We start from the raw sequence: 57,671 nt of genomic DNA on the forward strand, positions 1-57,671 counted from the left end.
AAAATCGAACAAGAAGTGCCTTATTTTTATCTGAGAAAGGTTCGCTTTTATGAAAACGTAAGTTTTTCAGTGCCCTCCGTTTTGGGGCACGCTTTTTATATGATGAGAAGTAACTTAAATCGCTGATAAGTCGCAGAAGATCGCTGATAAAAGGCTTAGAATCGCTGATAAGCCGCAGGAAATCGCTGATAAAAGACTTAGAATCGCTGATAAGTCGCAGAAGATCACTGATAAAAGACTTAGAATCGCTGATAAGCCGTAGGAAACTGCTGATAAAAGACTCGAAACCGCCGATAACTCCTGAAAAATCGCTGATAGAAGTCAGACGATACAGATTATATTATAGTGCTGCATTCATCCCTGCAATACGTCCTGTAACGAGTGCTGACGTTATATTATAGCCACCTGTGTAGCCGTGAATATCAAGTATTTCTCCGCAGAAAAATAAACCAGCTTTTTTCTTTGAAGCCATTGTCTTTGGTTCAATCTCTTTAACAGAAACGCCACCTCCAGTGACGAATGCCTTTTCAAGGGATTGCGTACCACTAACTGTCATTGTGAAATTGACGAGTAGTTTAGCTAAATTGCGGATTTTTTCCTGTGATAATTCAGTACCTGTCGATTGTACATCGATGTCTGCACGTTCACATAAAAATAGCAGCCAGCTTTCAGGTGCAATTCCTTTCCAAACATTTTTCACCGCTTTTTTTGGATCTTCTTTAATGAGTTTGTTTAAATATTGCAGACACGTTTCTTCATTATAATCAACAAGAGTTTGAATACGCATTGTCACAGGCTCGTAACCGGTTTTCATTAATTCTTTCACGACAAATTGACTGCAACGCAAAACAGCAGGACCGCTTAATCCGAAATGAGTAAAGAGCATGTCCATTTGATGTGTTACGAGCACCTTGCCCTTTTTGTTTAAAACAGAGACAGCGACATTTCTTAGAGCAAGTCCTTGTAGCTCACGAGCTTGAATAAAATCCTCTTTTGATAGTACAGGAACCTCAGTAGGGAATAGAGTTGTAATTGTATGGCCAGCACGCTCTGCCCATGGATAACCATCTCCCGTTGAGCCTGTTTGTGGAACAGCTTTCCCACCAACGGCAACGACTACCGCCTTACTACGAATTTCTGTGCCATCTGTAAGACGTACCCCAAGAATTTTTTCCTCATCCATTAGAAGTTTATTAACAGGTGTGTTTAAGCGAACTTCAACATGTAGCCTCTGAAGCTGACGAATAAGTGCATCTACAACATCTTGCGCGCGATTAGACATAGGGAACATACGCCCATGATCTTCCTCTTTTAATGCCACGCCAAGTCCTTCGAAAAATGCGATAATATCTTCGTTATTGTAAACCGTGAATGGGCTGTAAAGAAAACGGCCGTTCCCAGGTATGTGCTTAACGATTTCTTCAACAGGTAAACGATTTGTGACATTACAGCGACCACCGCCTGAAATGGCCAATTTTTTGCCCAGTTTCGTCCCTTTTTCTAGTAATAATACTTTCTTTTTATGCTCTCCAGCAGCGATAGCAGCCATTAAACCGGATGGGCCACCACCGATAACGATAACATCGTACATATATTTAAACTCACTTTCTTATCAAATTAGGAATCTTTCCTATTATACATGAAGTCTATATAGAGGGGCTTCTTTCACATTGAAAATAAAACAAAAGTATTTTATAATGCTTTATCTTCTACTTTAAGTAGCTCGTCCCATAACGTGGAGTTGATTTCCGTTCCGACTGGGCGCTTTCCTGGGGGCGTCCGATGAGCCGCTTCACTCGCATTGCTCGCTCAAGGGTCTCATCTGTGACGCTGATCCCCAAGGAGTCGCCCAGTCTCCACTACAATCAACTTATACACATGGCATACGTTTTAACACAATGTCATCCAAAAGTTACGGTGAAGAGCTTACGAGTGTAAAGTTTTGAAGGGAAATTGAGGTATTTTCGAGAGATAATGTGCTCGGTGTTTGAACAAATAATCAGTGTAGGAGAACCTTACTGTTGAAAGTTTTGCTATATCTGTATTGTCTGTATGAAATGAATGTCTTTTCATGCTATTATGGTAAAGGTTAAGCACTAAATTATGAGGTGAAAAATAGAATGTGCGGATTTATAGGCTATATTAATGGAACAAATGTTATCGATCATCATCAAACGATCGAAAATATGATGAATACAATTATTCACCGTGGACCAGACAGCGGTGGGATTCACAGTGATGATAAAGTAACGTTAGGATTCCGTCGATTAAGTATTATCGACTTATCAGACGTGGCAAATCAGCCGTTGTACAGTGCGGATGGTAACATAGTTCTCGTATTTAATGGAGAGATCTTTAACTTCCAAGAGCTACGTGCTGATTTGGTTGAAAAAGGTCACAACTTTAAAACACACTCTGATAGTGAAGTTATTATTTATGGTTATGTTGAATATGGCGTAGAATTTGTCAAAAAGCTTCGCGGGATGTTCGCATTCTGTATTTGGGATAAAAAGAAAGATTTGCAATTCATCGCTCGTGATGGCTTTGGTATTAAGCCACTATATTATACAGAAAACACTACAGATGGTACTTTTATTTTCGGTTCAGAAATTAAATCATTTTTACCACATCCATCATTTATTAAAGAATTAAATAAAAATGCGCTACGTCCGTATTTGACGTTCCAATACTCTTCAATGGACGAAACGTTCTTTAAAGGTGTGTACAAATTACAACCAGCACACTATATGCTTATTCAAAATGGACAAAAGCAAATTGTGCAGTATTGGGATAAAAAATTCCATGCACAAGAAGCTCCAATTGAAAAATATGTAGAAGAAATTCGTACGACAGTAAGAGAATCAGTAGATGCGCATCAAATAAGTGATGTAAAAGTTGGTTCTTTCTTATCAGGTGGTATTGATTCAAGTTATATTACTTCATTATTACGCCCTGATAAATCCTTCTCTGTTGGTTTCTCTGACTATGAGGATATGTTTAATGAAACAAATTTAGCAAAAGATTTATCTGATACATTAAATATTCAAAATGAGCGTAAATATATTTCGGCAGATGAGTGTTTTGAAGCATTACCAAAAATTCAGTGGCATATGGACGAGCCACAATCAAACCCATCTTCTGTACCACTTTACTTCCTTTCTGAATTAGCATCGAAGGATGTAACAGTTGTACTTTCAGGTGAAGGTGCGGATGAAATCTTTGGTGGTTACTCATGGTACCAAAACTCTGGCAAAATGCAAAAATATGAGAAAGTTCCATTTGGTATTCGTAAAGCGTTACGTGGCTTAGCAGAGGTGTTACCTAAAAATCAATATACACACTTCCTTGTTAAAGGTGGTCAAACCGTAGAAGAACGCTTCATTGGGGAAGCGGTTGTATGGGACGAAGAAGATGCATTAAATGTTTTGAAACCAGACTATAAAAATGGGCCATCTGTAAAATCGATTACAAAACGTATTTACGATGAGGTTCCAGGCGATGATGATGTTACTAAAATGCAGTATCTTGATTTAAATCTTTGGATGCCAGGCGATATTTTATTAAAAGCAGATAAAATGAGTATGGCCCATTCTATTGAATTACGTGTTCCATTTTTAGATAAAGAAGTGATGGAATTAGCGAAAAACATTCCATCAAAATATCGCGTAAATGACATTGATACGAAATACGTTCTTCGTCAAGCTGCACATCAGGAATTACCTGAAGAATGGGCAAAACGTCCAAAGCTTGGCTTCCCAGTACCAATTCGTCACTGGCTACGTGAAGAAAAGTATTATAAGATGGTAAAAGAAATGTTTACAACTGACTTTGCCAATGAATTCTTTGATACAAAACAATTAGTAGGCTACCTTGATGAGCACTATGAAGAAAAAGCAAATCGTGGACGTTATATTTGGACAGCCTATGTGTTCTTAGTATGGTATAAACAATTTTTCGTAGATATGAAATAGAGCAGTATCATTAATCGGTGGGGGTTTTCTTAATCTCCACCGATTATTTTGAGCCTTCTACTTTCTATGGGAAGGGCACAACCACTATTTTTTTATAGAGCTTCTAGAACTTTTTAATGTATTTGTGCGTCTGTTTACCTATAAATATGTTAAGATTACAGATGGTTTACTTATTTAATATTTTGCGATGTTATGCTTTCTAGTTGTTTTGCTGATTTTTTATGGCGGTAGTATTAAAGAAAGCTACGTTTGAAACAATCCTGTAAAAGTGCTCGAGTAGCGGAAGAAACCGCTCAGGCAACCAGTGAAACTGCTAAGGTAGCAGAAAGGACTGTTCAAGAATCAGGTTATGCTTGTATGGAAACAAATACCTTTAATAGTAAATATTTTATAAGTGTTACGGTAATGAAAATATTGATTTTACGATGAATGGATGGGTACGATGTCCAATTTAATGAAAGGTACTGCGATATTAACAATGGGAATGTTTTTATCGAAGGTGCTCGGATTAATTTATATTTTTCCTTTTTATGCGATTGTGGGTGAGGAAAATGTTGCTCTCTATCAATATGCATATATTCCCTATTCGATAATGCTAGCAATAGCCATCTCAGGTGCGCCAATTGCTGTATCCAAGTTTGTTTCTAAATACAATGCATTGGGTGATTACCAATCAGGCCGCAAGCTGATGAAATCTGGCATACTTATTATGATGTGTACTGGATTAGCTGCGTTTATTGTTCTCTTTATATTAGCCACGCCAATAGCGGGGCTTGTTATTAAAAGTGATGAACAGGCATTTACGGTAGAGCAAATTGCTTCAGTTATTCGCTGGGTTAGTTTTGCGCTAATTGTCGTACCATTTATGAGCCTCTGGCGTGGATTTTTCCAAGGATATGACAAAATGGAGCCTACAGCGGTTTCTCAGTTAGTGGAGCAAATTGTTCGTATTGTTGTGTTATTGGGTGGTTCTTTCTTAGTTGTGGTAGTTTTCAAAGGGAAACCAGAAACAGCTGTTTCCTTTGCAGTATTTGCTGCATTTATTGGGGCAATTGGTGGGTTGCTAGTACTTTATTATTATTGGAAGAAGTATCAACCTGAATTTGATTTACTGCGCAGTCAAAGTGTGACGTCTACACAGCTACCAATGTCCAACATATATAAAGAAGTAATTACGTATTCAATTCCAATGGTATTTGTAGGCGTAGCCAATCCGTTGTTCCAATTAGTAGATATGCTAACATTTAATGGAGCTATGATATCTATAGGCTTAGCGGAAGTAACGGATAAGTATTTATCAATGATTAACTTTACAACACAAAAGGTAGTTATTATCCCGGTAATGTTAGCTACAGGTTTTTCGTCGGCACTAGTACCGACGATTACAAAGTACTTTACGCAAGGTGAATATTTATCGTTACGACATGCAATGGATAAAACATATCAAATATTAATTTTTATTACATTGCCTGCGGTAGTTGGAATTTCATTGTTATCGAATGAAATTTACTTTATGCTCTATACTGAAAGTGAGATGGGTGCTATGATTTTAGCCCATTATGCACCTGTTGCTATTTTATTTGCATTATTCCAAGTGACGGCAGCTCTTTTACAGGGCATTGACTTCCAAAAGTGGATTGTCTTAAGCTTATTAACTGGAATTTTCGTCAAGCTAGCGATTAACATTCCGTTAATTCGTTGGATGGAGGCAGATGGCGCACTTCTTGCTACAGCTATTGGCTATAGTGTTTCAATTATCATTAATATGCTTGTGTTAAGAAAAACACTGAACTATAAATCAGAAATGGTTATTCGTCGTGTCATGCTCATTGCTCTTTTGACAGCGGCAATGGCGGTAAGTGTACTAATCGTTCATAAACTTTTAGTGTTATTAATGGGGCCAGTAAGTAGTAAATTCTCTGCATTAGTTTATTCTATTATTTGTGCTGGAGTAGGTGTAGCAGTATATGGCTATTTGTCTTTACGCCTAGGCTTAGCACAAAAGCTTCTCGGTGAACGATTGACAAGAATTACAAACAAACTGGGACTTAAATAGGAGGTACTAATGCGTTTAGATAAATTACTGTCGAATATGGGTTACGGGTCACGCAAGGAAGTTAAGCAGCTTCTAAAGCAAAAAGCAGTGACAGTAGATGGCGCATATGCGAAGGATGCAGCATTACATGTTGATCCTGACAAGCAGGATGTCTCTGTTTTTGGTGAACGTGTGAACTATACAGAGTTTGTATACTTTATGATGAATAAACCTCCTGGAGTTATTTCTGCAACGGAAGATTTACGAGATGAAACTGTCATCGATTTGTTAGATCCATTACACCAACATTTTCAGCCTTTCCCTGTAGGTCGCCTAGATAAAGATACAGAGGGATTATTGTTGATCACAAATGATGGCATATTAGCACATAATTTATTGTCACCTAAAAAACATGTGCCGAAGGTTTACTATGCACAAATAGAAGGAATTGTGACTGAGGATGACTGTGAGAAATTTGCTCAAGGTGTTGAGTTAGACGATGGTTATGTAACAAAACCCGGAGAGCTCATCATATTAAAATCCGCTCAGCAATCAGAAATTGAGTTAACAATTCAAGAAGGTAAGTTTCATCAGGTGAAGCGTATGTTTGAGTCTGTTGGTAAACGTGTAACGTATTTAAAACGCCTATCGATGGGTAGCCTAAAGCTGGATGACAATCTAGAGTTAGGTGAATATCGAGAATTAACGGCTGAAGAACTAGCTTGCTTACAAAATAGGGATTAAGGAATTCCTCGATGCTAACATTGATTAGTATCGAGGCATTTTTTATATACATAGTTATACCGGTAACTGTATAATTGATATAACTTTTGTGTAAAAAGCTATTTAGTCTATCGTACTATTAAATCTCTAAATGTTTCAGAAAATCTGATGGTGAAAATAAGTAGAGGACAAGTTAATGAAAAACCTAAGAATTAAATTATTAATATCTTTATTTGCCTTTGCATTAATATTAGTTGGTGTTATTTTTTACGTTAATAGGCAAATACTTACTGAAGATATAAAAAAACAAGAAGTCATGAATAGAACATTAATTGAAAACCATATTCTTAAGGATATGCAGGCTGTAGATAATGCACATTTTTATTTTGATAAAAATCTCTCTGAAAAAATGGAAGAAGTACTACGAAAACTAATTACTTATTATAAGGAAAATCCACATATAGCGAAGTGGGATTTACAGAAAATAAAAAGCGAAAATGAAATGGACGTGTACATACTCGACCAATCAAATACCGTAATTTATACAACTTTTGAAAAAGATAAAGGATTAGCTTTTTCAGAATGTTGCCACCGTTTTTCTACTTTACTAGACGAACGTCGAGCAAGTGGAGAATACTACACTGATGGTATAGATATTTCAACAACTACTGGGGGATATCGAAAATTTGGCTATTTAGCAACACCTGACAAGAAATATTTATTTGAGGTAGGTATCGACTTACTTGATGATCCTGTATTCCAAACTTTTAACTTCGGAAAAACTGCTGACTATTTAATAGATAAATATGCAAATTTGTTAGAAGTACAAACGATAAATGCGGGTGGTGTTTTCTTTGATGATTCTAAATCAAAAAAAATAACTGTAAATGATAAATCGAAAATGTTTCAAGAGCATTTTGAGCTAGCAAAAAAAACGATGAAGCCAACGGAATATCAAACGGAGTTTAAAAATGGTTATATTGAAAAATACCGTTTTATACCATACGAAGCGGAAGCGGTTCGGGGAGAATCCTCTAGAAGAGTTGTATATGTGAAATATGGTAATTTCACAGAAATGAGAGCGCTAACTAAAAATATAAAGCAGTTTCGAGTATTGCTTTATATTGCCTTAGTAACTTCTTTCATCATGCTATTAGTCATCAACAAACTCCTTTCCAAAACGATTCATCTTGCAACCTATGATCCTTTAACAAATGTTTATAATCGTGCTACCTATGTTAGTAAAATGGATAAGTTATTAAGACAAAGAAAGACGAATCAACCTGGTTTATTGCTGTTAGATTTAGATAATTTTAAACAAGTAAATGATCGGTTTGGACATGTTGAAGGTGATAAAATTTTGATTGAAACAGCAAGAACATTAAAACAAGAAGTAGGAAAAAAAGGCTTTGTTGTAAGATTTGGTGGCGATGAATTTGCCATTGTTTTATATGATACGAAGGATGAATGTATGGAAAAATTAGCAAATTCCATTTTGGAGAAAATTCATCACTTGAAGTGTGAGGATAAAGTTTCTATTGATAGATGGTCTGTACTTTCAGTCAGTATGGGCGGAGCTATTTGCATTCATCCAGATGAGTCAGAAAGAAGCTTATTTGAGCGTGCAGATAAGGCGTTGTATCAATCGAAAAATGCTGGTAAAGACCAATACACCAGTTATGCAGAAGCTCCTGCTAATAAAGAAAGCTAATGCCACTTCAAATTTTTAAGGATAACATTATATGTTCGCTCCATTCTTATTAGTGAGTCCAAGCAAGAAGTTAAAGCCTCCGAACGCAATTTGCCGAGGCATAATTGATAGGCTTGAGATTCGCTTATAGAAATGGAGCGATTTTTTGCCGGAAGTTAAAATCCGTAAAAGACTTATTTCTTACATTATATTGGCTCATCACCAAAAGCTGAGTATGACATTTGTTAAAACAGATGCTATGTATAAAAGTTGATTGGAGTGAAGACTTGGCGACTCCTTAGGGATCGGCATCAGACCCTGGAGCGAGCATAGAGGAGCGAAGGCTAAATCCTTCACGTCCTGTGATAACGCCTACGTGACCAACATCGTGTTGCTGCCGCTACGTTACACCGCTTTCGCACAAAAAACACCTGTAGTCCTAAGCGGCTCATCGGCTGCAACAAAGCGCTCAGTCGGAACGGATATCAACGACACGTTATGGTGATGAGCCGCTTTATTCCTGTTGCGGTTTAAGCTTGGATCTATAAAATATACAACTGCATAAAACTAGAACAGCAATGACCGCAAACATTGCATTCATATAATGTGTTAACAGCCACCCACCAATAATTGGTCCAATAAATCCTCCTAAATTTTTAAATTGAGCTGCTCCTAAATAGGTTCCCTTTTGTGTATCAGGCGCAATTTCATCAATCATGACACTCATAGTTGGAAAGGCGAAAATTTCACCAATCGTGAATATAATCATAGCAATAATATATAACGAATAGTTAGTTGAGAAGCCGAATAATAAAAGACCAAATGCCAAGAATAAAATCCCTACTAATAGAGTAGCTGTTGATGAAAAACGTTCCGAAAGTATACTAATCGGTAATTGTAGTAATAACACAACTGCTGCATTTAGTGAGATTAGTAGAGAATAAAGCTTGGTTCCATCTTCAATTTTAAGTTCAATGATTTGTGGCAGTGTTGAATCAAATTGAGAGTAACCGATATTTATTAAAATTGCCCCGAAAATAAAGCTTAGTAATACACGATTCGTAAATAGAATCGTAAAGGTTTGCAGTATTTTAGTTGGATTTGAAGCTTTTGGTTGTTGCATTTCATAGCGATTTAACACGAAAAATAAAAATACGGCGTAAATAATATACATAGTCCCTGTCAGCATGAATGGAATACTTGGGCTGGACAATTGAGAAATATAAACACCAATAATAGGGCCGATTACAGCCGCTATGTTAATGGCTGTGTAACGAAACGAATATAATCTTTTTCGTTTATCTGCAGGAGTAAAATCAATCATTAATGCCTGTGTTGAGGGTTCAAAGAAGGAGCGACATAAGCCATTAAGGGCGTTCAATGCTACAAAGAACCAAATCGTTTGTGCTGTTGCAAAGCCAAAGAACACAATACTCCAAACAATAATCGTAAGTAAAATGACGTTTTTTCTACCAAAGCGGTCTGTTAAATAACCACCGAAGAACCCTCCTACAGTGGAGATTAACGGTGCAATACCAACCGTCAAACCTATTTGTAAAGGGGATGCTTCTATCTCATTATGTAGGTAAATTGCTAAAAAGGGCATTGCCATAAAACTTGCAATACGTGTGAAAATAGTTCCTCCTAAAATAATCCAAACTAGTGGATGAAACAGTTTGGGAAGTTTCATAGAATCCTCCTCTCGAAATGAAGAATGTTTCGATTTTAACGGATTGTTAAACAATTGTAAATAGTGGGAAAATATTCAGAGTTAACGATGAGGAAACAAATTTTATAAAAATACAGTAATCTTTTAGAGTGGTGGTTTGAACAGAAAACCTCTAATGTGCAGGAACATCTATAAAAATTATTAAATGCTGTGTTAATAATTTGCATGAAATTTCGGAATTTGTGAATATTTATTATCTAATTTTTAGAGGTATAGATGATAGGGTGAATAGTAGAAAACAAAAAAAGAATGACCACGACGAAAGGTCATTCTTTTTCCATACAAGATGCTTTACGTGTTACACGTAAAAACTAAGACGTCATTTTTACTTTTTTCTTCGTCGTTGTCCATTTGCCTCGACTTGGACTCATCACCAAATCGTTAAAGGCTAACACGTTCAAATCTCTTTGAACGGTGCGAGGAGTGATACTAAACTCTTCGACTAAATCCTGTGTAGACACGGTTCCTTTGTCTAAAATAAACATGTACACATCTTTAATACGATTAAGCATTCGATCAGTAGTTGGTTTCATAAATGAACCACTCCTTCATCTTAATTCTCTTGGCAAAGACTAGCGGACGACAATATGTGCGGAGTGCACTTAGGCTAATAAGTAGCTGCCTTAGACATCCCCTTTTCTAATTTTATATTCAGAAAAATTGTTCTGATAAGTTCATTATATAGAAAAACAAGTCAGTTTTCTAGTGAATGCAAGAGGAATTTACAATTAAGACATAAAATTTTCACAGTATTTTGTGGGAATAAGTGAAGAACGTGCTATATGTGGTAGTGTTCGAAGTAAGATTTTGAAAAGTTGTCAGAAAGATGATTGTAATTTATGTTGTAAAGAGTAGAATAATGTTATTACTTTAGAGGAGGTACATCATATGGATTGGTTACAAGCTGCAAAGGAAAGACAAGATGAATTGATACAAGATTTACAGGAGCTTGTGCAAATTAATAGTGTTCTCGATGAGAAGACGATCACTACTGAAGTACCTTTTGGTGATGGTCCATTAAAGGCTCTTGAATGGTTATTAGCAAAGGGCCAAGCTGAAGGTTTGCAAACTAAAAATATTGATAATTATGCAGGTCACATAGAGATGGGTGAGGGTGACGATTTATTAGGTATTTTATGTCATGTTGACGTGGTACCCGCTGGTGATGAAACAAATTGGACATACCCACCCTTTAGTGGCACTGTAGCTGATGGTAAGCTATTTGCTCGTGGTGCAATAGATGATAAAGGCCCAACAATTGCAGCATGGATGGCCATGAAACTTGTCAAAGATGCAGGCATTGAACTTAATAAAAGAATCCGTATGATAATCGGTACGGATGAAGAAACTGGCTTCCGCTGTGTCGACCACTATTTTAAACATGAGGAAATGCCGGCGATTGGATTTGCACCAGATGCGGATTTCCCGCTCATCAATGCTGAAAAAGGCATTGCAGAGCTAGTGTTCTCTCAAAATAAAACAGGCGATGCTTCGAAAGAACAGCTATTACTATTTAATGCTGGAAAGCGACCAAATATGGTACCGGATTTTGCAAAAGCAACGGTGCAGTTCGTTTCCCCACAATTCGAACAGAATTTTCACACATTTTTAAGCAAAAATCAGCTAGAAGGCTCTTTATTAATCGAGGGTTCTCGCTATATAATAACTATCAAAGGTAAAGCAGCCCATGCAATGGAGCCGGAAAAAGGTGTCAATGCAGCTGTTTATCTTACAGCATTTTTACAACAAGAGTTGACGACAGAGGCAAGTAAACAATTTGTCGACTTTACCGCAGATGTTTTTTATCAAGACCATTATGGCAACAAGCTTAATTTACAATTTGAGGACGAAATGTCTGGTAAAACTACATTGAATCCAGGTATTATAACTTTTGATGTGACTAAAGGTGGTAGCATGGTCATTAGCATGCGCTATTCTGTCACATATCCATTTGATGAAAAAATCACGGAAGCACAACGCTTAGCTGTGGCGAAAGGATTTTCATTGGATATTCAGGATGACTCAAAGCCTCATTATGTAAGCGAGGACGATGCATTTATCCAGACTCTAGCAGATATTTATAGACGTCAAACAGGAGATTATGAAACGCCTTTACTTTCTACAGGTGGTGGTACGTACGCACGTGTCATGAAAAAGGGTGTAGCATTTGGCATGCTGTTCCCAGGTGAACCTGATGTAGCGCATCGTGCGGATGAGTTTGTCGTCGTTGAAAATCTCATTAAAGCAACAGCAATTTATGCTGAAGCGATTGTTGAACTTGCAGGAAACAAATAAATTAAAGATGAAAAGGATGAACATAACAAATGGCATATTCATTATGGAATGATCAAATCGTTGAAGAAGGATCAATTACAGTATCTCCAGAAGACAGAGGTTACCAATTTGGTGACGGCATTTATGAAGTAATTAAAGTTTATAACGGAAATATGTTCACAGCACAAGAACACATTGATCGTTTCTATGCGAGTGCCGAAAAAATTCGTCTTGTCATTCCTTATACTAAAGACGTATTACACAAATTATTACATGAACTTATCGAAAAAAATAATTTGGAAACAGGTCATGTTTACTTCCAAATTACACGTGGTACAACTTCTCGTAATCATATTTTCCCAGATGCAAGTGTTCCAGCTGTATTAACAGGGAATGTTAAAACTGGTGAGCGTTCATATGAAAACTTTGAAAAAGGTGTTAAGGCTACCTTAGTAGAGGATATTCGCTGGTTACGTTGTGATATTAAATCTTTAAACTTATTAGGTGCTGTATTGGCAAAACAAGAAGCATCTGAAAAAGGTTGCTATGAAGCTATTTTACATCGTGGGGACATCGTAACAGAATGTTCATCAGCAAATGTTTACGGCATTAAAGATGGTAAGCTTTATACACACCCTGCAAATAACTTTATTTTAAACGGTATTACACGCCAAGTTATTTTAAAATGTGCTGAGGAAATTAATTTACCTGTTATTGAAGAACCAATGACAAAGGCTGATTTATTATCAATGAGTGAGATCATTGTGTCATCTGTATCTTCTGAAGTAACACCTGTAATCGATGTGGATGGTAACAAAATTGGTGCTGGAGTTCCTGGTGAATGGACTCGTAAATTACAACAAGCGTTCGAGGCGAAATTACCGCTTTCTATTGATGCGAAATAATGATTCTTATCAGAGGGCTACCCTATACTTTGGGTAGCTCTCTTTTTCTATAGAACAAATTATGGATGTTTTATCCTGAAACGTCATGTAAAATAAAAAGGATGAATACAGTTGTTGAATGATTGCTATCGGAATTTAAGGTTAAAGAGCAAATGTCGATGTAATGAATGCAAATGTCTATTTCACTTTATTTAGTAATTTTTTATGTAGCGACCGCTACAACTACATTATGCCAAGGAAAAAAATGATACTTCGATTTGCCTTCCAAGCAGTAGTAGGGAAATTAGCAAATTAGATATAGGGCGAGTAAGATTGGAGTGACCAAAACACATGGCACAATTGGTGAAAATACAAGATTATATTTCACGCTATCAAATTGATTTAGCAAGATATCCAACTCAATTTGTACGCTTAAAGAAAAGTCAATGGGAGCGTGTTAAGCGACAGTGGGAATTAGGAGAAGAAATTAGTGAGTGGCAACATACCGACGACGACTCAGAAAATGATTCTTTCACAGAAAAAGAGAAATTCTCTTTATTCAAAAAGATATTTGCAGGTCGTCAGAAGGAAGAAAATGTGGACGTTGAACAGATAGAAATATCGAATGAACTAATAAGTGATGAAGATATCATACCTGAAGAAGAAACGACTTTAACATTTGAACCGAAAATTGTCTACGCACCACAATCAATTCATGAATTAAAACGAATGTTTATCGATCAATTTTTCCATTTTCAAATGAAATGGGCAAGTTCAACATTACGTGAAAAGTCGTATGTAGATCCTCGTTTTATGCGTGATCCATTATTACGAAATTTATTGCAAAAATTACCAGACAATTATTTACTTTTTTATTATCCTATTTTACAAATTAGAAAAGCACCCATAGAGCTTGATGTCGTACTAATGTCACCGACAGAATGTATTTGTATAACAGTGCTGGAAGCAGAAAATCAAGCAGTTTATGTGGGAGGCAGTGAGCGATTCTGGATAAAAAAAGTAGGAACGAAGGATTCGAAAGTCCTTAATCCAATGATAAGTTTAAATCGTATGGAGTCTGTATTAACGCAATTATTTACGCAGGACGATATAAATATGCCAATTCGTAAGGTCATATTAACACAAAATGGCTATTTCGATTATCCAGGATCACCTTACGGAATTCAATTTGTAGATCGTCGAAATTATGGAGAGTGGATGGAGCATTTAAAGAAAGTATCCTCTCCTATGAAACATATGCAAATTCGTGCTTCTCAAACGATTTTAAACAACGTACAAACAACATCTTTTAATCGAGATATTTGGAAGCAATCTTCTCAACCAGCCGGGGATTAGTGAATGCGAGTATTATTTATTGTGAATGAAGCAGCAGGGCACGGCAAAGGTAAGAAAGTTTGGCATCACCTTCAACAACAATTATCAATGAATTATGAAGTTGCTTTTACAGAATATGAGGGGCATGGAAAGGAACTTGCAAAAAATTGGGCGCAAGATGCTCAAACCAAACAATTAATTGTTATTGTTGGCGGTGACGGCACAATACATGAGATTGTTAGTGGCGTTGTACATAATAAATTTATCGTAATTGGTGTAGTCCGTGCTGGTTCCGGAAATGATTTCGCACGATACTTTACTACATTTCAAAATGCTTTTCAAATTGAAAGCTATATACAAAATAATGAAATGGCTAATCTCCCAATGGATGTTGGTGTCGTTCAATTTGGAGATCAACAGCAGGAAATATTCGTCAATAATGCTGGTGTGGGCTTCGATGCATTTGTCACAAAACGTATTAATAAATCCCGTTTGAAGCTTTATCTCAATAAAATCGGGCTCGGCAAGCTATCCTATGCTGCGGCTGTTGTAAGAGGGCTATTTAGCTTTAAATCCTTTGATGTAACTATTCGGACAAACGATCAAGAATGGCAATTTAAGCAGGCGTGGTTTGTAGCGACGAGCAATCAACCTTATTTTGGAGGGGGGATGAGAATTTCCCCATCTTCTAAACCTAATGATGGACTAATCGAACTAACAATCGTTCACGGTATTTCGCGACTTAAATTGCTACTAGTATTTGTTACTGTGTTTTTTGAAAAGCATACAAAATTTAAAGAGATTACTTTTTTGCAAGGCAATCAATTTAACATTTTCGTGCAAGCAAATAACGTTGATTGTCATACGGATGGTAACTATATTGGAGAAATTAGAGAGGGAACGAATATTCCTTGTACAGTGCAACGTAATGCTTGGCAGGTTATAGCAAAGAAACATTGAAAAATGGTCCATCACTAAAATATCATTTCGCAATAATTTCATGCGAATTTTATGGTTATACGTTATACTATAAAAAATCAATAATTTCATGAGAAAGAAATGAGGAAAAAAATTGAGATTAAGAAATAAGCCTTGGGCGGAGGAAATGATTACGGGTCATCCAGAGGTGATTGTTCCAAATCCTGAAGACTTTAAAGGGAATTGGCAGGCTGTTTTCGGAAATGACAACCCACTACATATTGAAGTAGGTACTGGGAAAGGACAATTTGTCATAGGTATGGCCTTACAAAATCCAGATATAAATTATATTGGCATTGAGCTTTATGACAGTGTCATTGTTTGTGCATTGGAAAAAATTATAGAGGCTAAATCTCCAGCGAATTTACGACTATTAAAAGTAAATGGCGCAGATTTAAATAAATTTTTTGCAAAAAATGATGTAGACCGTGTGTATCTGAATTTCTCAGATCCCTGGCCAAAAACGCGCCATGCTAAGCGACGTTTAACGCACGGGGATTTTTTGAAATTATATGAGTCGATTTTAGTGGATGAGGGGGAAATCCATTTTAAAACGGATAACCGTGGTTTGTTTGAGTATTCATTAATTAGTATGTCTGAATATGGTATGTTACTTAAGTATGTATCACTCGACCTACATGCGAATATGCCTGAGGATAACGTTATGACTGAATATGAGCAGAAATTTTCTGCTAAAGGACAGCCTATTTATCGTCTAGAATCGCAATTCTTTACTAAATAGGGGGAGTATGGATGGATCAGTTAACGTTTCACAGTATGTCATTATCATGGCTAAACGGGGGTGTCACTTGCCTTGATGGCGGTGCTATGTTTGGCGTTGTACCAAAACCACTTTGGTCACGCAAATATCCAGTCAACGAAAAAAATCAAATCGAGCTACCAACTGAGCCGATTTTAATTCAATATGATGGCAAAAACTATCTTGTTGATACTGGTGTTGGCTTTAACAAATTAAATGAAAAACAACTACGAAACTTTGGGGTAACTGAGGAATCAACATTAGCGGCTAGCTTACAGGAGCTAGGACTAACACCAGCTGATATTGATGCAGTATTAATGACGCATCTACATTTTGACCACGCTGGGGGTTTAACGCAATGGGAAGATGATATCCTTGTACCAACATTCCCGAATGCCAAAATCTTCGTAACGAAAATCGAGTGGGACGAAATGCGTAAGCCAAATGTTCGCTCGAAAAATACGTATTGGAAAGAAAACTGGGAGCCAGTTCAGCACTTAATAGAAACGTATGAAGGTACGTTAGAAGTAGCTCCGGGTATTGAAATGATTCATACGGGTGGTCATAGTGATGGCCATGCCATTATAAAATTAACTCAAAATGGCGAGGTATTATTGCATATGGCAGATATTATGCCAACACATGCACACCAAAATCCATTATGGGTTTTAGCGTATGACGATTATCCAATGACGAGTGTCTTTGCCAAGGAACGTATAATGAAAGAAGCACTTGCAAATGCCTACGGCTTTATCTTCTACCATGATGCGTATTACCGCATGATTAAATGGGATGAAACAGGTAAAGAAATTGTAGATAAATTAGAACGCAGCAGACAAGCTGTTATTACATTTTAAATAAAAAACGTGTGAACCTTTTGTGTTCGCACGTTTTTTTATCTTTATTCAGCAAATGTTCTTTGAAACGAAAGTGCAACCGTGATTACAGAAGACTTTCACCTCTGAAATGGTACATTTAAAGGGAACTTCCTGTATTACGGGTGGGTATTTTTAGGTTTTACAAAAATGGAGGTTTAATTTATTTTTAACGTATGCGATGTATATAAGTTGATTGGAGTGGAGGCTGGACGCCACCAGGAAAGCGCGCCCGGACGGATCGGAAATCAACTTCACGTTATGGTGATGAGCCTAATTGTCTATACCCCATTTTTTTGACACTTTTTTCGTGAACATCTTGGAAAATATGATACACTAAAAGCTATACTAAAACACAAAAGAGAGTTGAAATATACATGGCAACTGAGCAACCATTTTTACCAGTATTACTAGGATCAGATATGAATGCATATGGTATGGCACGTGCATTTTATGAGGCATATGGTATTAAACCACTTGTATTAGGGCGTTCACATTTAACGGCAACGCAAGATAGTCATATCATAAATTTCGAAGAGATTGATCGCTTAAATGAACAGGATGTATTTGCACCTGCACTTGCAAAGGTCGCAAAAAAATATTCAGATAAAAAACTACTGTTGTTAGCTTGTGGAGATGATTATGCAAAGCTTATTATCAAAAATAAGCCAGCATTGCAGGAGCATTTTACAGTACCATATATTGATGAATCACTTATGGATGAAATTTTATTAAAAGAAAATTTCTATAAGATGTGTGATAAGTACGATTTTAAATATCCTGGTACGACGACTGTAACAGCAGACAATTACGAAAACTTTACACCACCATTTGATTACCCAATTATTTTAAAGGCATCGAACTCGGTGGAATATTGGGCATGTAAATTCCCAGGTAAGAAAAAAGTTTTCGTTGCGAATGATGAAGCGGAAAAAACAGCTATTTTAAAAGCAATTTATAGCTCAACTTATCAGGATACAATGATTATTCAAGAATTCATTCCAGGTGATGATTCGTATATGCGTGTATTAAATGCGTATGTAGGGAAGGATGGCAAAGTGAAGCTAATGTGTCTAGGAAACCCAATCTTAGAAGAGCATTCACCTGAAGGAATCGGTAGTTATGCAGCTATTGTTACAACATACGATAAAGAATTAATGGATCAAGTACGTTTCTTCTTAGAGGATATCGGTTATACAGGCTTTGCTAACTTCGATATGAAATATGATATGCGTGACAAACAGTATAAGTTGTTTGAAATTAACTTACGTAATGGTCGCTCTAGTTATTATGTAACAGCAAGTGGTCATAATTTAATGAAATATGTAGCGGATGACCATATGTTAAATATTGAACAGGAAGTAACTTATGTTCAGGACCAGCATTTATGGATGATCATTCCTAAAGGCGTGCTATTCAAATATGCATCAAATGAAAAGCTTAAGTTAGAAGCTAAAAAATTAATTCGTGAAGGGAAATATACAAACTCTCTTTACTTTAATCAAGATATGAATGCGAAACGTTGGGTGAAGCTAACGTTAAATAATTTGAATTATTATCGTAAATATAAAAAATACTTCAACAATAAAGGATTGTCTGAGTAAAACGAAGAAGCCATCTCCAATGACGAGATGGCTTTTTCAAGTTATTGAAAAACTATTATATCGATGAAATAAAGATGTATTATTAAATAAAAATAGCTCTTCAGCAAAAAGAGTGGTTGATTTCCGTTCCGACTGGGCGCTTTGTCGCTGACGCTTCGCTTTCGCACAGTTAAAACATTTGTCGCTGACGCTTCGCTTTCGCACAGTTAAAACATTTGTCGCTGACGCTTCGCTTTCGCACAGAGCAGAGCTTCCTGGGGGCGTCCGATGAGCCGCTTCGCTGCGCTGCAGGGTCTCATCTGTGACGCTGATCCCCGAGGAGTCGCCCAGTCTCCACTCCAATCAACTTATTCACATAGCGTATATGCCACTCTAATTTATAGTGATAAAAAGAAATTTTTAAAAATTGTTTTTTGTGTGAAAGCGTAGTTTAGCGTAATGGCTGCAACAGCGTAAGCAACTTGAAGATTGCTCACAGAATAGCGAGTGGCTAGGAACTGAAATCTCTCTCAATATTCTTAAATATTTACTTGATCATTTTGTTTTTAACTCTATAAAAAGAGGCCATCTCAAATAACTAAGATGGCTTCTTTTTTGTAGGGTTTTATAATATTTGTTCGCGTATTACTGTATAAGGTTATACTTCTTGTAGCTCTACTACTACACCAGAGCGAGCGTCAGCAGCAAATTCAAATGTTTGCATTTCGCCCTCATTCATACGAGAGATACCTCCACGGTATACTGGAATAGTCATAATGCCGTTAGAGAAATTGTCTGTTTTCATAAAAATCCAAGAACCGTCAATCGGTGAATCCTTTTTAAATTCCTTTTTTATGTTTTCGAGTACTTGTCCTGCAGGTACATACGGAGAAACCTTTTCGCTTGCTTCTTTAACAATGACTGCGGCAGCTAGGCCAGTAGCAACACCAATTAAAAAATCACGTAATTTCATGCTTCTTTCCTCCTTTTTCTATAGCTCCATTTTAACATAGCATACAGAGTGAATGCACGTTCACACTTTAGCACTTTTTAGGAAATGTATCAATATTACGAATTTGGAAATTGCGCTAGTGCTTTGCTATTGCACAGAGCAAGTTTTGGGTAAACTTTGAAGATGAACGACAACTCTCATTTATTTTGCTACTCATTGAAAAATGGAAGTTTTCTGAAGAATATAGATAAATATGTTACAATGGCAGGGAAGAATATTCTACTTCGTGGGGAGAGAGAGTCATCATGAATGAGGAAACATTACAATTATTTAAAACACTAACAGAATTACCAGGCGCACCGGGTAATGAACATGCGGTACGAGCGTTCATGCGTTCTGAGTTAGAAAAGTACTCGGATGAGATTGTTCAGGATAATTTAGGGGGTATTTTCGGTGTGAAGCATAGTGAAGTTGCTGATGCACCAAAAGTGTTAGTTGCTGGTCATATGGATGAGGTGGCATTCATGGTTACTTCTATTACTGATAACGGGATGATCCGCTTTCAAACATTAGGTGGCTGGTGGAATCAGGTAATGCTAGCACAACGAGTTGAAGTATTTACTAAAAACGGTGCGATTCCTGGCGTAATTTCATCAATACCACCACACTTATTAACAGATGCTGAACGTTCTAAACCGATGGATATTAAAAATATGCTAATAGATGTTGGCGCAGACAATAAAGAAGATGCTATTGCACTTGGCGTTCGTCCAGGTCAATCAATTATCCCTGTCTGCCCATTTACACCAATGGCAAATCCGAAAAAAATTATGGCCAAAGCTTGGGATAACCGCTATGGCTGTGGATTGGCAATTGAATTGATGAAAGAAGTGAAAGGTGAAAAGTTAGCCTCGCATTTATATTCAGGTGCCAATGTAATGGAAGAAGTTGGTCTACGAGGTGCTCAAGTGTCCGCAAATATGATTAAACCGGATCTATTCTTTGCTCTAGATGCTTCACCTGCAAATGATATGTCAGGAGAAAAAAATCAATTTGGTCAGCTTGGAAAAGGGACATTATTACGTATTCTTGACCGTACGATGGTTACACATAGAGGCATGCGTGAATTCATCTTAGATACTGCGGAAACGAATAATATTCCTTATCAGTATTTTGTATCACAAGGTGGTACAGATGCAGGACGTGTACACACGGCAAATGACGGCATTCCTAGTGCAGTAATTGGTGTTTGCTCACGCTATATTCATACATCTGCTTCAATTATTCATATTGATGACTATGCAGCTGCAAAAGCTTTAATTGTGGAACTAGTGAAAAAAGCTGATCGTTCGACATTAGCAACGATTCGCGCTAATGTGTAAAGTGATTCCGCTGAAAGAAGTTAAAAGATGCCTTTAGGGGCATCTTTTTCTATGTGAGGAAAGAGGGATTAGAAAATGAACATAACTATTGGAACAACAAACAAAGCAAAAACAGAGGCAGTTGAAGTTATTGCTGGAAAATATTTTGATAAACCAAATTTTACTTGCGTTAAGGCTGCTTCACAAGTATCCGATCAACCGATGACTCATGAAGAAACACGATTGGGAGCAATAAACCGTTCGAAAAACGCAATCAAAGAGACGGGTGCCCAATTATCGTTTGGATTAGAAGGTGGAGTGACTGAAATTGATGGTGTTATGTACGTTTGTAACTGGGGAGCACTTACAGTATCAAATGGCACAACTTATACAGCTGCTGGCGCACAAATTATATTACCAGAAGAAATTGCCCAGGAAATAAGAGCTGGGAAGGAACTTGGGCCTGTAATGGAGCACTATACACAACGCCGAGATATCCGACAAGGAGCGGGAGCTGTAGGAGTTTTCACACAAGGATTAGTAAGTCGTCAGATGATGTTCGAGCATATAGTTTCGCTTCTTATTGGCCAATATTTATTCACATTAGCACATGACTAGTTTCTGTTGATTAGTGATAATGGAATGGTGAAGTTGCAACTTTAAAATAATTTTTTTAAAATAGGAAAATATAAGATAATTTACATGAGATGACGAAAATCGTTCATTCGGTTAAGATTAAATAATTGGATAGTTTTGAACAGAACGGTTCACGAACGTGTGAGCCGTTTTCTCTTCACTAAACTTCTTTCAGCAATTATTTTCTGTACCGAAAGCGGTCATTACGCAAAAATAAATTAATTTAGAAGAAAGGATGTGAGCTAGGTGAAACAAATTAAATCAGAACAACTTGTGACCCTATTAAAACAACATTTGAATGAGGAAAAGTTTGATTTTGAATTTGATAAAAAGCACGATAAATTACGCCTTAACCATAAAAAAATTGGTAAAGGGATGGAGCTATCTCTACCAGGCATTTTAGCAAAATATAATGACAAGCAAGGGGCTGCAATCGATGAAGTTGTTTATACAATCGAGCAAACCTTTAATGCTATGGAACAAGAAATGGAACAAGGATTCCAAGCTATTACAAAAATTTATCCAGTTATTCGCGCAACATCCTACCCTAAAGCCTCGAATGAGGGGCATGCATTCATTACTACTGAACATACAGCTGAAACACGTATTTTTTATGCGCTTGATTTAGGAAAAACCTATCGTTTTATTGATGAATCCATGTTAGAGGTACTACAATTAACAGTAGAGCAAATTCGTGAAATGGCACGATTTTCTGTAAAGCAACTGCCAACAGTTTATAAAAAAGATGAAGTTGCAGGGAATATTTTTTATTTTGTTAATGCTAATGATGGCTACGATGCAAGTCGTATTTTAAATGAAAGCTTTTTGAAAGAGATGCAGACTAACATTGAAGGTGACATGACGTTATCTGTACCACATCAAGATGTATTAATAGTAGGTGATATTCGTAATGAAACAGGGTATGATGTATTAGCGCAGATGACGATGCATTTCTTCGCTGTCGGTACTGTACCGATTACGTCATTATCTTTTATTTATGAAGACGAGGAGCTAGAACCGATCTTTATATTAGCAAAAAACCGAGTTAAAAAGGAGCAAGAGAAACAATGAATGTATTTTACAACAAAGAGCATGTAGGAGATGTATTGCTAGTACAATTAGCAACAGAATCAATCGTGAAGACAGAGTTAGAACGTGCGGGTGATATCGCTATATTAAAGGAAGCACAAACGGGAGAAATTAAAGCATTTAATTTATTTAATGCTAGCAACTATATTCAAACTGATGCAAAAGGTCTAGTTGAAGTTACTCCAGAATTAGTAGAACAACTTGAGGCAGCTATATCAAAAAATGGAGCTGTAATCAGCCTTGATGTAGATTTTTCTCCAAAATTTGTTGTAGGTTATGTAGAAACGAAGGACAAGCATCCAAATGCTGATAAATTAAACATTTGTTCTGTAAACGTAGGTGAAGAAACATTACAAATTGTATGTGGCGCGCCAAATGTGGAAGCAGGTCAAAAGGTTGTTGTTGCAAAAATTGGTGCAGTGATGCCTTCTGGAATGCTAATTAAAGAAGGTAATTTACGTGGTGTTGAATCATACGGTATGTTATGTTCAGCACGCGAATTAGCAATACCAAATGCACCTTCTGAAAAAGGGATTTTAGTATTACCGGAAGATGCGATAACTGGTAGTGCGTTTGAGGCACCAACAAGATAAAGCCTTCGGAAGCACTGTTTAGCTGTGCGAAAGCGCAGCGACAGCAACAAATGTTTTCTGTGCGAAAGCGCAGCGACAGCAACAAATGTTTTCTGTGCGAAAGCGCAGCGACAGCAACAATTTGCTAAGTGAAAATTGATTATATGTACTTAAAATCGTTATGCTACTATTATGCTAGTAACATAACGATTTTTTTATCTAGAATGAGCCTCTTAATGCAAGTTTCTATTACATTTTTATGGTATGCTTTTTGTTATAGACATTTAACTTCTTTCAGCAAGTATTTTCTGTAGCGACAGCAACAATTGTTTTTTTGTACCGAAAGCAAAGCGTCAGCTACAGAAGTCTCCTACCTCTATAGGTAGTGAGATGAATGCAGATTTAGGCTACTTTTCAGCGGGTGTCCAAATACCCGCTGAAATAGAGGGCCTCAGTCTAAGAACGCCACGTCCTGTGGCAACGACTGAGTGACTGACATCATGCCGAGGCATAATTGATTTAGTTAATGCTATAAATGAAGTGTAAGAGAAATGAGTGAACAATGTGAATTGGTTAAAAAAACAAATGAATAAATTTTTAAATAAAGATGATAATGATTACGAATATGAAGAGTTTTATGAAGACTATGAAGAAGAACAATCACAGCAGTTGCATTCATATAAAGAAACGACCATAGCAAAACAAAAAACTTTTCGTTTTCCGTTAATTGAGGATGAGGAATTTTCAGCTTCACCATCACCATCATCAAAGGCAGCATTCAATCAAATGGATGATGCTTACTCCGGACAAATTGAAGATTTATCGCTACCGAAGCATTTAAATAATCATATTGTAGATTCGAGTCTTTACGATATTGAGGTTTCAGGTATTCGAGATCTATTAGCAAATCGGACGAAGAGAACTGGTAGAACGACGATTACACGAAGTCAGCCTGAACAGGAGAATCGTTCAAAAGCAAGTCTTGTTTTTCGAGATGCGCAAAATGAATTACCGACGTCACCTAAAGTTACGAATTATCAATTAGAAAAAGCAGATGAAAGTGTTTTAATCGAAAATCGCAAGCGTTTTGTACCAAGTGATGTTCCGTCACCAGTCTATGGTTTTTCTAGGCCAAGTCCAATTGAGCAATTATTAGAGAAACGGAAGGAAGAGCACGACAAGAAAGAGTTAGCAATACCTACAGCCTCTGAGTCTTTAAAAGAAGCGACAACAAATGAGGCTATTGAAAATATACTAGAAGAAAAAGAGCCTAGCGCAGTTCGGAAAGATGAATCTGAACAGCTTGAAATCACTGGAAAAATCGAAGTACCTGCTAAGCAACGGATTACTTTTGAAGATAAATTAACAGGCGAAACAAATCATCATAGTGATAAAACGACGACGGAATTACCTGTACCGCAAACAACTTCTTTTGCCGTAGAATTTGAAAATCAAATGAAAGAAGTCGTTCAACATGAGCTGAATATTGAACAACTTTCATCTGACCAATCAGAAATCCATGTAAAAGAAGTAGTCGTAGAACAAGTACAAATCGAAAATTCGACCATCCACATTGGTGAAGTTACAGTAGTCCAGCCACCAATAAAGGAAGATGATAAGCAAGATGTGTTGCAAGAACAGTCTTTAGAAGAACTACCTTTAGAAGAGCAATCTGTAGAAAAGAAAGAAAAAAGTGGCATTCCATTTAATGTTTTAATGCTAAAAACTGATAAAGAGAAATGGAGAATCCAACAGCAATTTAAAAATATGAAGTCGACATCAACAATTGTTGACATAAATCAAGAAAAACAGGAACCTTCATCTGAGCTTATTCATTCGGAAGTAGAACAGCACATAGTGACATCTGAAAAAGACCAAATTCCACAATCTATAGATTTAGGGGTTAGCGAGTTAGAGATGGACAATAAAACAGCTCTACAGTTGACGAAGGAAAACGAGGTTTCTATTGAAAATACTATTCCATCCGAAAAAGACCAAATTCCACAATCTATAGATTTAGGGATTAGCGAGTTAGAGATGGACAATAAAACAGCTCTACAGTTGACGAAGGAAAACGAGGTTTCTATTGAAAATACTATTCCATCCGAAAAAGACCAAATTCCACAATCTATAGATTTAGGGATTAGCGAGTTAGAGATGGACAATAAAACAGCTCTACAGTTGACGAAGGAAAACGAGGTTTCTATTGAAAATACTATTCCATCCGAAAAAGACCAAATTCCACAATCTATAGATTTAGGGATTAGCGAGTTAGAGATGGACAATAAAACAGCTCTACAGTTGACGAAGGAAAACGAGGTTTCTATTGAAAATACTATTCCATCCGAAAAAGACCAAATTCCACAATCTATAGGTTTAGAAATTAGCGAGTTAGAGATGGACAATAAAACAGCTACACAGTCGACGGAAGAAAATGAGGTTTCTATTGAAAATACTGTCCCATTAAATGCTGCAACAGAAAGTGTATCAGTCATTACAATGGCACCAGTCAGATCAATGTCTAACGTTTCGACATTAGAAAAAACAGTGATTGATGTAGAAAGCTTCGACGAAATTTCAGCGACTACCGAAATGGAAGTAGAAACGGCTACTGAACAGAAGCTTACTACCGAGAATATAGATATTCCCGAGGAAAATTCTATTGATACTGAGAAGTTTCCAGAACAACCTGCCATATTAGATGAAACATTTGTGGAGGTTCAAGTACAGGAAACGCCTCGGAAGCCTGTTCATGTGTATCAAAAGCCAGATGATGAGTTTTTAGAGCCACCTGAGGAAAAAACACAAGATACTGAGTGGATGGAGCAACAGGGAGATACATTGGTCGAAGCTTTGTCTTATTTCCAAGTCTCAGCTCAAATAGAATCTATTATGCAAGGACCTGCCGTGACACAATTTGAAATAACTGTGAGTCATGGTACAAAGGTTAGCAAAATCCGCAATCTTTCAGATGATTTGAAGCTTGCATTGGCAGCGAAAGACATCCGCATCCAAGCACCGATTCCTGGGAAGAGCTCAATTGGCATTGAGATACCGAACCGTGTATCTCGCGCTGTGCGATTATCGGAAGTGACAAATAGTGCTTCTTTCCTCGAGTCAGATTCACCGTTAGAAGCAGCATTGGGTCTGGATTTAACAGGGAAGCCTGTAACCATTGATTTACGAAAAATGCCACATGGATTAATTGCCGGAGCCACAGGTTCTGGTAAATCGGTTTGTATCAATTCAATTTTGGTTAGTTTATTATATAAAGCTGCACCACATGAATTAAAGCTGATGCTTATCGATCCTAAAATGGTAGAATTAGCACCGTTTAATCATATTCCGCATTTAGTTAGCCCGGTCATCACCGATGTAAAGGCTGCTACAGCTGCACTGAAATGGGCAGTGGAAGAAATGGAACGTCGTTATCAGTTATTTGCGCATGCGGGCGCACGTGATATTACACGTTATAATGCAATTGCGGATAAAAATAATGAACATAGCTTAAAATTACCGTATATTCTAATTGTCATTGATGAATTGGCAGATTTAATGATGATGTCTCCTGCAGATGTAGAGGAGGCGATTTGTCGTATTGCCCAAAAGGCACGTGCTTGTGGTATCCATTTAATTGTTGCAACTCAAAGACCGTCTGTTGACGTTATTACAGGGCTTATTAAATCAAATATTCCTACACGTATTGCTTTTGCGGTATCTTCACAAATCGATTCACGTACAATTTTAGATGCACAAGGTGCAGAAAGATTGCTTGGACGAGGCGATATGTTATATTTAGGTAATGGTATGTCTGCTCCTGTTCGTTTGCAGGGGACATTTGTGACAGATGATGAAATTGAAGCAATTATTGAGCATGTTCGTGAGCAAGGAGAGCCTGATTATATATTCGATCAAGAGGAACTTTTAAAGAAGACGGAGGTTTCCGCTGAGCAAGATGAACTGTTCGAGGATGTGTGTAGATTTGTCTATGAGCAAGGAGGAGCCTCTACTTCCTTAATTCAGCGCAAATACCATATTGGCTATAATCGTGCTGCTCGTTTAATCGATATGTTGGAATCACATGGCTTTGTGTCTGAGGCACGTGGCAGTAAACCACGAGAAAGTTATATTACAGAAGAAGATTTAATTGCTATGTTTGAATAAGAATTACATTGTTTTCGTATAGATTATCTTATTCACGTCGAAATTAGTATTTTTAGAAAAGTTACACATTTATCCTAATGCATAAATAGTGCTATAATAGACGAGATATGATGATTAGTACGTATTTTTTAGTACTTACAAAGGTATTAATACCTAATAATGGGTGGAAAATACGATACACCTAATAGATGATAGAAGGGATATTGAATTCCCGGGGGGTTTAATTAATGACAGTTTTTCATTTCACAGGCATTAAAGGTTCTGGCATGAGTTCACTTGCACAAATCTTATTTGATGCTGGTGAACAAGTACAGGGCTCAGATGTTGATAAATATTTCTTCACGGAACAGCCGTTACGTGATCGTAATATTCCAATTTTTACATTTAATGCAGATAATATTAAAGAAGGTATGACAGTTATTGCAGGGAACGCATTTCCTGATGACCATCCTGAATTAGAGCGTGCTCGTGAAATCGGAGTAGAAGTTATTCGCTACCATAAATTTTTAGGTGAATATATCGGTAATTATACGTCGATTGCTATTACTGGTGCACATGGTAAAACATCTACAACAGGCTTGATGGCTCATGTTGTAGGTGGGTATAAACCAACTTCTTATTTAATCGGTGATGGAACTGGAGCTGGACATGAAAATGCTGACTTCTTTGTGATGGAAGCATGTGAATACCGTCGACACTTTTTAGCGTATAATCCCGATTACGCTGTAATGACTAATATTGATTTTGACCATCCAGACTACTTTGCAAACATAGAGGATGTTTATTCAGCATTTCAATCATTAGCACTACAGGTTAAAAAAGCAATTATTGCTTGCGGTGATGATGAACATCTACAACGTATTCAAGCAAAGGTGCCTGTTGTTTATTACGGTTTTGGGGCTGAAAATGATTTTGAGGCTCGTAATGTTGAAAAAACAACTAAGGGTACAAAATTTGATGTATTTGTCCGCAATGAATTTTATAGCACATTCTTTATCCCATTATTTGGGGATCATGCGGTATTAAATACTTTATCTGTTATTACACTTTGCCAATATGAAGGTATTTCACCAGACATCGTTCAAGAACGTTTAAACACATACAAAGGTGTAAAAAGACGTTTTACAGAAACGAATATTGGGAATAATGTTTTAATAGATGACTATGCGCATCATCCAACTGAAATCCGTGCAACGATTCAATCAGCACGACAAAAGTTTCCGAATCGTGAGCTAGTAGCTATTTTCCAACCACATACATTTACACGTACACAAGCTTTTTTACAAGATTTTGCAGATAGTCTAAGTCTTGCGGATACAGCATATTTATGTGATATTTTTGGCTCTGCAAGGGAAACACAAGGCGCACTTTCAATCCAAGATTTAGCGTCATTAATTGAAGGCAGTGCAGTGATTACCACTGAAGGAATTAAAGTGTTAATAAAGCATAAGGACGCAGTATTTTTATTTATGGGCGCTGGCGATGTTCACAAATTCCAAGATGCTTTTGAAGACGTGCTTAAGAACAACGAAACAGCTTAGTCCGCAAGGAATAAGCTGTTTTTCTCAAAATGAGAAGGAATTCAGTTTTTTTTGTCGAAGATAAGGAAAGTAATAGTAAAGAGAATTTTTACTTGCGGGAGGTCTAGTTATGGAAGTTATTTTGTATATTGCAGCAATCATTGCAGCAATTGGTTTTTTAATTTTTTGTGTGAGCGTTGGGATGACATTATTTTCGCTCAAACCAATTCTTAACAGTTTAGCTGGAACATTATCAGGTATTGAAGGACAAATGGAAGGTATTACACGTGAAACGACTTCCTTACTATCCAAAACAAATAGCTTGGCAGAGGATATTCAAGAAAAATCTGAACAGTTAAATTCCGTTGTTCATGCAGTCAAAGGAATTGGAGACTCTGTGAATGGTTTAAATACATCTGTACAGCAAATTACTTCTTCAATTTCTAAAACTGTGGAACAAAATGAAGAAAAAATTGCACAAGTTGTTCAATGGAGTAATGTTGCAATGGGCATTGCAGATAAGTGGAAGAAACGCAAAATTATTGATCAGGCCAATGAGGTGATTCAAGAAGATGTTTATTCTTCTGAATCAGAGCAGTTGGAAAAATCGAAAAGAAAATGGGGCCGTAAAAAATAATAATTATTCGGTAGGCATTAAATGTCAACGGAATAAAAATAAAATTTTAGGCATATGTTGTAGAATGCATCCGCGAAAGCAGATGGACAACCAGTCTAAGCAAATTAGATAATGAGATGGGGAGGAATTGTTGCATGACAACACAAAAGCCAAATTATAATGAAGTGAAGGAACAACAACTTGAAAGTTCATTGCCACAGCTTTATCAACCGCAAGAGTCGATCTATGAAGAGGAGCGAGTGAACATGAAGGATTTTGTTATTGGGGCATTAGTTGGGGGTATAGTAGGGGCAGCTGCAGGCTTATTGCTAGCTCCAAAATCAGGAAAAGATTTACGTAGCGATGTAGCAGTACAAGCTGTTAACTTAAAAGATAAGAGTGCAGATTTCTCGACAACTGCTAAAGATAAAACGGTTCAATTATCTAAACAAATTCAAGAACAATCTACACAATTAGTAGAGAAAGTAAAAACATTAAAATCAGCAAAAGCACCAACTGTTTTTGACGATGGTACTGTTTCTTTTGAGGGTGAAGAACCACTGGAAGATTTCATTCCTAGTGAAGAACCTAAAGCAGAGGATGCTAGTGAAAAAAAGGAACAAGCTGAAGAAAAAAGTGAAGAAGTTCGCGCTTAATAGATAAAAGGGATACGTTACATCTTATCAACGATGTAACGTATCCCTTTTTTAAGATATGGGCGCTTTTTCTAGTAAAATCTCCAATTTATCCCCGCCGAAAATCTCCATATCAAAGCTTGCCGGTTGGCCATTTCGTAAAATTGTAAAATTACCTTTAAAAGTAGTAGGTAGTTGCCAATTAGAAAAACGGAACACATCCTGGTATATCCAACGACTTCGATCTTTTTCTTTAAATGAAATTATTGCTCCATTTGGAACAGTTGAAAGAGGTGATACCACTACATGATTAACGAGAACTTCGTTGGCCATCTTTTTCAGCTCTAACACCTCGTTTTGAAAATGGATGATCATTTTATCTTCAAGTAAAACATTCATTTGGTCAGCAATCCGTTGAACAGTAGGGAATGTTGGTTGCTGAAATGTAAGTACATCACCATCTTGGACAGCATATGACATTTTAGCTGGTTTACCATTAATCATTAAATGAGCTGAAAACTCTGGTAAATACAGTAGTTTTCCGTCCACTTGAATATAAAATGACTCAAATTGTTTTACTAACTCCCAATTATTTGTGAGCTTAAATACATCCTCGACTGTTTCAGCTATTTCAAACATTACAACATCACGATCATTTAATGTGCTATCGAGTGATGTCGGAGAACCATTAACAGTTATTTGTGGTTCGATGACATATTTTGTATGTTGAATTGTAATTGTTTTAATGGCAGCATCATCTACAATATCTCTTACCGTAGCATTAGCTGGCTGACCGTCTTGGCCTTCAATTAGCTGGATAGCATCGCCTGTTTTAATCATCGTTTTTGTGGATGCCGGATGACTATTCACTAAAATTTCTGCCGGTTGACCGTGACCCCCAGGGATGAAAATATCTTGTCCATTAACATTCACTGATAATCCATGACCCGGTTTTCCATATAATTGCTTTGCTCGAATATTGGCTGCTAAAAATGCATCTGCAACGGTCATTTCTTTTAATTCAAAAAGGCGAACTACTTGTTCATTGACAGTGAGACTCATATATTGAATAGGCATTTTTTTTGCTGCAATGGCGATACCGATTGGGGTCACCAATTCAGGAGATGCTTTAATATGATTTTCCCTCGTTAAGTTTTGAATGGCGTCAATCCCTCGAACGGCAATGCGATTGGCAGGTAAATCTAGTACTAGTCCAAGTTCAGTTGTAAGATTTGGCGTTAAGCTACCTCCACCGACAAGCATTACCGCCTTAGGAGCAGTCTGATTATTAAGGCGTAAAATTTCTTCTCCAATAGCTTTTGCGAGTTGCTTAACAGCAGGTTCGATTGCTTGAAGAACCTCTTGTTTCGGATAATATTGATCAAAGCCTAAAATATCCTGAATTAAAATGTCTTCTTCTGTTTGCAGTTGACGCTTCGCTTCTTCAGCAACAGGGAAGTCGAGTAAGTAATGGTCACTTAAAGCCTCTGTTATTTCGTCACCAGCTGTTGGTACCATGCCATATGCGACAACAGTGCTTTTATCAGTAATGGCAATATCAGATGTACCAGCACCAATATCAACAAGTGCCACATTTAAACGACGCATTGTTGGGGGGATAAGTACATTAATAGCTGCAATAGGTTCTAAAGTTAGTGCATCCATCTCTAAATCCGCGCGTTTAAGAGCCGCGATAAGTGATTCTACGACAACTCGTGGCAAGAACGTAGCAATAACTTCAATTTGTGCTTCATCCCCTTGCTGATCGAGTAGGCTACCAATTTCTTCGCCATCTAAACGGTAGTATAAAACTGAATAACCAACGCAATAATAGTGGCTTATTTTAGCGTCTTCTTTATGTTGAAGAAGCTGTTGCTGTGCCTGTTGAACAGCTTGCAGTTCTAAACGACTTATATCTTCCTCCGTAAAAATTGGTCGATTACGTATATTGATCGTCACGCTTGCTTGTTCTGTTTTTAATGAGCGACCAGCCGCAGCGACGCTCACTTTTTTTAAAGGACCATGCTTCTCTTCAAGTTCATGTTTAATTTCATTGATTAAATCTGCCACATACATGACATTATGTATTTGACCATCAACCATGGCGCGTTCTTTATGTTCTTTTATCAAGATGTCTTCCACGTGAAAGCAGTCATTATCTTCAGCTAAAATAATGCCTACTACAGAACGTGTACCGATATCAAGTGCAAATAATTTTGAACTCAATGTACTCGCTTCCTTTCTCGTAATATGTTAACTTCTTTCAGCAAAATTCGGCTGGCATAGAGGAACTCAGGCTAAAAACTTCACAAACTGTGAAAACGCCTGAGTGACCAATATCGTGTTGGCATAAAGCCTCTGGCGGATGTCACGAATCGGAAAGGAGTCTTTGTACTCGCTTCCTTTCTCAAAATATGTTAATATAATTTAGCGAGTTGAAGCGCTAAATTAAAAATGCGTGACATTCTGTGCAACATTGATTATAATGTTGCTAATATCTAAAAATGTAACATACATTTCAGAGTTCTGAAAGTGTCTGTCGTGAGGAGAGGAGCAAGAAACATGAGCCAAAAAGATTTAGAAAGCTTACGTAGTCAAATAGACGGTTTAAACTTAGAAATTCTTCGTCTAATTAACGAACGTGCAGCAGTAGTTGATGAAATCGGTAAGATTAAAGAAAAACAAGGTGTGAATCGCTATGATCCATTACGTGAACGCCATATGCTTGATCTTATTAAAGAGCACAATCAAGGTCCGTTAAACCAAATGACGGTTGATTATATATTTAAGCAAATCTTTAAAACAGCTTTAAAACAACTTGAAGCGGATAAGAAAAAAGAATTACTTGTTTCTCGTAAGAAAAAATCAGAAGATACTGTCATTAATGTGAATGGTGAGCTAATTGGCCAAGGAAAACCATCTTTCGTATTTGGACCTTGTGCTGTAGAATCATACGAGCAAGTAGCAGCAGTAGCAGCATCTATTAAAGCAAAAGGTGAAAAGTTAATTCGTGGCGGCGCTTATAAACCACGTACTTCCCCATATGACTTCCAAGGTCTTGGATTAGAAGGACTTAAAATTTTGAAACGAGTGTCAGAGGAATACGGTTTAGGCGTTATTACGGAAATCGTTACACCAGGTCATTTAGAGGAAGCTTTAGATTACATTGATGTTATCCAAATTGGTGCACGTAATATGCAAAACTTCGAATTATTAAAAGCAGCGGGTGCAACAAATAAACCTGTACTTTTAAAAAGAGGCTTAGCGGCGACAATTGATGAATTCATTCACGCAGCAGAATACATTATGTCTAAAGGAAATGAGAACATCATTCTATGTGAGCGTGGTATTCGTACTTACGAAAAAGCAACTCGTAACACATTAGATATTTCTGCTGTACCAATTTTAAAACAAGAAACGCATTTACCAGTATTTGTAGACGTAACGCATTCAACAGGTCGTCGTGATTTACTATTACCATGTGCTAAGGCAGCAATTGCTATTGGAGCTGATGGCGTTATGGCAGAGGTGCATCCAGATCCATCTGTAGCACTTTCTGATTCACAACAACAAATGGATATCCCAACATTTGATGCTTTCTACGAAACACTACAAAAATTCATGAAGAGCCATGAAATCAATGCTTAACTTCTTTCAGCGGATGTCCAAACACTCGCTGAAATAGAGGAACTCAGTCTAAGAACGCCATGTCCTGTGGCAACGACTGAGTGACCAACATCGGTGCTGTTGTCGCTGCCGCTTCGCTTTGCTTAAGCACAAAGCCGATGCCAGACGCAATTATGCCGGGGCATAATTGATGTGTTGATAAACACCGCTTGCTTTAATCGGCAGGCGGTGTTTACTATATAATGACAAAATAATGACTAGAAAAGTACTATTTGTACTTGGTTTTTCTTTTCATGTACATACTGCTTCTTGAAAAGAATATCAAAATTATCGTATGATAAGGCTATAAAAGGAAAAAAGGGAGGCACGTGCGATGACTGTTACAATTTATGATGTTGCAAGAGAAGCAAATGTTTCTATGGCAACGGTCTCTCGTGTAGTCAATGGTAATCAAAACGTAAAACCGGCAACACGGAAAAAAGTATTAGAAGTAATTGAACGATTAGAGTACCGTCCAAACGCAGTAGCGCGTGGATTAGCAAGTAAGAAAACAACAACAGTTGGCGTGATTATCCCGGATATTGCAAACAATGTTTATGCGGAGCTGGCACGTGGTGTAGAGGATATTGCAACAATGTATCGTTACAATATTATTTTAGCCAACTCAGACCAACATGAAGATAAAGAGCTTCAGTTACTGGATACAATGCTAGGAAAACAGGTTGACGGTATTGTTATGATGAGTGATGAAGTAACTGAAAAAATGCAACAAACTATGGATCATTCACCTGTACCAATTGTGCTTGCAGGTTCAGTAGATGAATCGCAAACAATTGCGACTGTTAACATTGATTATTTCCAAGCAGCTTATGAGGCGATTACATTACTCATTCAAAATGGCCATAAGCGAATCGCTTTCGTAACAGGTCCGCTTACGTATACTATTAATGGAAAATTCAAACTTGAAGCTTATAAAAAAGCCTTACAAGACGCAGGTTTACCTATAGATGAATCACTAATCGCTGCTGAAGAATCGAGCTATGATATGGGCTTAGAGGCTTGGGAAGCATTATCCTCACTTGAAAATCCTCCAACTGCTTATTTTGCAGGTAGTGATGAATTAGCAATTGGATTAATTCATGGTGCACAGGATGTAGGCAAAGATGTACCTGAGGATATCGAAGTGATCAGCTTTGAAAATTCAAAATTAGCACGCATGGTTCGCCCACAGCTAACAAGTGTCGCATTACCACTGTACGATATCGGAGCTGTTGCAATGCGTTTGCTGACTAAATTGATGAACAAAGAGCCTGTTGAGGACGAAGCGGTTATTTTACCTCATCGTATTGAACATCGACAGTCTGTCAAAAGTAAATAACAGTAATTAACACGTAAATCTGAAAATGGATTTGCGTGTTTTTTTATAGACGGATTGAAAGCCGAATTGATGGCTAGAATGCCAAGAGTGACTGATAGTGGACTAAAGTAAAAATAAAAGCCTCACGATTGTCGTGAGGCATAGTGTTAAACGTGTTTTTCATTGCGAATAATATGAAGTGCTTTGGTTAACATTTGCGCGTTTTTTTCTTCAATCTCTGCCTTTCGAGGGATTGGCTCATACAATGGATTTGGATCCTCCCAAGTTGGAATAAAAGGCACTGGTGCTTCAGGCTGCCAACGATCTAACCAAGCTTGAGGTAGGGGTCCTGTTGGTAATTGCTGATCTGTCATTTCAAGCCATAGCATCGACCATGCGCGAGGCACAACACGCCAAATATCATAGCCTCCACCACCAACGGCAATCCATTTCCCTCCACAATATTCATGTGCTAATTTATGTGCAAGTTTTGGAATTTCTCTATAAATGTTCATTGTTCCATATAAATGTGTTAAAGGATCAAAATAATGTGCATCTGCGCCGTTTTGCGTTAACACAACATCCGGCTTGAAAAATTCAAAGACTTCTCGCATAGCTTTTTCATATATTTCTAGAAAACTCTCATCTTCTGTAAAAGCATCAATTGGAAAATTAAAAGAAGTGCCATATCCCTGTCCATTTCCGCGTTCCGTAATATTACCAGTTCCGGGGAAAAGATAGCGCCCTGTTTCATGAATAGATAATGTACAAACATCTGGATCTTCGTAAAAACTCCATTGCACCCCATCTCCATGATGGGCATCGGTATCTACATAAAGTACACGAGCATTGTATTTTTCCTGCAAATAGCGAATAGCTACTGTACTATCGTTATAAATACAAAAACCTGATGCACGGCCACGGAAGCCGTGGTGTAGCCCTCCTCCTAGATTGAGGGCATGCTCGGCTTTTCCTTCCATAACATAATCGACAGCTGTTAATGTTCCACCGACAAGCTGTGCACTTGCTTCGTGCATATTTTCAAAAATAGGTGTATCTTCGGTGCCTATGCCGTAGCTTTCACATTGTGCCTCTGAAAGCTCACCATGTCCTGCTCTTTTAACGATTTCAATATATTTTGGATCATGTGCAAGTAAAAGTTCTTCCTCTGTTGCGACACGAGCTGGAACGATATTCAAATCATCAAGAGCATCAATATTCTTTAACAAATCCATTGTAAGCGTCAAGCGTTTATGATTGAAAGGATGGGTATCTGAAAATTTATATCCGAGTTGCTCTGGTGAGTATATAAATACTGCTTTTTTCATTGTAATGAAACACCTGGCAAATTAGGCCATAATACATCAAAGCCTTCTTTACGAAGTTCTTCAATCATAGCTAGTGGATTGAGAGTTTTTACTCGGATACTTAAAATTTTATTTTGCGTATTTTCAGAGTCGGGATAAACTAAGACGCTTTGGACATTTGCATGGTGTTTACGAAAAATTTTAGTAATCTCAAATAATATTCCTGGTGTATCGGATACACGAATTTCTATTTTTGAGCCGGGTTCAGTGGCACCTGTTAACTCTAAGTATGTATAGAGTAAATCGGTAGTAGTGACAATCCCAACTAATTTTCCTCCAGAGACAATTGGTAAACAGCCTATTTTAGATTCATAAAAAGTAAGAGCTACTTCCTCTACGAAATCCAGTGGATGACCGACAATTGGATTTTTAATCATAATCTCTTCCACTTTTGCATTAAAAACTGGAGAATTAGGCTCATCCCGTAACGAGGAAGGCAATGCCTCTTTAATATCTCTTTCAGTGATCACCCCAAGAACATGATATTCCTCATCTACAACTGGTAAATGACGTACTTTTTTCTCACGCATGAACTTCAGCGCTTCAACCACTGTATTTGTCGGAGCCAGCGTGTAGGGCTCAACATTCATAATTTCTTCTACGATCATATACTCATCCCCTTTGTGTTGGTTTTAATACATGAAGCGATTTCTAAAGCGAAGTCTATCGAATCTTTCCATTGTCTCAGGAGGCACGCGTTTGCCTTCACGTGCCATCAGGCAGTTAGCGGGATGTGATGTAATTTCAGGGTCATCTGTCGCAAAATATTCGAAGTTGGCAGAGCCCATCATTTTCTCCATCATTTTTCGATAATCCCAAACGTTTAAACCAGTCCCTTTTAAGTCCCAATGCCAATAATACTCGGTAGTGATAACAAGATAGTCTTCCATTTCATCCCCCATAAAAGATACGGCTAGTAGTGCTTTACCAGCACCTGTACCACGATAGTCCGGAATGACTTCAATAGCACCTAGTTCAATCATGTTATCAATTCGATCCTCCGCCCAGCGTTCAAGTGGATCGGGATATAGATAAGTGACGTATCCTACAATAATGTTTTCATTTCGAATAATAATAATTCGTCCTTCAGGAAGTCCTGCAATTTCTATAATGGCTTGCTGCTGTTGCTTTGGAGGTCTAAAAGCAACCAAGCCTTCGTGGAATGAATATGTAGCTAATTTTTCTGGAGGAACAGGTCCTTCCACATACACAGTACCATGCTTTGTTTCCTTTGTGACAGAAAAAAAAGTTTTTTTGTGTTCCATAATGACACCACCTGAGTTTAATAGTTCCATTATAGCTGATTTCCTGCGGAAAAACGCTATCTTTTACAAAATATACCTGCGTTTTTAGAAAAATAGAAATATTAAGACATTCTTAATGAATTCGTGTAAAATAGTTGTATATTGCATCTGTTATTCAACAGATGAATGTAGTGTGAATAGGAATTCACTATTTTTACACCGCTTAAACTGTTGTATAACAAGTGCTGCATAACGTAGTTGTCTTTGGAGAAGGTGGCGAATTTTGAAGGGGGAAAATAATGAAATTACGAAGAGTTGAAATTTGCTTACTAATGTACTAAGGCGATAGCAAAGAGAGGGGTAGCTTCATGGGGATGAAAATGTTGGAGAAGTTGAATGCTTTACCTGGGCAATATAATTTGCTTGATTATGAGAAAGTTGCGGCAACACATGATTGGAGAGAGACAGAAAAGGGATTCAGTTGGTATGAAACAGGGCTTGTAAATATGGCATATGAGGCAATTGATCGTCATACAGAAACGCATCGAAAAAACAAAGTTGCACTTTATTTTAATGATGGAAAGCGTAAAGAGGCTTATTCTTTCAATGAAATGAAAAAGCTGACGAATAAAGCAGCAAATGTTTTTAAGGCAGTAACAAATTTAGAAAAAGGTGATCGATTATTTATTTTTATGCCGCGTTCACCGGAGCTTTATTTTTCTTTATTAGGCGCATTGAAAATGGGTGTAATTGTAGGTCCACTATTCGAGGCATTTATGGAAGGTGCAGTTTATGACAGACTTCTAGATAGCGAAGCTAAAGTATTAGTGACAACACCAGAGTTACTTGAACGTGTACCTTTAGCGAAGCTACCGCATTTGCAACACGTCTTTTTAGTAGGATCTGATATAGAGGAAACACCACAAATTTTAGATTTCAACAGACGTTTGAAAGAGGCACCTTCTCAATTTGATATTGAATGGATGGACAGAGAGGACGGTATGATTCTTCATTATACTTCTGGATCAACTGGAGCTCCAAAGGGCGTATTGCATGTTCATAATGCAATGCTTCAACAATATCAATCTACCCAATGGGTATTAGATTTGCGTGAAGACGATATTTACTGGTGTACGGCTGATCCAGGATGGGTGACAGGTACAGCATATGGCATTTTTGGCCCATGGTTAAATGGTGTCACAATGCTAATTGTTGGTGGGCGATTTTCACCACAAGCTTGGTACCAAGCTATTGAGGATTATAGTGTAACAGTCTGGTATAGTGCACCAACTGCTTTCAGAATGTTAATGGGTGCTGGTAGTGGTATGCTTGAGAACTTTGATCTATCTTCGGTACGTCATATTTTATCTGTTGGTGAGCCGTTAAATCCAGAGGTAATTCGTTGGGGGACTGATGAGCTAGGTCACCGTATTCATGATACGTGGTGGATGACTGAAACTGGTGCGCATATGATTTGTAATTATCCTTCCATGGATATTAAGCCAGGCTCAATGGGTAAACCACTACCAGGTATTCATGCGACAATTGTTGATGATGCTGGTAATGAAGTACCACCTTTTACAATGGGGAATTTAGCGGTTCGACGTGGTTGGCCTGCAATGATGCGTCAAATTTGGGGAAATCCAGAGCGTTATGAATCCTATTTCTTAAAAGGTGAATGGTATGTGTCTGGGGACTCTGCCTATATGGATGATGATGGTTACTTCTGGTTCCAGGGGCGTGTTGATGATGTTATTATGACAGCTGGTGAGCGGGTAGGTCCTTTCGAGGTAGAAAGTAAGCTACTAGAGCATCCCGATATAGTAGAGGCAGGGGTAATTGGAAAGCCAGATCCTGTCCGAGGTGAAATTATTAAAGCCTTTGTGTCATTACGTGAAGGTGTTGAACCTTCACCTACATTGATAGAGGATATTCGTAATTTTGTTAAGAAGGGTTTATCTGCACATGCAGCACCACGTGAAATCGAATTTAAGGATAAGCTACCAAAAACACGCAGTGGTAAGATTATGCGTCGTGTGTTAAAGGCGTGGGAGTTAAATTTACCAACTGGTGATTTATCTACGATGGAAGATTAATTATAAGAAGCAGGAATTTGTTCGGTCGACGAAAAATTCCTGCTTTCTTTTTTTCTGCCAGTTACATGTGGGGGAGCATTAGCCCTCTACTAGCGCCATATATAATGTTTGCTTACCATCTATTTCGACAATAATCGTGTAAGTATCATGATCATTTGTAGCGAAAATTCACTGGCAGTTTAGTAGCATAAAAATCTTTGAAAAATAGAGTGGATGTCGTCGTTTTTTTATTTCTCCAATTTTGTCTTCTTTTATAAAATCACCCTTTTTTAGAGATTCTTGATCGGATGCTTTTATATAGATTAATTGATCATTTTGTAAAATATCTGCTTGAGGATCTTCTTTAAGAATATTTTTTAGGCGAAACGACGGAAAGAAATCCGTGCAACGGAAGGAAGAGTCAAAGCGACGGAAAGTATAGCCAGAGCAACGGAAGGAATAGGCGAAGCGACGGAAAGAAATCCGAGCGACGGAATATCCGCAACGAAGGCGAGTATCTTAGATTGGATGAGCATTTCAGACCGACATGTGTACGAAATCAAGTGTAACAATGATTTACGGAAATTTACGTATCCCAGCACGTGGCCTTGAACTATGGAAACAACTGTATAAAGAGCGCACAGCCGTTGAACGTGTAAATGCATACCAAAAGCAATATTTTCAGTTAAACAATGTCCGTCAAAGAACAAGAAGAAAGGCGAAACTTCACTTCAATCTGGTGACTTTTATCTATAATGCCTGCAAGTTGGCAGTAGATCGTCTGAATGCTTTATTACAGACAAAAACTCAAGCAGCATAATTTTTATAAACGTAAGTTTTCTTAATAGGAGTAGTCTAGCTCTTGGAAAATATGATTTATGAAATTGATTCAAGTAAGTAAATTTACTTGGAGCATATCATCAAAAGTAGGAAATCACATTTGTTAAATCGTATGCCATGTATATTAGTTGATTGGAGTGGAGGCTGGGCGGCTCCTTGGGTGTCAGCGATAGAGGAACGAAGGCTAAAAGCATCACATCCTGTGATAACGCCTTCGTGACCAACATCGTGTTGGCCCGAGACCCTGGAGCGATCACAACGCGAGTGAAGCGGCACATCGGATGCCCCCAATACTTTATAAAAGATAAGCTTTTATCTTGAGTATTCTCTTTGTTTTATAGCGTGTAGTTATCCAAACTTTTTTAAAAGCATTCATTAAATGAAGTTTGTGAAAATTAAATAAATAAATAAAAATTCAGTTGACTTAATAAATATGCAGACGTATACTAATTTTAACTTAATTCAGAGGTGAGTGCATTGAAAGTAGGAATTGTTGGTGCAACCGGATATGGTGGATTAGAGCTTATTCGATTTTTACATAATCATAAAGCGGTGGAACGGATCGATTTATTCACATCTTCAGAAGAAGGCGTCATTTTTTCTTCTAAGTTTGGTCATCTCGTTCATATTGCCGATACACCTTTACAAAAAATTGATTATGGAACTTTAGAGGAATTTGATGTTGTTTTTACAAGTACCCCTTCAGGAGTGACAAGTGAGCTATTACCGCCATTGGTGGGGAAAGGTCCTAATTTAATAGACTTGTCTGGTGATTTCCGTTTACAAGATCCAGCAAGCTATGAAGCATGGTACGGTAAAAAAGCGGCGCCATTAGAATTCATTCAACAAAGTGTTTATGGCTTAACTGAATGGAATGCGGAAAATATTCAACATGCTCCTCTTATCGCAAATCCAGGGTGTTATCCAACAGCCGTTTTACTTTCGTTGTTACCATTGCTAAAAGAACGATTGATTGATTCAAGCTTTTTAGTGATTGATGCGAAAAGTGGGATTTCAGGGGCAGGAAATAAACCATCGCAAACAACGCATTTTAGTGAGGCAAACGAAAACTTTTCAATTTATAAAACGAATACACATCAGCATATCCCGGAAATAGAGCAGGCTATTTCAATGTTTGCAGGGGTTGATACAACCATTTCTTTTAATACTCATTTAGTGCCAATGACTAGAGGGATTTTATCTACTTCTTATGCACCTGTTATGTCTGGTGTTACAGAGCATCAGCTAGTAGCTTGTTTACAGCATGCCTATGAAAAGCATCCGTTTGTACGGATCGTTACAGATGTAAATAGTCTAGGAACAAACCGAGTAAAGGGTTCGAACTATTGCGACGTTTTGGTGAAGGTTGATAGTCGTACGAATCGTGCCACAATTGTTAGCGCCATCGATAATTTAGTCAAAGGGGCTGCAGGGCAAGCCATTCAAAATATGAACGTTCAATTTGATTTACCACAAACGACAGGATTAGATGTCGTGCCGTTCTTTTTGTAACTTAATTGGAGTGAATCTTTTATGTAGCGTCAGCTACTCTTATATGCCGAGTAAAATTGATTAACTAAGGAGGAAAGATTTTATGACATTAATAGCATCCACAAGTATTATGAAAAAATTATCAAGTAAAAATATTGTTTCACCAAAGGGCTTTAAAGCTGCGGGTTTACATTGTGGTTTAAAGCATAAGAAAAAAGATTTAGCTGTGTTAGTTAGTGAAGTACCCGCAAGTGTAGCAGGTGTCTTTACAACGAACGCTATACAGGCAGCACCATTAAAAGTAACGAAAGAGGTTGTGTACACAACGAAGAAAATGCAGGCGATGATTGTCAACTCCGGAAATGCTAATGCATGTACAGGAAGACAAGGTGCAAAGGATGCCCAAATAATGCAGGCCATCATGGCAGAAAAGCTAGGTATTGGGGCAAATTTAGTAGGTGTTTGCTCAACTGGTGTCATCGGTGAAATGATGAATATGGAGCCACTGGCAAATGGGATTAATCAGTTAGAGCCAAAGGATAATTTAGAAAGTGCTATTGATTTTGCACAGGCGATTATGACAACAGATACGGTTATGAAAAACACAAGTTACAGTACTATTGTTGATGGCAAAGAGATTATAATCGCTGGCGTAGCAAAAGGGTCAGGTATGATTGAACCAAATATGGCAACAATGCTAGGTTTTATTACGACAGATGCAAATATTGAATCAGATGTCCTACAGGTTACATTATCTGATATAACAAATATGACGTTTAATGCAATTACAGTGGATGGGGATACATCTACAAATGACACAGTAGTTGTCATGGCAAACGGCTTAGCAGGAAATGCGGCTTTAACTCCTGACCATCCAGATTGGCAAAACTTCTACTATACATTGAAAACAGTAGCTGAAGACTTAGCGAAAATGATTGCTAAAGATGGTGAGGGTGCAACGAAGCTGATTGAGGTTGAAGTTGAAGGGGCATTTTCGGATGAAGAAGGACGTAAAATTGCTAAAACAGTAGTTGGTTCACCACTTGTGAAAACGGCAGTATTTGGCTGTGATGCAAACTGGGGACGTATTATTGCTGCTGTAGGCTATAGTGGCGCAACGGTTGATCCGGAAAAAATTACGATACAAATTGGCGGTGTAACAATGGTTGAAAATGGTGAGCCAGTGCCATTTTCGGAAGATGGGTTAATTCAAATTTTAAAAATGCATGAAGTGAAAATTTATGTGTCTCTTGGTATTGGGGAAGGCAAAGGGCATGCTTGGGGATGTGATCTCACTTATGACTACGTTCAAATCAATGCCTCATACCGCTCGTAAACGAATGGTCATTAAGCTTGGTGGAAGTACGTTAGATAGCTTAAATGAGTCGTTTTTTGAGAATTTTAAAAAACTCCAAGAAAGCGGCATACAGCTTATTATTACCCATGGTGGTGGCCCAGCAATTACCCGTGAACTAGCGGTGCGCGGAATAGCATCACATGCTTTAAATGGTATTCGTGTCACGAGCAAAGCTGCAATGGATATTGTACAGTCAACGTTAATAGGAAAGGTCAATCCTACGCTTGTTCATGAATTAACAACTTCTGGCATTGCTGCAATTGGATTAAACGGCTTTGATGGACAGTTAATTTTAGCAGATTTTCTAGATAAAGATGTATACGGTTTTGTTGGTGAAGTGAAAACCATCAATACATCTTTGCTAGAAGCAGTAATGAGTGCCGGGGTTGTACCGGTTATTGCTTGCGTGGGATCAGATGAACATGGTCAGGCATTAAATATTAATGGAGATACGATAGCAAGTGAAATAGCATTAGCGATAGATGCGGATAGCCTATTACTAGTAACGGATGTAAGCGGTATTCGAATTAATGATGAATATCAACCGAAAGCAACACGTTCCTCTATCAATCAATGGATTGAGGAGGGGCAAATTTATGGTGGGATGATACCTAAAGTTCAAGGAGCTCTCGAATGCTTAAGTGCAGGTATTCCATCCGTGCAAATTGTTGGAGAATCCTTAGTGGGTACGACGATTTTATCCGGGGGGTGAAGAAAACCCGAATGAGTAAAGTTTCCCTTCATCCTCACGCAGTAACAGTCATTCTTCTTCTTCATAAGGGTGACCGTTCTTATGGTATAGAAGGAGCAATATAGTTGTTTAGTGAAAATGATTGTTATAGCAAACTTAGTAGGAGTTGATAAAATGAGTGCTTTATTTGGAAACTATGGCAAGCGCCGCGCCCAAATTGTCAAAGGGCAAGGAACTGTTGTAGAAGATTCAGCTGGGAAAAAATATTTAGATTTTACAAGTGGAATCGCTGTAGTGAGTCTTGGTCATTCACATCCTGCAATCGTGAAGGCTATTCATGATCAAAGTGAAAAACTTTGGCATATTTCTAATTTATTTGATATTCCCGGTCAGGAAAAGGTTGCGCGAAAATTAATAGCAGATACTCACTTTTCTTATGCATTTTTCTGTAATAGTGGGGCGGAAGCAAATGAAGCGGCCATCAAACTCGCACGCAAGCATACCGGAAAAAATCATATTATTACTTTTGAGAAATCCTTTCATGGGCGAACTTTTGGAGCGATGTCCGCAACAGGGCAGGGCAATGTACATAATGGCTTCGGACCGCTTGTTGAAAAATTTACGATTCTTCCTTTTAACGATGTGGCAGCACTTGAAGCAACGATTGACGATTCTGTTGCTGCAATTATGCTTGAAATGATTCAAGGTGAGGGCGGTGTTAATAGTGTATCACCAGAATTCGCAGCAGCAATCGCTAAAGCCTGTGACGACAAAGGAATATTACTAATAATCGATGAAGTTCAAACAGGTATTGGACGAACAGGAACAAGATATGCCTATGAGCAAACGATTTTAAAGCCAAATATCGTGACATTGGCAAAAGGGCTAGGTGGAGGATTCCCAGTTGGTGGAATGCTTGGAACAGCCGAGCTATATGAAACATTTAGTCCTGGCACACATGGGACAACATTCGGTGGAAACCCACTTGCGATGAGTGTTGCTGAAACCGTGCTTAATCATGTTTTTGAGCCTGCTTTTTTACAAAATGTGCAGGAGCGATCTTCGTATTTTGTTAAGCAGTTGAAGGAGAATCTACCGTCTACATATACGGTACAAGGCCAGGGCTTACTTCTTGGCATTGGTTGTGGCGATACTGAGGTAGCCTCGTATATAGCTGTAGCAGAGGAAAATGGCTTATTATTAGTAGGGGCAGGACCAAATGTTATTCGTCTACTACCACCATTAACCGTTTCAAAAGAGGAGATAGATGAGGCAATTGCGATTTTAAAAACGATACTGTTATAGTATCTGGACAATTAAATACGATGAAAATGAATCTGCTAGACTTTCTTTGTAAGAAATCTAGCAGATTGTTTTAATGCTTATCAAAAAAGACTTAACATCATAACATGGGGTTGATTTCCGTTCCGGCTGGGCGCTTTGTTGCTGCGTTACACTGCGCTTTCGCACAGAGCAACGCTTCCTGGAGACGTTCGATAAGCCGCTTCACTCGCGGTGCTCGCTCCAAAGTCTCAGCGATCCCCAAGGAGTCGCTCAGCCTTCACTCCAAGCAGAATACGTTTTAAAAAATGTCATCCGCAATTTTTGGGTAGTTTAGTAAAATCCTATTGAAGCTCTTTTACTAAAGTTTTCACTAGAGTAGGGAGCCAATCATGAAGTTGACTAAATGTAAAGCCTGCCGCTTCTGCTTTTGTAGTTGACATATACCAATCTGCCGGAACCCCATATGGTGACTGCGATATTTCATCGTTACCTACCAGAGAAATTTTTGCAGACTTTCCGGTCGTTTTTTCAATAAGCCCAAGCAAATCTTTTAACGAAATTGCACCTGCAGCTGTGGCATTATAAGGTCCTTCAATTGGTGTAATGCCAGCAAAGTATAAAAATGCAGCTGCTTCGTCATCCGTAATAAAGCTCATCTTTGCTGCGATATTTGGTAATGAAATAGGTTGTTCCTGTAAAACTCGTTCAACATGAAAATGTAAACGGCGTGTATAGTCGTTTTCCCCCATAACAATCGGGAAACGTACAGCGACAACAGGGAATGTGGCTTCTTTGAAAAGTACTGCCTCTGCTTGACGCTTACCCTCTCCATATGAAAAATCTTCACGGTTCCCCATCCGAACTTCATAATCATATGGATTAAAATCTTCTTCTGTTTTGACAATGCCGTCTATTTCGTAGGTTGATAGAGTAGATGTAAAAACGAACTTTTTCGTTTTACTTTCTAAAATTTCACATATTTTATGAGCTTCGTTAGGAGAATAGCAAATATTATCATAGACAATATCCCATGTTGTATTGGATAGTGCCTGTGACAACGAATCGGCATCATCTCGATTAACGATTAGCTGCTTCACCTTTGTGCCGAAAGGATTCCCGCTTTGTCCACGTGTTAAAATAGTTACGCTATGACCGTTTTGAATAAAGAGTTCAACAAGCTTTTTACCAAAAAAACGAGTGCCTCCTAAAACTAAAATGTCCAATTATTTCCACCCCTTCAAATTAGTAGTCCCCTTTATAATGACAAAAAAACAGGCATACTACAATTACTTTTAATTGTAGTATGCCGTGTAAGATGATTATTGGGTAGTTGGTGGATTAGTCGGTGGAGTTGGTTTTCCGTTGTCTCCTCCGTTAGAGCCATTCCCGTTATTTGAGCCATTCCCGGTGTTTCCGGAACCATTCCCGTTATTTGAGCCATTGCTGTTATTTCCGGAACCGCTGCCGTTATTTGAGCCGTTTCCGTTATTTCCAGAACCACTGCCGTTATTCGAGCCGTTTCCGGTATTTCCAGAACCATTGCCGTTGTTTGAGCCGTTCCCGTTACTACCATCTGACCCATTGCCATTTTCCGAACCGTTTCCGTTATGGTTCGAGTCATTCCCGTTAGTAGGTGGGGTCGTTGGAGGATCTTTTTCTTCCTTGTCTTTTTCAGGTTGTTTGTCATTCGCAATACCACCAGTAGAAACGACATTAGATTGCGATGAAGTTAAACCTGTAATATCGACAGCGACAACAACATAGGCTTGACCACTTGCTACCGTCATACTTTGTGATGACTCAAGCACTGATCCGACAAGCGTTTTACCACCGTTTGTTACTTTATATATTCGATAACCGACAACAGCATTTGAAGAGCCTGTCCAAGATAATGTATTGCCATTAACTGAAGCGGTTACTGCTGCTGGCGAATTGTGATCTGCCGGGAAATCAACAGCTGATACCGATGAATTCGATAATGTCGAATTTTTTGGTAGTAGGCTGGCTGGATTACCGCCAAGTCTGCCTAACATTCGTTTAATAAATGCCTGATTAATACCTGCGCCACCTGGTTTTACAAATTCTGGTGGTGTGTTAGGGAGTGCATTATACGTTTTACCTTTAATCGTCACAACCTTTGAGGAAGCTAAGCTATCATCAGGCTGCGAAGGTAAAAATACTTTCGCGTTAAACAAATCAGAGCGTACGAGACCAGCATTAGCACATGCTGCTGAAGGTGCTAGACCAGAAATACCACAGAATGATGCAGTAACAACGTTTTTCGGTTGCTTAAATCTAGTTTTTGGGGAGATTAATTGTGGATCGACATCATACACAGAATTCATTAATGATCCCCATAGCTTGTTAATTCGCACACTAGGCTGTTGATACGTATTATTAAATGTATACAGTGATTGATTGTTATCATAACCCATCCATACACCAAGAGAAACATTCGGGTTATAGCCAACTAGCCAAACGTCTTTATAATTTTGCGAAGTACCTGTCTTAGCAGCAAAGTCAGCAGAGAATTTAAGTGAATTTCTTGCAACTGTACCTGTTCCTTGTGTTAACACATCTCGTAACATATCTGTAACGATATAAGAAGTTTCAGGACTAAACACTTGTTCAGGTTTAACTTCGTGTTTATATATGATATTTCCATTTTGGTCTTCAATTCTATCAATCATATAAGCGTCAATGAATTGACCGCCGTTTGCGAAAGTTGCATAGGCGTTGGTGTTCTCTTCAACAGTAATACCATCTTTTACTCCTCCGATCCCAGCTGCAAGGTTTGTAAAGTCATCAGGTTGTAAAGTTGAGATCCCCATTTTTACTAAATAATCGGCAGGACGTCTGTTAAGAATATCATAATATAGACGTAAAGCAGATAAGTTTTGTGAACTAGCTAAAGCTTCACGTGCAGGTATAAGTCCTCGTTCATCATTACTAATATAGTTGCTCGGACTCCAACTGCCAACAGAGAATTTTACGTCGACTAATGGGCTACCTGCACCGATTACACCGTATTCTATTGCAGGTGCATATACGAGTAATGGCTTCATTGTTGAGCCATTTGAGCGTTTTGCCTGTGTAGCATAGTTATAATTTTTTAATTCAAAGTCACGACCACCGACAAAGCTTAAAATACGTCCAGTATTATTTTCAATTAAAATACTGCCGACCTGTACAGGCATTTCAGTATCCACTGCTTCACCTGTTGCAGGATCCTTGTCTTTAACGGTGTAAGTATGACCGTAATTTTTGAAGTTTTCCGCTGCTTTTTGCATCGCATCGTACATATCCTTATTTATAGTTGAATAGATGCGATAACCTTTTGAACGGACATCACGATCTGCTAGTATCGTATACTTATCTTTTAATTTTTTTTCATTTTTTAAGCGTTCTGGATCAATACCATCTGCTACCGCTAGTTTTTCAGCAATAATTTCTGTCGCGCGACTTTCAAGCTCATATGTTAGCCATGGGTAGCGATCCTCTGTGCGCATCTCTGGTGAACGGAAGTCAGCGGTAATATCATAAGCGAGTGCTTCTTTATATTGAGCTTCGTTAATGTAACCTGCGTCTTTCATGCGATAAAGTACAGTTTTCATACGATCAATACCCTGTTGAAGAGCTTCTTTACTTTTAAGTGCACCTGTATTTGTAAAAGGTGTGTAAGTAAAAGGTGCTTGAGGAATACCAGCTATATACGCTGCTTGAGGAAGCGTTAAATCCTTTGCTTTTACATTGAAAATACCTTCAGCAGCTGTTTCAACCCCTGCAATGTTTCGACCGGAAGAGTTACGACCGTAAGGAATTATGTTTAAATAGGCCTCTAAAATTTCTTCCTTTTTCATAAAGTGCTCTAAACGCATTGCGAGTAAAAGTTCTTTTGCTTTTCGCTCGTAAGATACTTCGTTTGTTAATACTTGGTTTTTTATAAGTTGTTGTGTTAGTGTAGAACCACCAGTTTGAGTGGAAGAGTTTGTGACGTCTTGAAGTAGCCCGCGGATGACAGCTTTCGGAACTATTCCGTTATGTTCACGGAAATACTCGTCCTCTGTCGCTAATACCGCATTAATAACATCAGGTGCGATATTGTTTAATGTTGTTGCCCGACGGTCTAAATCTGTACGTAATTTTCCGATATAAATATCATTGGCAAAATAAATCTCACTTGTTGAATCGTAGTTGAAAATTTCATTTCGTAATTCTTGCTTTGAGCGTAGTGGCTCTTCTTTTACAAGTGACGCAAAATAGCCAGCGCCAACTGACCCGGCAAATACAGTACCTACCAATGCAAAGACTAAAAATAGTAAAAATAAGTTCCAGGTAACACTTCCTGAAATACGTAATTTCTTCATCCATTTTTGTTGAATTAATTCATCGATCTTTGCATTGATTTTCTCAATCCAATCTTTCAATGTATCGACCTCCTAAAATCTTGTTTATTATAGCACATATTGATTTAGGTCGAACATAGTTATTGACAATGAAAAAGAATCGTATAGAATAATGCTTATAGTTTTCTAGTGATGAAGAGCTTGCAGTAGTGTCTATATTCCCTGTTTAGAGAGCCAGCGGTTGGTGAAAGCTGGTCATAATGTAGAGACGAATTACGTGCTTGGAGCTTAGACGTGCGCGCCTGCGATAAAGGCGGTTGAATGAAGAGGAAGATGGATGACATCTTCAAGCCGGGTGGTACCGCGTTAGTTATTAACGTCCCTGCATGCAATGTTTTGCGTGTAGGGACTTTTTTGTTTCTAAAATAATTCTCCCTACACAACATATTAAACACTTAGGAGGAATAATAATGACGAACGAATTATTACAAGACTTAGAATGGCGTGGATTGTTATACCAACAAACTGATGCTGAAGGTATGAAAAAATTATTAGATGAACAATCTGTATCTTTATACTGTGGTGTTGATCCAACTGCGGATTCTATGCATATTGGGCATATTGTGCCACTTTTAACGCTACGTCGATTCCAAAAAGCAGGCCACCGTCCGATTTTGTTAGTTGGTGGTGCGACTGGTATGATTGGAGATCCATCTGGTCGCTCGGAAGAACGCCAATTACAAACTGTTGAGCAAATTGATAAAAATGTTCAAGGTATCCGTAGTCAATTAGAGCGTATTTTTGACTTTGCAGAAGATGGTAATGGTGCTCAATTAGTGAATAATCGTGACTGGATTGGCAATATAAATACGATTGAGTTTTTACGTGATTATGGGAAATTAATTAACGTGAATTACATGTTAGCAAAGGATACGATTGCATCACGCCTTGATACAGGGATTTCATTTACTGAGTTTGCGTATACTTTAATTCAAGGTATTGATTACAATCATTTATACAACCATTACAACTGTCGTATTCAAGTAGGTGGCTCTGACCAGTGGGGGAATATTACAACAGGTTTAGAAGTTATTCGTAAAACACATGAGGAAGAAACGAAAGCTTTTGGTATAACAATTCCTTTAGTAACGAAAGCAGACGGTACGAAATTTGGTAAAACAGCAGGTGGAGCTGTATGGTTAGATAGTAAGAAAACATCTCCATACGAGTTCTACCAATTCTGGATTAATGCTGCAGATGCTGACGTTGTAAAATACTTAAAAATCTTCACATTCCTTTCTCGTGAAGAAATTGAAGCTTTAGCAGTATCTGTAGAAGAGGAACCACATTTACGTAAGGCGCAAAAAGCACTAGCTGAAGAAATGACTCGCTTAATTCATGGTCAAGAAGCATTAGACCAAGCAATCCGCATTACAGCTGCTTTATTTTCTGGAGACTTAAAAGCACTTTCTGCTGATGAAATGAAGGATGCGTTTAAAGATGTTCCTTCTATTGAATTGGCGAAAGAAGATAAAAACATTGTGGAATTATTAGTGGAAGCGGGTATTTCACCTTCAAAACGTCAAGCTCGTGAAGACGTAACAAATGGTGCGATTAGCGTGAATGGTGAAAAAGTCACTGAATTAGAATATGTAATCGACGGCAAAGATCGTTTAGAAGATGCATTCAGCATCGTTCGTCGCGGCAAGAAAAAATACCATATGGTGAAGTTTGTTTAATCCGAACAAACATGTCAAACATCCCCTCGAAATTTGAGGGGATGTTTCTTTCTTTTGGTTGAAAAATGGTCAAGGAGCGCTCTCCTATGGGCGAACATTTAGCTGCTATCTTAGCTTTGCATGCGCTGATGCTGCGCTTTATCACTCTAAAAAAGTAATATGCCTCGAAAATACACGCTAAATAACCCCTTTGCTTAGCTGAACAGCCACACTTTGTTTAGTAAGACAATGCCACTAACAATTTGTTAGTTAAAAAACTAGGAAGCCTTACGTGCTTATATTCTTCGGAGTGGAGCATATTCGCTAGCTTTAATGCACCCTCTATGAGGCGTGGTGATGGGCGACAATAAAGCCATTCCTCCATTACGTGAAGCTGTTTCATTTTAACGGCTTGAAGCTCCTGCGCTTGTGCACGCTTTAATAAATTAGCCGGTTGAATACGCTCAAATGCAACCCCTACCCAAGCCATCATAATATAGTCTGGGTCGCGCCTTACAACATCAGCCCAATCAGTTTGCACGCTTGCTAGTTCTACATCTTGAAACAGATTTTGCCCACCAGCAATGGCACTTATTTCAGTTAGCCAATTTATGTTACCTGGTGTAAAGATAGGGTTTGGCCACCACTCCCAATAGAGAGTTGGTTTTTTAGGGATCGTTTGAGCAACTGTGCGAAGACAATCGATACATTGTAAATATTCCTCAGAAATTTCTTTTGCACGTCCTTCAACTCCGCAGGCTTTACCTAAAGTATGGAGATCCTGTGCGATTTCCTCTAATGAATTAGCATTAAAAACAATATGGGGAATATTTCTAGCTTGTAATGCTTCAATATTTTTTTCCATGCCAGGGACACTTAAGGATGCGAGTACAAGATCAGGCTGCAACGCCTCTAATGCATCCATATCAATTGATAAATCTGGGCCAAGCTGAGGTAAGTTTTTTACTGCTAATGGCCAATCCGAAAAATCATCGACTCCAACAAGCTGATCAGTCAGACCTAAATAAGCAACAAGCTCGGTATTACTAGGACAAATTGATATTAAACGCATCTTCTTATCTCCAATTCTTTTTAAGAAAAGTATAGCTAGTGTTGGAATCACATACAATGACAGAATGTTTTTCTCAATAAAAAAAGGCATGCCAAGAGACATGCCTTCTGATTACTTATTAAGAAAGTGCGATAGCTTCGAGTGATTCTTCTTCTTTCGCTACAGGGCCCATCGCATTTGTAATAATTTGTTTAATGTCTTCTAAAATTGCCTTACGTGGGTTTGTTGCAGCACATACATCTAACATTGCATTTTTCGCTAAGATTTCAATATCCTCATCCTTCGCACCTAGTTCGCGGAAGCCACTTGGAATGTTCAAATCGCTAGAAAGATTTTCAATTGCTACAATTGCCTTCTCCGCAGCATCACGTTTACTTAATCCTTCAACGTTTTCACCTAACAATTCAGCAATTTTTGCAAAACGCTCAGTACGTGCTGTTAAGTTAAAGCGACAAACATGAGGCAATAAAATAGCATTACAAACACCATGTGGTAGATTATAGAAGCCACCTAATTGATGAGCAATTGCATGTACGTAGCCAAGTGAAGCGTTATTAAACGCCATGCCTGCTAAAAATTGTGCGTAAACCATTTGCTCACGTGCTTCTAAATCAGCACCGTTTGCATAGGCACGTGGTAAATATTCAGGAACTAACTGAAGTACCTTTTCAGCGCAAGCGTCAGTAATTGGTGTTGCGTTTGTCGATACAAATGATTCGATCGCATGTGTTAATGCATCTAAACCAGTTGCCGCTGTTAGAGCAGGAGGTAAGCCAATCATTAGCTCTGGGTCATTAATTGATAGTAGTGGAGTAACATGTTTGTCCACAATAGCCATCTTCACTTTACGAGCTGTATCCGTGATAATCGTGAAGCGAGTCATTTCACTTGCTGTACCAGCAGTTGTGTTAATAGCGATAAATGGCACTAATGGGTTTTGTGATTTGTCAACGCCCTCGTAATCATGAATGCGTCCACCATTCGAAGCAATAAGTCCGATACCTTTCGCTGCATCGTGTGCGCTACCTCCTCCAAGAGAAACGATCGAGTCACAGTTTTCAGCATGATACACTGTAATCCCATCTTCAATGTTTTGATCTGTTGGATTTGGTTCTGCTTTCGGGAAAATTACTACATCAATTCCAGCAGCTATAATGATGTTAGCAATTTGTTCAGAGAGACCTAGTTTGTGTAAGCCCTCATCTGTTACGATTAATGTCTTTTTCACTTCTAAATCATTTAAGCGTTTACCAACTTCTTGAATTGCTCCAGGTCCAAATAAGTTTGTTTTCGGCATAACAAATTGCTTTAGAACGTCTGACATATTTCCAACCCCTTTAAAAAAATTGTTATTGCTTGAATGATGGTGAACCACCTTTCGAAATTCATAGTATTCTATTCTTTGTAAAAGTTCAACTCGTATTTTTATTAAAATTGTTAATTTTAATTGTGTTATTATTTTACAAAAAAGTTAGCCTTATTTTTTAGTTAGCAGAAGGTTGAATTGTCTAGAAGCGCTGATTTTAAAAAGGTTTAAAAATCGTTTTCCTATGAAAACAAAATATATTTTTTTGAAATATGTTCTATTTTAAAGAAGTGTTGAATAGTAAATAACTGATATTTTGTTATTACTATAATAGTAGTGGTTAAGTTTTTTTTATTGTGTAATTACTATTTTGAAGTACATAAAATCGTCATAGTTTATAGGAATATTTAAAATTATTTGACCCTCCTTTTTAAATTGTTTAAGGAAATCTATAATGCGAGAGTTACATAAAGAATGTCCGTATATCCGAGTAAAGTGCGCATATAGAAAATTGCCGTTGAATCTGAACTGATAGGAGGATAACCGCTATGAGCATTAAAATGATATACCTCCTGCTTATAACCGAACCAAATTGCTACTAATAAAAAGTTGGTTACAAGAAGAGCCAGTAAAGCTTTTTTATGAAAAGTAATGTAACAGATTTTCTTTAAAAGTAATTGGACGCTTATTTCCTTGCTTTGATGCTTTTTAAAGGGAACTAAGAAAAAATCATAATGCCACTATAAACTAAAACCCGCACAGTAAGTTCAGAAACCCCCAATATTTCCTCCTTTGAATTTTTAATATGTCTTATTTAGATTTCCATAAAGATAAAAGGATTCCTTTTTCATTGGTATATATTAATTAATATTTACAAACTGAAATGAAAACTTATTAAAGTTTTTATTTTCTGGGCACTTTTCAGGAATATTTGCCATTTTATTGAATACTATTACAATGAAAATATATTCAATAAAGGGGTGGGGGAGATGTCAATTAGACATGAACAAAAAAAACAACGAAGGGCCTTGATTTTACAATCTGCATTAGATTTGTTTATTCGGAAAGGATATGGTGAAACGAAAGTTGCTGATATTGCTAAAGCTTCTAATATGAGCATGGGGTTGCTTTTTCATTATTTTGACTCTAAGGAAAAGCTTTATGAAGAGCTAATTCGCATAGGGTGTGAAAGACTTCAGATGGATTTTAGTTTTACTAACGAATCCCCATTAGCTATTTTTACAGCTGCTGCTGAGGAGTTGTTTGACATGATTCGTACAAACCCATCTGCAGCAAAAATGTTTGTCCTAATGGAGAATGCACAACATCTTGATTCCTTGTCGGAAGATTTAAAAGTAATGCTTATGGAAGCAGATAAAGTAATAAGAAAGAGTGTTCCATTAATAGAGAAAGGGCAAATGCTAGGTGAAATTAAACAGGGTAATGCTGAAGCCCTTGCAGTAGCATTTTGGTGTTCTATTCAAGGAATCGCTCAATACATTGCACTGCATCCCGAAACTCCTTGTCCCGATACGATGTGGGTTATTTCAATCCTTGAAAACAGGGAGGCGGATTGAAAAATGAAAACAAAACGCAACTTAATAATCTTTATAGTTGTTGTTTTGCTATGTGGTTGGCTTGGTGTTTTTGTAGATCGCTTCGTCCCTGAACAGCCTAGAGGTGACACGCTTGGAATGGGCATTTGGCTAGTGTTTCCACTGCTGACAACTATACTGTTACGTGCCTTTGCGGGAGATGGTTGGCGAGATATTGGCTTATTACCTAATTTGAAAGGTAACATAAAATGGTATATTGTCTCGCTCCTAATCTTTCCTGGCGTCACTTCTATAGTTTTGTTAGTAAGCGATCAATTTGGCTGGATGGATTTTTCGGATTTTAATTTAGATGCGCTTGTTTCGGTTTTCGTTGGTGGTTTACTGATTCAATTTATTAAAAACTTTTTTGAGGAATCCGTTTGGAGAGGGTATTTGACAAGTAAACTTTTAACGCTAAAAGTAAATGATTTTCGGTTATATTGTACTGTTGGTAGTGTTTGGGGAGCATGGCATATTCCGTACTTTTTGGTGTTCCTATCAGAAAGTGATATCTTCAGTGTACTTCCTGTAGATAGATGGCTATTTGCGTTAATAGGTATTGTGACGATGATTTGCTGGACAGTAATGTATACAGAAATTTATTTAATGACGAAAAGTATATGGCCACTTGTCCTTATGCATATGACAGAAGATGCGCTTGTAAATCCGCTTATTCTTGATGGCTATATTAAAATTGCTCAAGGGAAAGAATTCCTTGTTTCCCCAACGGCAGGCATTATTACTACAATTCTTTACCTAATGGTAGGGCTTTTATTGCGAACTAAACGAAAAAAGCTGGAGAGAGAAATTGTATCAAAATCAACTACGGCTGTTATCGTGAAAATTTGAACTTTTTGGCGTTGTTGCTGCCGTTACGTGAGAACTGCGTTTTCGCTTAGAGCTGTTGAAATGGTGAAGTAGATAAAAATTTCCAAATCGGTTTAATTTGAGTATTATTAAACTAACGATGCAGATGCAGGATAGTTTAATAAGAAAGGGAGATAACAGTGGGATATTGGGAGAGGGAATTATTTAAAATTGGAAGGAGATCCTCCCCATTTGTCGAATTGAAGTAGATGGAAAAAGGAGAAGTTTTATGGAAAGAGACCAACTTAAACAGAGAATATTAAGAGAATCATCTAAATTTATTTCATATTTGAAAGAACTAATTAGCGAGAATAGATTTGACGACAGTGAAGCGTTAGAAATATCGTGGCTTGTCATAAAAAATGGACCTGAAAGTTTATCGGATAAACAATGGTATGTTTTTTTAGAGAATGGTATTTTACGTGATAAGTATGTAGATAAATGCGAAAGATGTTCTGAACATATTCCTTGGTCAAATATGAACAGTGCTATATTTATCAATAAAGATTATCTTTGTGCTAACTGTAGTTATTTCGAAAATAAAGTTACCTTCCACGATTATCTGTAAAGGGTTATCTAATGTACCTAGAAATGCACTGTGTCAAACAGTGTTTTTTTGTAAGTAAACTTTTCTTATAATGGACCAACAAAAAAAGATGGAAGCAGTACCCAATCTATGTGTTTAGTCATTCATACCTACAAATGCGTTAATATTTAGCTCGGAAATAACGATATGTAATACATTATTAAAAGCAAAAACCCTAGAGAACCTTAATATAAAAGGCTTTCTAGGGTTTTCTAAACTACTCTTTGTAGAGCAATTTAATTATCGTGAGTAGTACTCTACGATGAATGCTTCGTTGATTTCAGCTGATAATTCAGAACGCTCTGGAAGGCGAGTGAATGTACCTTCTTTTTTGTCAGCATCAAATGTTAAGTAGTCAGGTACGAAGTTGTTTACTTCGATTGCTTCTGCTACTACAGCAAGGTTTTGAGATTTTTCACGAAGAGAAATCGTTTGACCTGGTTTTACGCTGTATGAAGGAATATCA

General features: G+C 37.7%; 43 protein-coding genes, 1 pseudogene and 1 other annotated feature (1 of these 45 running past the window's edge). Of the genes and pseudogenes, 31 read left to right on the forward strand and 13 right to left on the reverse strand.

Annotation, left to right across the window (positions count from 1 at the left end):
- Window positions 1–340: 340 nt before the first annotated feature.
- Window positions 341–1,591: an NAD(P)/FAD-dependent oxidoreductase gene (locus tag C7Y47_RS10420; protein WP_142508734.1), complete on the reverse strand. Its 1,251-nt coding sequence runs from the start codon at window positions 1,589–1,591 to the stop codon at window positions 341–343.
- 529 nt (window positions 1,592–2,120) lie between these two features.
- Here C7Y47_RS10420 and asnB point away from each other — a divergent pair.
- The 4 genes from asnB to C7Y47_RS10440 all read left to right on the forward strand — a co-directional run bounded on the left by asnB (window position 2,121) and on the right by C7Y47_RS10440 (window position 8,440).
- Window positions 2,121–3,971, forward strand: a complete 1,851-nt coding sequence (asnB, locus tag C7Y47_RS10425) for an asparagine synthase (glutamine-hydrolyzing) (RefSeq protein ID WP_142508735.1) — start codon at window positions 2,121–2,123, stop codon at window positions 3,969–3,971.
- Between the two features lie 442 nt (window positions 3,972–4,413).
- Window positions 4,414–6,027 carry a putative polysaccharide biosynthesis protein gene (locus tag C7Y47_RS10430; protein WP_142508736.1) on the forward strand — a complete coding sequence of 538 codons (1,614 nt, stop codon included), beginning with the start codon at window positions 4,414–4,416 and terminating at the stop codon, window positions 6,025–6,027.
- 9 nt (window positions 6,028–6,036) lie between these two features.
- A complete protein-coding gene (locus tag C7Y47_RS10435) occupies window positions 6,037–6,750 on the forward strand; it encodes a pseudouridine synthase (RefSeq protein WP_142508737.1) in 714 nt (237 codons plus the stop codon).
- A 175-nt stretch (window positions 6,751–6,925) separates the two neighbouring features.
- Window positions 6,926–8,440, forward strand: coding sequence for a GGDEF domain-containing protein (locus C7Y47_RS10440; protein ID WP_142508738.1), 1,515 nt, complete (start codon window positions 6,926–6,928; stop codon window positions 8,438–8,440).
- 493 nt (window positions 8,441–8,933) lie between these two features.
- Here the strand turns inward: C7Y47_RS10440 and C7Y47_RS10445 are convergent, their stop codons facing one another.
- Together C7Y47_RS10445 and C7Y47_RS10450 are read right to left on the reverse strand one after the other, a co-directional pair.
- On the reverse strand, window positions 8,934–10,109 hold the full coding sequence (locus C7Y47_RS10445) for an MDR family MFS transporter (protein WP_142508739.1): 1,176 nt from the start codon (window positions 10,107–10,109) through the stop codon (window positions 8,934–8,936).
- 350 nt (window positions 10,110–10,459) lie between these two features.
- Window positions 10,460–10,681 (reverse strand): DeoR family transcriptional regulator, encoded by a 222-nt coding sequence (locus C7Y47_RS10450; RefSeq protein ID WP_036118795.1) that lies wholly within the window; start codon window positions 10,679–10,681, stop codon window positions 10,460–10,462.
- Window positions 10,682–11,036: 355 nt separating this feature from the next.
- Here C7Y47_RS10450 and pepV point away from each other — a divergent pair, with 355 nt between their 5' ends.
- From pepV to C7Y47_RS10485, 7 genes are all read left to right on the forward strand, one after another.
- Window positions 11,037–12,443 (forward strand): dipeptidase PepV, encoded by a 1,407-nt coding sequence (gene pepV, locus C7Y47_RS10455; protein ID WP_142508740.1) that lies wholly within the window; start codon window positions 11,037–11,039, stop codon window positions 12,441–12,443.
- A gap of 29 nt (window positions 12,444–12,472) precedes the next feature.
- Window positions 12,473–13,327 (forward strand): D-amino-acid transaminase, encoded by an 855-nt coding sequence (gene dat, locus C7Y47_RS10460; protein WP_142508741.1) that lies wholly within the window; start codon window positions 12,473–12,475, stop codon window positions 13,325–13,327.
- Between the two features lie 330 nt (window positions 13,328–13,657).
- Window positions 13,658–14,662 carry a nuclease-related domain-containing protein gene (locus tag C7Y47_RS10465; RefSeq protein ID WP_142508742.1) on the forward strand — a complete coding sequence of 335 codons (1,005 nt, stop codon included), beginning with the start codon at window positions 13,658–13,660 and terminating at the stop codon, window positions 14,660–14,662.
- A 3-nt stretch (window positions 14,663–14,665) separates the two neighbouring features.
- A complete protein-coding gene (locus C7Y47_RS10470; protein WP_142508743.1) occupies window positions 14,666–15,601 on the forward strand; it encodes a diacylglycerol/lipid kinase family protein in 936 nt (311 codons plus the stop codon).
- Between the two features lie 112 nt (window positions 15,602–15,713).
- On the forward strand, window positions 15,714–16,361 hold the full coding sequence (trmB, locus tag C7Y47_RS10475; RefSeq protein WP_142508744.1) for a tRNA (guanosine(46)-N7)-methyltransferase TrmB: 648 nt from the start codon (window positions 15,714–15,716) through the stop codon (window positions 16,359–16,361).
- An 11-nt stretch (window positions 16,362–16,372) separates the two neighbouring features.
- Entirely contained in the window at window positions 16,373–17,236 is an 864-nt protein-coding gene (locus C7Y47_RS10480; protein WP_142508745.1) for a YtnP family quorum-quenching lactonase, read from the forward strand.
- Window positions 17,237–17,631: 395 nt separating this feature from the next.
- The gene (locus tag C7Y47_RS10485) at window positions 17,632–18,858 is read left to right on the forward strand and encodes a carboxylate--amine ligase (RefSeq protein WP_142508746.1); all 1,227 of its coding nucleotides are present in this window, start codon (window positions 17,632–17,634) and stop codon (window positions 18,856–18,858) included.
- Between the two features lie 637 nt (window positions 18,859–19,495).
- Here C7Y47_RS10485 and C7Y47_RS10490 read toward each other — a convergent pair.
- Window positions 19,496–19,810, reverse strand: a complete 315-nt coding sequence (locus C7Y47_RS10490) for a hypothetical protein (RefSeq protein WP_142508747.1) — start codon at window positions 19,808–19,810, stop codon at window positions 19,496–19,498.
- A gap of 284 nt (window positions 19,811–20,094) precedes the next feature.
- Between C7Y47_RS10490 and C7Y47_RS10495 the strand changes: the two genes are divergently transcribed.
- From C7Y47_RS10495 to C7Y47_RS10530, 8 genes are all read left to right on the forward strand, one after another.
- Window positions 20,095–21,171: a M42 family metallopeptidase gene (locus tag C7Y47_RS10495; protein ID WP_132357246.1), complete on the forward strand. Its 1,077-nt coding sequence runs from the start codon at window positions 20,095–20,097 to the stop codon at window positions 21,169–21,171.
- 75 nt (window positions 21,172–21,246) lie between these two features.
- Window positions 21,247–21,768, forward strand: a complete 522-nt coding sequence (locus C7Y47_RS10500; RefSeq protein ID WP_142508748.1) for a DUF84 family protein — start codon at window positions 21,247–21,249, stop codon at window positions 21,766–21,768.
- Between the two features lie 264 nt (window positions 21,769–22,032).
- Window positions 22,033–22,857, forward strand: a complete 825-nt coding sequence (locus tag C7Y47_RS10505; RefSeq protein ID WP_142508749.1) for a DUF1444 domain-containing protein — start codon at window positions 22,033–22,035, stop codon at window positions 22,855–22,857.
- Entirely contained in the window at window positions 22,854–23,468 is a 615-nt protein-coding gene (gene ytpR / locus C7Y47_RS10510; RefSeq protein WP_142508750.1) for a YtpR family tRNA-binding protein, read from the forward strand. The genes C7Y47_RS10505 and ytpR overlap by 4 nt, the downstream gene beginning before the upstream one ends.
- 543 nt (window positions 23,469–24,011) lie before the next feature.
- Entirely contained in the window at window positions 24,012–27,611 is a 3,600-nt protein-coding gene (locus C7Y47_RS10515; protein WP_255505124.1) for a DNA translocase FtsK, read from the forward strand.
- Window positions 27,612–27,838: 227 nt separating this feature from the next.
- Window positions 27,839–29,152, forward strand: a complete 1,314-nt coding sequence (gene murC, locus C7Y47_RS10520) for a UDP-N-acetylmuramate--L-alanine ligase (protein ID WP_142508751.1) — start codon at window positions 27,839–27,841, stop codon at window positions 29,150–29,152.
- A gap of 109 nt (window positions 29,153–29,261) precedes the next feature.
- Entirely contained in the window at window positions 29,262–29,768 is a 507-nt protein-coding gene (locus C7Y47_RS10525; RefSeq protein WP_142508752.1) for a DUF948 domain-containing protein, read from the forward strand.
- A gap of 134 nt (window positions 29,769–29,902) precedes the next feature.
- Window positions 29,903–30,403, forward strand: coding sequence for a YtxH domain-containing protein (locus C7Y47_RS10530; protein ID WP_053485032.1), 501 nt, complete (start codon window positions 29,903–29,905; stop codon window positions 30,401–30,403).
- 51 nt (window positions 30,404–30,454) lie between these two features.
- Here the strand turns inward: C7Y47_RS10530 and C7Y47_RS10535 are convergent, their stop codons facing one another.
- Window positions 30,455–32,608: a cell division FtsA domain-containing protein gene (locus tag C7Y47_RS10535; RefSeq protein ID WP_142508753.1), complete on the reverse strand. Its 2,154-nt coding sequence runs from the start codon at window positions 32,606–32,608 to the stop codon at window positions 30,455–30,457.
- Between the two features lie 336 nt (window positions 32,609–32,944).
- Here C7Y47_RS10535 and C7Y47_RS10540 point away from each other — a divergent pair, with 336 nt between their 5' ends.
- Window positions 32,945–34,030: a bifunctional 3-deoxy-7-phosphoheptulonate synthase/chorismate mutase gene (locus tag C7Y47_RS10540; protein ID WP_132357238.1), complete on the forward strand. Its 1,086-nt coding sequence runs from the start codon at window positions 32,945–32,947 to the stop codon at window positions 34,028–34,030.
- A gap of 352 nt (window positions 34,031–34,382) precedes the next feature.
- Entirely contained in the window at window positions 34,383–35,387 is a 1,005-nt protein-coding gene (ccpA, locus tag C7Y47_RS10545; RefSeq protein WP_142508754.1) for a catabolite control protein A, read from the forward strand.
- A gap of 146 nt (window positions 35,388–35,533) precedes the next feature.
- On the opposite strand, the gene C7Y47_RS10550 is transcribed toward ccpA, so the two are convergent.
- Genes C7Y47_RS10550 through C7Y47_RS10560 form a run of 3 tightly spaced genes read right to left on the reverse strand, consistent with a single transcriptional unit; the run spans window position 35,534 to window position 37,998 of the window.
- Window positions 35,534–36,694, reverse strand: coding sequence for an acetoin utilization protein AcuC (locus tag C7Y47_RS10550; protein WP_142508755.1), 1,161 nt, complete (start codon window positions 36,692–36,694; stop codon window positions 35,534–35,536).
- On the reverse strand, window positions 36,691–37,341 hold the full coding sequence (locus tag C7Y47_RS10555) for an acetoin utilization AcuB family protein (RefSeq protein WP_142508756.1): 651 nt from the start codon (window positions 37,339–37,341) through the stop codon (window positions 36,691–36,693). The genes C7Y47_RS10550 and C7Y47_RS10555 overlap by 4 nt, the downstream gene beginning before the upstream one ends.
- A 24-nt stretch (window positions 37,342–37,365) precedes the next feature.
- A complete protein-coding gene (locus C7Y47_RS10560) occupies window positions 37,366–37,998 on the reverse strand; it encodes a GNAT family N-acetyltransferase (RefSeq protein ID WP_100542416.1) in 633 nt (210 codons plus the stop codon).
- 347 nt (window positions 37,999–38,345) lie between these two features.
- Here C7Y47_RS10560 and acsA point away from each other — a divergent pair, with 347 nt between their 5' ends.
- The 6 genes and pseudogenes from acsA to C7Y47_RS10590 all read left to right on the forward strand — a co-directional run bounded on the left by acsA (window position 38,346) and on the right by C7Y47_RS10590 (window position 45,736).
- Complete coding sequence (acsA, locus tag C7Y47_RS10565; RefSeq protein WP_436970105.1) at window positions 38,346–40,073, forward strand: acetate--CoA ligase; 1,728 nt, start codon at window positions 38,346–38,348, stop codon at window positions 40,071–40,073.
- A 528-nt stretch (window positions 40,074–40,601) separates the two neighbouring features.
- Window positions 40,602–40,872, forward strand: a pseudogene (locus C7Y47_RS10570) (transposase); the annotation flags it as partial.
- 497 nt (window positions 40,873–41,369) lie between these two features.
- The gene (gene argC / locus C7Y47_RS10575) at window positions 41,370–42,404 is read left to right on the forward strand and encodes an N-acetyl-gamma-glutamyl-phosphate reductase (RefSeq protein WP_185903457.1); all 1,035 of its coding nucleotides are present in this window, start codon (window positions 41,370–41,372) and stop codon (window positions 42,402–42,404) included.
- Window positions 42,405–42,486: 82 nt separating this feature from the next.
- Window positions 42,487–43,719 (forward strand): bifunctional glutamate N-acetyltransferase/amino-acid acetyltransferase ArgJ, encoded by a 1,233-nt coding sequence (gene argJ, locus C7Y47_RS10580; RefSeq protein WP_142508759.1) that lies wholly within the window; start codon window positions 42,487–42,489, stop codon window positions 43,717–43,719.
- Complete coding sequence (gene argB, locus C7Y47_RS10585) at window positions 43,682–44,452, forward strand: acetylglutamate kinase (RefSeq protein ID WP_142508760.1); 771 nt, start codon at window positions 43,682–43,684, stop codon at window positions 44,450–44,452. Before argJ ends, argB begins: the two co-directional genes overlap by 38 nt.
- Window positions 44,453–44,605: 153 nt before the next feature.
- Window positions 44,606–45,736 carry an acetylornithine transaminase gene (locus tag C7Y47_RS10590; RefSeq protein ID WP_142508761.1) on the forward strand — a complete coding sequence of 377 codons (1,131 nt, stop codon included), beginning with the start codon at window positions 44,606–44,608 and terminating at the stop codon, window positions 45,734–45,736.
- A gap of 320 nt (window positions 45,737–46,056) precedes the next feature.
- On the opposite strand, the gene C7Y47_RS10595 is transcribed toward C7Y47_RS10590, so the two are convergent.
- On the reverse strand, window positions 46,057–46,938 hold the full coding sequence (locus C7Y47_RS10595; protein ID WP_142508762.1) for an NAD-dependent epimerase/dehydratase family protein: 882 nt from the start codon (window positions 46,936–46,938) through the stop codon (window positions 46,057–46,059).
- 96 nt (window positions 46,939–47,034) lie between these two features.
- On the reverse strand, window positions 47,035–50,142 hold the full coding sequence (locus tag C7Y47_RS10600; RefSeq protein ID WP_142508763.1) for a transglycosylase domain-containing protein: 3,108 nt from the start codon (window positions 50,140–50,142) through the stop codon (window positions 47,035–47,037).
- Window positions 50,143–50,244: 102 nt separating this feature from the next.
- Window positions 50,245–50,448: a binding site (T-box leader), on the forward strand.
- A gap of 83 nt (window positions 50,449–50,531) precedes the next feature.
- On the opposite strand from C7Y47_RS10600, the gene tyrS reads away from it, so the two are divergent.
- Window positions 50,532–51,800, forward strand: coding sequence for a tyrosine--tRNA ligase (tyrS, locus tag C7Y47_RS10605; protein ID WP_142508764.1), 1,269 nt, complete (start codon window positions 50,532–50,534; stop codon window positions 51,798–51,800).
- A gap of 217 nt (window positions 51,801–52,017) precedes the next feature.
- Here tyrS and C7Y47_RS10610 read toward each other — a convergent pair whose 3' ends face one another.
- A complete protein-coding gene (locus tag C7Y47_RS10610) occupies window positions 52,018–52,851 on the reverse strand; it encodes a cobalamin-binding protein (protein WP_142508765.1) in 834 nt (277 codons plus the stop codon).
- A gap of 118 nt (window positions 52,852–52,969) precedes the next feature.
- A complete protein-coding gene (locus C7Y47_RS10615) occupies window positions 52,970–54,175 on the reverse strand; it encodes an iron-containing alcohol dehydrogenase (RefSeq protein WP_142508766.1) in 1,206 nt (401 codons plus the stop codon).
- Between the two features lie 971 nt (window positions 54,176–55,146).
- On the opposite strand from C7Y47_RS10615, the gene C7Y47_RS10620 reads away from it, so the two are divergent.
- From C7Y47_RS10620 to C7Y47_RS10630, 3 genes are all read left to right on the forward strand, one after another.
- On the forward strand, window positions 55,147–55,734 hold the full coding sequence (locus tag C7Y47_RS10620; RefSeq protein ID WP_142508767.1) for a TetR/AcrR family transcriptional regulator: 588 nt from the start codon (window positions 55,147–55,149) through the stop codon (window positions 55,732–55,734).
- A gap of 3 nt (window positions 55,735–55,737) precedes the next feature.
- A complete protein-coding gene (locus tag C7Y47_RS10625) occupies window positions 55,738–56,601 on the forward strand; it encodes a CPBP family intramembrane glutamic endopeptidase (protein WP_142508768.1) in 864 nt (287 codons plus the stop codon).
- Between the two features lie 247 nt (window positions 56,602–56,848).
- Complete coding sequence (locus tag C7Y47_RS10630; protein ID WP_142508769.1) at window positions 56,849–57,187, forward strand: hypothetical protein; 339 nt, start codon at window positions 56,849–56,851, stop codon at window positions 57,185–57,187.
- A 258-nt stretch (window positions 57,188–57,445) separates the two neighbouring features.
- On the opposite strand, the gene rpsD is transcribed toward C7Y47_RS10630, so the two are convergent.
- Window positions 57,446–57,671, reverse strand: partial view of a 30S ribosomal protein S4 gene (rpsD, locus tag C7Y47_RS10635; protein WP_142508770.1) — the 3' end only. The gene runs 377 nt beyond the window's last position; the window shows 226 of its 603 coding nt (coding positions 378–603); its start codon lies off the right edge, out of view; its stop codon occupies window positions 57,446–57,448.

The organism is Lysinibacillus sphaericus (assembly GCF_006864135.1).
Classification (GTDB): Bacteria; Bacillota; Bacilli; order Bacillales_A; family Planococcaceae; genus Lysinibacillus.

Bases quoted from the DNA above. Each gene is read 5' to 3' on its own strand.
- C7Y47_RS10615 (WP_142508766.1), bottom strand. From the start codon at position 54,175: ATGTCAGACGTTCTAAAGCAATTTGTTATGCCGAAAACAAACTTATTT.
- C7Y47_RS10525 (WP_142508752.1), top strand. From the start codon at position 29,262: ATGGAAGTTATTTTGTATATTGCAGCAATCATTGCAGCAATTGGTTTT.
- C7Y47_RS10590 (WP_142508761.1), top strand. From the start codon at position 44,606: ATGAGTGCTTTATTTGGAAACTATGGCAAGCGCCGCGCCCAAATTGTC.
- asnB (WP_142508735.1), top strand. From the start codon at position 2,121: ATGTGCGGATTTATAGGCTATATTAATGGAACAAATGTTATCGATCAT.
- ytpR (WP_142508750.1), top strand. From the start codon at position 22,854: ATGAATGTATTTTACAACAAAGAGCATGTAGGAGATGTATTGCTAGTA.
- murC (WP_142508751.1), top strand. From the start codon at position 27,839: ATGACAGTTTTTCATTTCACAGGCATTAAAGGTTCTGGCATGAGTTCA.
- C7Y47_RS10480 (WP_142508745.1), top strand. From the start codon at position 16,373: ATGGATCAGTTAACGTTTCACAGTATGTCATTATCATGGCTAAACGGG.
- C7Y47_RS10625 (WP_142508768.1), top strand. From the start codon at position 55,738: ATGAAAACAAAACGCAACTTAATAATCTTTATAGTTGTTGTTTTGCTA.
- acsA (WP_436970105.1), top strand. From the start codon at position 38,346: ATGGGGATGAAAATGTTGGAGAAGTTGAATGCTTTACCTGGGCAATAT.
- dat (WP_142508741.1), top strand. From the start codon at position 12,473: ATGGCATATTCATTATGGAATGATCAAATCGTTGAAGAAGGATCAATT.
- C7Y47_RS10485 (WP_142508746.1), top strand. From the start codon at position 17,632: ATGGCAACTGAGCAACCATTTTTACCAGTATTACTAGGATCAGATATG.
- C7Y47_RS10560 (WP_100542416.1), bottom strand. From the start codon at position 37,998: ATGGAACACAAAAAAACTTTTTTTTCTGTCACAAAGGAAACAAAGCAT.
- argB (WP_142508760.1), top strand. From the start codon at position 43,682: ATGACTACGTTCAAATCAATGCCTCATACCGCTCGTAAACGAATGGTC.
- C7Y47_RS10450 (WP_036118795.1), bottom strand. From the start codon at position 10,681: ATGAAACCAACTACTGATCGAATGCTTAATCGTATTAAAGATGTGTAC.
- argJ (WP_142508759.1), top strand. From the start codon at position 42,487: ATGACATTAATAGCATCCACAAGTATTATGAAAAAATTATCAAGTAAA.
- C7Y47_RS10435 (WP_142508737.1), top strand. From the start codon at position 6,037: ATGCGTTTAGATAAATTACTGTCGAATATGGGTTACGGGTCACGCAAG.
- C7Y47_RS10620 (WP_142508767.1), top strand. From the start codon at position 55,147: ATGTCAATTAGACATGAACAAAAAAAACAACGAAGGGCCTTGATTTTA.
- tyrS (WP_142508764.1), top strand. From the start codon at position 50,532: ATGACGAACGAATTATTACAAGACTTAGAATGGCGTGGATTGTTATAC.
- C7Y47_RS10550 (WP_142508755.1), bottom strand. From the start codon at position 36,694: ATGAAAAAAGCAGTATTTATATACTCACCAGAGCAACTCGGATATAAA.
- C7Y47_RS10540 (WP_132357238.1), top strand. From the start codon at position 32,945: ATGAGCCAAAAAGATTTAGAAAGCTTACGTAGTCAAATAGACGGTTTA.
- C7Y47_RS10470 (WP_142508743.1), top strand. From the start codon at position 14,666: ATGCGAGTATTATTTATTGTGAATGAAGCAGCAGGGCACGGCAAAGGT.
- C7Y47_RS10630 (WP_142508769.1), top strand. From the start codon at position 56,849: ATGGAAAGAGACCAACTTAAACAGAGAATATTAAGAGAATCATCTAAA.
- C7Y47_RS10490 (WP_142508747.1), bottom strand. From the start codon at position 19,810: ATGAAATTACGTGATTTTTTAATTGGTGTTGCTACTGGCCTAGCTGCC.
- C7Y47_RS10445 (WP_142508739.1), bottom strand. From the start codon at position 10,109: ATGAAACTTCCCAAACTGTTTCATCCACTAGTTTGGATTATTTTAGGA.
- C7Y47_RS10555 (WP_142508756.1), bottom strand. From the start codon at position 37,341: ATGATCGTAGAAGAAATTATGAATGTTGAGCCCTACACGCTGGCTCCG.
- C7Y47_RS10530 (WP_053485032.1), top strand. From the start codon at position 29,903: ATGACAACACAAAAGCCAAATTATAATGAAGTGAAGGAACAACAACTT.
- C7Y47_RS10610 (WP_142508765.1), bottom strand. From the start codon at position 52,851: ATGCGTTTAATATCAATTTGTCCTAGTAATACCGAGCTTGTTGCTTAT.
- C7Y47_RS10500 (WP_142508748.1), top strand. From the start codon at position 21,247: ATGAACATAACTATTGGAACAACAAACAAAGCAAAAACAGAGGCAGTT.
- C7Y47_RS10440 (WP_142508738.1), top strand. From the start codon at position 6,926: ATGAAAAACCTAAGAATTAAATTATTAATATCTTTATTTGCCTTTGCA.
- pepV (WP_142508740.1), top strand. From the start codon at position 11,037: ATGGATTGGTTACAAGCTGCAAAGGAAAGACAAGATGAATTGATACAA.
- ccpA (WP_142508754.1), top strand. From the start codon at position 34,383: ATGACTGTTACAATTTATGATGTTGCAAGAGAAGCAAATGTTTCTATG.
- C7Y47_RS10465 (WP_142508742.1), top strand. From the start codon at position 13,658: ATGGCACAATTGGTGAAAATACAAGATTATATTTCACGCTATCAAATT.
- C7Y47_RS10430 (WP_142508736.1), top strand. From the start codon at position 4,414: ATGTCCAATTTAATGAAAGGTACTGCGATATTAACAATGGGAATGTTT.
- C7Y47_RS10420 (WP_142508734.1), bottom strand. From the start codon at position 1,591: ATGTACGATGTTATCGTTATCGGTGGTGGCCCATCCGGTTTAATGGCT.
- C7Y47_RS10495 (WP_132357246.1), top strand. From the start codon at position 20,095: ATGAATGAGGAAACATTACAATTATTTAAAACACTAACAGAATTACCA.